Annotated in this window: 38 protein-coding genes (1 of these 38 only partly in view); 22 read left to right on the top strand and 16 right to left on the bottom strand. The window is 73.2% G+C overall.

The window, feature by feature from the left end:
* The 3 genes in view from ACSUPR_RS09550 to ACSUPR_RS09540 are tightly spaced (at most 39 nt apart) and all read left to right on the top strand, a layout consistent with a single transcriptional unit that may run on beyond the window.
* Positions 1–1,440: the end of an SDR family NAD(P)-dependent oxidoreductase gene (locus ACSUPR_RS09550; RefSeq protein WP_436890794.1), read on the top strand. The gene continues 6,606 nt to the left of window position 1, outside the view; the window shows 1,440 of its 8,046 coding nt (coding positions 6,607–8,046); its start codon lies off the left edge, out of view; it ends in the stop codon at positions 1,438–1,440.
* Complete coding sequence (locus tag ACSUPR_RS09545) at positions 1,427–4,741, top strand: type I polyketide synthase (RefSeq protein WP_436890793.1); 3,315 nt, start codon at positions 1,427–1,429, stop codon at positions 4,739–4,741. The genes ACSUPR_RS09550 and ACSUPR_RS09545 overlap by 14 nt, the downstream gene beginning before the upstream one ends.
* A 39-nt stretch (positions 4,742–4,780) precedes the next feature.
* Positions 4,781–10,969, top strand: a complete 6,189-nt coding sequence (locus ACSUPR_RS09540; RefSeq protein ID WP_436890792.1) for a type I polyketide synthase — start codon at positions 4,781–4,783, stop codon at positions 10,967–10,969.
* A gap of 39 nt (positions 10,970–11,008) precedes the next feature.
* Here the strand turns inward: ACSUPR_RS09540 and ACSUPR_RS09535 are convergent, their stop codons facing one another.
* Positions 11,009–11,371, bottom strand: a complete 363-nt coding sequence (locus ACSUPR_RS09535) for a cupin domain-containing protein (RefSeq protein ID WP_436890791.1) — start codon at positions 11,369–11,371, stop codon at positions 11,009–11,011.
* Positions 11,372–11,466: 95 nt separating this feature from the next.
* On the bottom strand, positions 11,467–12,030 hold the full coding sequence (locus tag ACSUPR_RS09530; protein ID WP_436890790.1) for a TetR/AcrR family transcriptional regulator: 564 nt from the start codon (positions 12,028–12,030) through the stop codon (positions 11,467–11,469).
* A 184-nt stretch (positions 12,031–12,214) separates the two neighbouring features.
* Here ACSUPR_RS09530 and hrpA point away from each other — a divergent pair, with 184 nt between their 5' ends.
* Positions 12,215–16,210, top strand: a complete 3,996-nt coding sequence (hrpA, locus tag ACSUPR_RS09525; protein WP_436890789.1) for an ATP-dependent RNA helicase HrpA — start codon at positions 12,215–12,217, stop codon at positions 16,208–16,210.
* A 226-nt stretch (positions 16,211–16,436) separates the two neighbouring features.
* On the opposite strand, the gene ACSUPR_RS09520 is transcribed toward hrpA, so the two are convergent.
* On the bottom strand, positions 16,437–17,081 hold the full coding sequence (locus ACSUPR_RS09520) for a pyridoxamine 5'-phosphate oxidase family protein (protein ID WP_436890788.1): 645 nt from the start codon (positions 17,079–17,081) through the stop codon (positions 16,437–16,439).
* A gap of 55 nt (positions 17,082–17,136) precedes the next feature.
* Entirely contained in the window at positions 17,137–17,679 is a 543-nt protein-coding gene (locus ACSUPR_RS09515) for a globin domain-containing protein (RefSeq protein WP_436890787.1), read from the bottom strand.
* Between the two features lie 378 nt (positions 17,680–18,057).
* Between ACSUPR_RS09515 and ACSUPR_RS09510 the strand changes: the two genes are divergently transcribed.
* Entirely contained in the window at positions 18,058–19,257 is a 1,200-nt protein-coding gene (locus ACSUPR_RS09510; RefSeq protein WP_436890786.1) for a lactonase family protein, read from the top strand.
* Positions 19,258–19,297: 40 nt separating this feature from the next.
* On the opposite strand, the gene ACSUPR_RS09505 is transcribed toward ACSUPR_RS09510, so the two are convergent.
* On the bottom strand, positions 19,298–20,281 hold the full coding sequence (locus ACSUPR_RS09505) for a hypothetical protein (protein WP_436890785.1): 984 nt from the start codon (positions 20,279–20,281) through the stop codon (positions 19,298–19,300).
* Positions 20,282–20,556: 275 nt separating this feature from the next.
* On the opposite strand from ACSUPR_RS09505, the gene ACSUPR_RS09500 reads away from it, so the two are divergent.
* From ACSUPR_RS09500 to ACSUPR_RS09485, 4 genes are all read left to right on the top strand, one after another.
* A complete protein-coding gene (locus tag ACSUPR_RS09500; protein ID WP_436890784.1) occupies positions 20,557–21,192 on the top strand; it encodes a biotin transporter BioY in 636 nt (211 codons plus the stop codon).
* Positions 21,192–21,872, top strand: a complete 681-nt coding sequence (locus ACSUPR_RS09495) for an energy-coupling factor ABC transporter ATP-binding protein (RefSeq protein WP_436890783.1) — start codon at positions 21,192–21,194, stop codon at positions 21,870–21,872. The genes ACSUPR_RS09500 and ACSUPR_RS09495 overlap by 1 nt, the downstream gene beginning before the upstream one ends.
* On the top strand, positions 21,869–22,483 hold the full coding sequence (locus tag ACSUPR_RS09490) for an energy-coupling factor transporter transmembrane component T family protein (protein WP_436890782.1): 615 nt from the start codon (positions 21,869–21,871) through the stop codon (positions 22,481–22,483). The genes ACSUPR_RS09495 and ACSUPR_RS09490 overlap by 4 nt, the downstream gene beginning before the upstream one ends.
* Positions 22,484–22,688: 205 nt before the next feature.
* Positions 22,689–23,615 (top strand): serine hydrolase, encoded by a 927-nt coding sequence (locus tag ACSUPR_RS09485; protein WP_436890781.1) that lies wholly within the window; start codon positions 22,689–22,691, stop codon positions 23,613–23,615.
* A gap of 248 nt (positions 23,616–23,863) precedes the next feature.
* Here ACSUPR_RS09485 and ACSUPR_RS09480 read toward each other — a convergent pair whose 3' ends face one another.
* On the bottom strand, positions 23,864–24,604 hold the full coding sequence (locus ACSUPR_RS09480) for an SDR family oxidoreductase (RefSeq protein ID WP_436890780.1): 741 nt from the start codon (positions 24,602–24,604) through the stop codon (positions 23,864–23,866).
* A 299-nt stretch (positions 24,605–24,903) separates the two neighbouring features.
* On the opposite strand from ACSUPR_RS09480, the gene ACSUPR_RS09475 reads away from it, so the two are divergent.
* Both ACSUPR_RS09475 and ACSUPR_RS09470 read left to right on the top strand, forming a co-directional pair.
* A complete protein-coding gene (locus ACSUPR_RS09475; RefSeq protein WP_436891935.1) occupies positions 24,904–25,401 on the top strand; it encodes an ATP-binding protein in 498 nt (165 codons plus the stop codon).
* A 221-nt stretch (positions 25,402–25,622) separates the two neighbouring features.
* On the top strand, positions 25,623–26,501 hold the full coding sequence (locus ACSUPR_RS09470) for a helix-turn-helix domain-containing protein (protein ID WP_436890779.1): 879 nt from the start codon (positions 25,623–25,625) through the stop codon (positions 26,499–26,501).
* Between the two features lie 260 nt (positions 26,502–26,761).
* Here the strand turns inward: ACSUPR_RS09470 and ACSUPR_RS09465 are convergent, their stop codons facing one another.
* The 5 genes from ACSUPR_RS09465 to ACSUPR_RS09445 all read right to left on the bottom strand — a co-directional run bounded on the left by ACSUPR_RS09465 (position 26,762) and on the right by ACSUPR_RS09445 (position 31,594).
* A complete protein-coding gene (locus tag ACSUPR_RS09465) occupies positions 26,762–26,995 on the bottom strand; it encodes a DUF397 domain-containing protein (RefSeq protein ID WP_436890778.1) in 234 nt (77 codons plus the stop codon).
* A 281-nt stretch (positions 26,996–27,276) separates the two neighbouring features.
* Positions 27,277–28,329, bottom strand: coding sequence for a metal ABC transporter substrate-binding protein (locus ACSUPR_RS09460; protein WP_436890777.1), 1,053 nt, complete (start codon positions 28,327–28,329; stop codon positions 27,277–27,279).
* Positions 28,330–28,407: 78 nt separating this feature from the next.
* Positions 28,408–29,079 carry a potassium channel family protein gene (locus tag ACSUPR_RS09455; protein WP_436890776.1) on the bottom strand — a complete coding sequence of 224 codons (672 nt, stop codon included), beginning with the start codon at positions 29,077–29,079 and terminating at the stop codon, positions 28,408–28,410.
* 23 nt (positions 29,080–29,102) lie between these two features.
* Complete coding sequence (locus ACSUPR_RS09450) at positions 29,103–30,557, bottom strand: TrkH family potassium uptake protein (protein ID WP_436890775.1); 1,455 nt, start codon at positions 30,555–30,557, stop codon at positions 29,103–29,105.
* A 122-nt stretch (positions 30,558–30,679) separates the two neighbouring features.
* Positions 30,680–31,594, bottom strand: coding sequence for a cation diffusion facilitator family transporter (locus ACSUPR_RS09445; RefSeq protein WP_436890774.1), 915 nt, complete (start codon positions 31,592–31,594; stop codon positions 30,680–30,682).
* An 87-nt stretch (positions 31,595–31,681) separates the two neighbouring features.
* On the opposite strand from ACSUPR_RS09445, the gene cmtR reads away from it, so the two are divergent.
* The 3 genes from cmtR to ACSUPR_RS09430 all read left to right on the top strand — a co-directional run bounded on the left by cmtR (position 31,682) and on the right by ACSUPR_RS09430 (position 36,076).
* Positions 31,682–32,035 carry a Cd(II)/Pb(II)-sensing metalloregulatory transcriptional regulator CmtR gene (gene cmtR / locus ACSUPR_RS09440; RefSeq protein WP_436890773.1) on the top strand — a complete coding sequence of 118 codons (354 nt, stop codon included), beginning with the start codon at positions 31,682–31,684 and terminating at the stop codon, positions 32,033–32,035.
* A gap of 537 nt (positions 32,036–32,572) precedes the next feature.
* Positions 32,573–35,785: an efflux RND transporter permease subunit gene (locus ACSUPR_RS09435; RefSeq protein ID WP_436890772.1), complete on the top strand. Its 3,213-nt coding sequence runs from the start codon at positions 32,573–32,575 to the stop codon at positions 35,783–35,785.
* Positions 35,786–35,914: 129 nt separating this feature from the next.
* Entirely contained in the window at positions 35,915–36,076 is a 162-nt protein-coding gene (locus ACSUPR_RS09430) for a hypothetical protein (protein WP_436890771.1), read from the top strand.
* A 4-nt stretch (positions 36,077–36,080) separates the two neighbouring features.
* On the opposite strand, the gene ACSUPR_RS09425 is transcribed toward ACSUPR_RS09430, so the two are convergent.
* Positions 36,081–36,506: an ATP-binding protein gene (locus ACSUPR_RS09425; protein ID WP_436891934.1), complete on the bottom strand. Its 426-nt coding sequence runs from the start codon at positions 36,504–36,506 to the stop codon at positions 36,081–36,083.
* A gap of 594 nt (positions 36,507–37,100) precedes the next feature.
* Between ACSUPR_RS09425 and ACSUPR_RS09420 the strand changes: the two genes are divergently transcribed.
* The 6 genes from ACSUPR_RS09420 to ACSUPR_RS09395 all read left to right on the top strand — a co-directional run bounded on the left by ACSUPR_RS09420 (position 37,101) and on the right by ACSUPR_RS09395 (position 46,947).
* On the top strand, positions 37,101–39,056 hold the full coding sequence (locus tag ACSUPR_RS09420; RefSeq protein WP_436890770.1) for a family 2 glycosyl transferase: 1,956 nt from the start codon (positions 37,101–37,103) through the stop codon (positions 39,054–39,056).
* A gap of 582 nt (positions 39,057–39,638) precedes the next feature.
* Complete coding sequence (locus ACSUPR_RS09415; RefSeq protein ID WP_436890769.1) at positions 39,639–40,619, top strand: ABC transporter permease; 981 nt, start codon at positions 39,639–39,641, stop codon at positions 40,617–40,619.
* 79 nt (positions 40,620–40,698) lie between these two features.
* Entirely contained in the window at positions 40,699–41,610 is a 912-nt protein-coding gene (locus ACSUPR_RS09410) for an ABC transporter permease (protein ID WP_436890768.1), read from the top strand.
* A 13-nt stretch (positions 41,611–41,623) separates the two neighbouring features.
* A complete protein-coding gene (locus ACSUPR_RS09405; RefSeq protein ID WP_436890767.1) occupies positions 41,624–43,825 on the top strand; it encodes a dipeptide ABC transporter ATP-binding protein in 2,202 nt (733 codons plus the stop codon).
* Positions 43,826–43,902: 77 nt separating this feature from the next.
* On the top strand, positions 43,903–45,615 hold the full coding sequence (locus ACSUPR_RS09400) for an ABC transporter family substrate-binding protein (RefSeq protein ID WP_436890766.1): 1,713 nt from the start codon (positions 43,903–43,905) through the stop codon (positions 45,613–45,615).
* Positions 45,616–45,912: 297 nt separating this feature from the next.
* A complete protein-coding gene (locus ACSUPR_RS09395; RefSeq protein ID WP_436890765.1) occupies positions 45,913–46,947 on the top strand; it encodes a pectate lyase family protein in 1,035 nt (344 codons plus the stop codon).
* 674 nt (positions 46,948–47,621) lie between these two features.
* Here ACSUPR_RS09395 and ACSUPR_RS09390 read toward each other — a convergent pair.
* From ACSUPR_RS09390 to ACSUPR_RS09380, 3 genes are all read right to left on the bottom strand, one after another.
* On the bottom strand, positions 47,622–48,362 hold the full coding sequence (locus tag ACSUPR_RS09390; protein ID WP_436890764.1) for a hypothetical protein: 741 nt from the start codon (positions 48,360–48,362) through the stop codon (positions 47,622–47,624).
* 682 nt (positions 48,363–49,044) lie between these two features.
* The gene (locus tag ACSUPR_RS09385; RefSeq protein ID WP_436890763.1) at positions 49,045–49,938 is read right to left on the bottom strand and encodes a hypothetical protein; all 894 of its coding nucleotides are present in this window, start codon (positions 49,936–49,938) and stop codon (positions 49,045–49,047) included.
* Between the two features lie 291 nt (positions 49,939–50,229).
* Positions 50,230–51,303, bottom strand: a complete 1,074-nt coding sequence (locus ACSUPR_RS09380) for a pilus assembly protein TadG-related protein (RefSeq protein ID WP_436890762.1) — start codon at positions 51,301–51,303, stop codon at positions 50,230–50,232.
* Between the two features lie 373 nt (positions 51,304–51,676).
* Between ACSUPR_RS09380 and ACSUPR_RS09375 the strand changes: the two genes are divergently transcribed.
* Positions 51,677–52,648, top strand: a complete 972-nt coding sequence (locus tag ACSUPR_RS09375) for a hypothetical protein (RefSeq protein WP_436890761.1) — start codon at positions 51,677–51,679, stop codon at positions 52,646–52,648.
* Here ACSUPR_RS09375 and ACSUPR_RS09370 read toward each other — a convergent pair.
* Positions 52,629–55,040: a glycosyltransferase family 4 protein gene (locus ACSUPR_RS09370; RefSeq protein ID WP_436890760.1), complete on the bottom strand. Its 2,412-nt coding sequence runs from the start codon at positions 55,038–55,040 to the stop codon at positions 52,629–52,631. The two genes, ACSUPR_RS09375 and ACSUPR_RS09370, sit on opposite strands and share 20 nt — an antisense overlap.
* A gap of 1,728 nt (positions 55,041–56,768) precedes the next feature.
* On the opposite strand from ACSUPR_RS09370, the gene ACSUPR_RS09365 reads away from it, so the two are divergent.
* Complete coding sequence (locus ACSUPR_RS09365; protein WP_436890759.1) at positions 56,769–57,290, top strand: hypothetical protein; 522 nt, start codon at positions 56,769–56,771, stop codon at positions 57,288–57,290.
* Positions 57,291–57,671 lie beyond the last annotated feature (381 nt).

Below are 57,671 nucleotides of genomic sequence, written 5' to 3'. Positions count from 1 at the left end.
GGCCGCGGCTACCAGTCGTTCGTCCTGCCCGAGGTGGCCCCCGAACGGATCGGGCAGATGCTCGACCGGATCATGGAGCTGTTCGCCTCCGGGGCCCTGCGCCCCCTGCCGACGACCGTGCACGACATCCGCGGCGTCCACGAGGCGTTCCGCTCCCTGCAGCGCGGTGAGACCGTCGGCAAGACCGTGCTGCGCGTCCCCGCGCCCTTCCCCGAGGGCTCGGCGGTCCTCATCACCGGCGGCACCGGCACCCTGGGGCACCGGGTGGCCCGGCACCTGGCCACCTGGTACGGCGTCCGCGACCTGGTCCTGGTCAGCCGCAGCGGTGCCGGGGCCGAGGGCCAGGACGCCCGGACCGGGGAACTGCGGGCCCTGGGGGCCCGGGTCGAGGTGCACGCCTGCGACGCCGCCGACCGCGCCGCGCTGGCCCGCCTGCTCGGATCGCTGGACCGGCCGCTGGGCGCCGTCGTGCACACCGCCGGCGTCCTGGACGACGCCACCGTGCTCTCCCTGGACTCCGACAAGGTGGAGGCGGTGCTGCGGCCCAAGGTCGACGCGGCCTGGAACCTGCACGAGCTCACCGCCGACCTCGGCCTGGGCACGTTCCTGCTGTTCTCGTCGATCACCGGCACCCTGGGCTCTCCGGGACAGGCCAACTACGCGGCGGCCAACGTGTTCTGCGACGCGCTCGCCCACCACCGCCGCCAGAACGGCCTGCCGGCCCTCTCCCTCGCCTGGGGCCTGTGGGGCGAGGCCAGCGGGATGACCGGCCACCTCGACGACGGCGACCGGGACGCGCTGGGCCGGGGCGGACTGCTGCCCATGGCCACCGAGCGCGCCCTGGCCAGGATGGACGCCGCCCTCTACCTGGACCAGGCGGTGCTCGCCCCCGCCCTGCTCGACCTCGTCCACGGCCCCGACCTGCCGATCCTCGGCGAGCTGGCCGGTCCCCGGGAGGAGGCGGCGGAGGAGGCGGCCGACCCGCCGCTGTCGGCGGCCCGGCTGGCCGGGCTCCCCGGCGCCGAGCGCGAGCGCGCCCTCGTCTCGGCGGTGCGCGAGCACACCGCGGTCGTACTGGGCCGGGGGGAGGAGGGCGCCTCCGAGGTGCCGGCCGACACCCCCTTCAAGGAGCTGGGCATGGACTCCCTGACCGGGGTCGAGCTGCGCAACCGCCTGGGGGCCGCCTGCGGCCTGCGGCTGCCCGCCACCGTCGTGTTCGACCACCCCACCCCCCGGGCCCTGGCCCGGTACATCGCCGACACACTCTTCCCCCCGACCCCGGCCGACCCCGCGTCGGCCCCCGTGCCCGACACCGACGACGTCACGGAGGACAGCCGCATCGACGGCTTGGACGTGGAAGGACTCCTGGACCTCGCCCTGGGCGGGGACGACGGGTCCTTCCCCGAAGGCGAACAGGAGACCGTTGATGGCCACCGATAGCGACCAGACCGCCAAACTCGTCACGGCCCTGCGCACGGCGCTGAAGAAGAACGAGCGCCTCCAGGAGCAGTTGAACCGGGAGGCCGAACCCGTCGCCGTGGTCGGCCTGGGCTGCCGGCTGCCCGGCGGTATCGACACCCCCGGCGCCCTGTGGGAACTGCTCGAGAGCGGTGGTGAGGTGCGGGGCCCGCTGCCCGCCGACCGCGGCTGGGACCTGGACTCCCTGCTCGGCGAGGACGGCGGAGGCCCCCGGTCGGCCATGTCGCGGGGCGCGTTCCTGGAGAACGCCGCCGACTTCGACCCGGCCTTCTTCGGCATCTCCCCCCGCGAGGCCGAGGCGATGGAGCCGCAGCAGCGCCTGCTGCTCGAGGTGGCGTGGGAGTCACTGGAGCGCTCCGGGATCCCCCCGGCCTCCCTGGCCGGCACGGACACGGGCGTCTACGTCGGCGCCATCGCCCAGGAGTACGGGCCCTCCCTGGCCGAGGCGCCCGACGACGGGTTCGCGGTCAGCGGCACCACCACCAGCGTCGCCTCCGGACGGCTGTCCTACACACTGGGCCTGACCGGCCCGGCGGTCACGGTCGACACCGCCTGTTCGTCCTCTCTGGTGGCCGTGCATCTGGCCGTGAAGGCGCTGCGTGCGGGCGAGTGTTCCCTCGCACTCGCGGGCGGGGCCACCGTCATGGCCTCCCCCGGCATCCTCACCGAGTTCACCCACCTGCGCGGACTGGCCTCCGACGGCCGCTGCAAGGCGTTCGGCTCCGGGGCCGACGGCGCCGGGTTCTCCGAGGGCGCCGGGATGGTCGTCCTGGAACGGCTCTCCGACGCGCGCCGGGCCGGGCACCCCGTGCTCGCCGTGATCCGGGGCAGCGCCGTCAACCAGGACGGCGCCTCCAACGGCCTCACCTCCCCCAACGGGCCCTCCCAGGAGCGAGTCATCCGCGCCGCCCTGGCCGACGCCCGCCTCACCCCCGCCGACGTCGACCTCGTCGAGGCGCACGGCACCGGCACCGCCCTCGGAGACCCCATCGAGGCGCAGGCCCTCATCGCCGCCTACGGGCGGGCGCGCACCCCCGACCGGCCGCTGTGGCTCGGCTCCCTCAAGTCCAACCTCGGGCACGCCCAGGCCGCCGCCGGCATCTCCGGGCTGATCAAGCTGGTCCTGGCCCTGCGCCGCGGGGTGCTGCCGCGCACCCTGCACGCGGACGAGCCCACCCCGCACGTGGACTGGTCCGAGGGCACCGTCCGCCTGCTGGACCGGTCCCGGTCCTGGCCGGCCACCGGGGCGCCGCGCCGCGCCGCCGTGTCCTCGTTCGGGATGAGCGGCACCAACGCCCACGTCGTCGTCGAGCAGGCCCCGGAGGCGGCGGACGCGCCGGCCGCGGAGCGGGCCGCCGACCCCGGCCTGATCCTGTGGCCGCTGTCGGCCCGCGGCCCCGCCGCGCTCGCCGGGCAGGCCGCCCGGCTGTACGACCGGATCACCGCCGACCCCGACCTGGACCCGGTCGACGTCGGCTGGAGCCTGGCGGTCTCCCGCACCGCCTTCGAACACCGTGCGGTCGCCTCGGGCCGCGACCGCGACGCCCTGGCCGCGTCCCTGTCGGCCCTGGCCGAGCGCCGCCCCGACCCCGGCACCGTGTCCGGCCGGGCCCGCCCCGACCGCCGCGTCGTCTGGGTGTTCCCCGGACAGGGCGGCCAGTGGGCCGACATGGCCGTGGGCCTGCTCTCCGGATCCCCGGTGTTCGCCGGCGTCATCGCCGACTGCGAACGCGCCCTGGCGCCCCACACCGACTGGTCGCTGACCGCGGTGCTGCGCCGCGACCCCGGCGCGCCCTCCCTGGACCGGGTCGACGTCGTCCAGCCCGTGCTGTGGGCGGTCATGGTGGCGCTGGCCGCGCTGTGGCGCTCCCACGGCGTCCGCCCCGACGCCGTCGTCGGCCACTCCCAGGGCGAGGTCGCCGCCGCGTGCGCGGCCGGACTGCTGTCCCTGGAGGACGCCGCCGCGGTGGTGGCGCTGCGCAGCCGCGCCGTCCTGGAGCTGTCCGGCACCGGCGCGATGGCCTCGGTGGCCCTGCCGGAGGAGCGGGTCCGCGCCGACCTGGCCGGACGCGGTGCCGACCTGCACGTCGCCGTGGTCAACGGCCCCGCCTCCACCGTGGTCGCCGGTGGACCCGAGGATGTCGCCGGCCTGGTCAAGGAGTACGAGGAGAAGGGCGTGCGGGCCCGCCGCATCGCCGTGGACTATGCCTCGCACACCCCCCACGTGGCCCGGCTGCGCGAACGCCTCCACGCCGACCTGGCCGGGGTCTCCTCCCGCGCCGGGGAGATCCCCTTCTACTCCTGCCTCACCGGCGCCCGGGCGGGGGAGGGGGAGCTGGACGCCGACTACTGGTACCGCAACCTCGCCGAGCCGGTCCGCTTCCACGACACCGCCAAGGCCCTCATCGCCACCGGGCACGACCTGTTCATCGAGATGGGACCGCATCCGCTGCTCGGCTCCGCCCTGCTGGAGACCGCCGAGGCCGAAGGGGTCCGGGACACCGCCGTGGTGTCCACCCTGCGCCGGGAGGAGGGCGGCCCCGACCGGTTCCGGCTCGCCCTGGCCGAGGCGTTCGCGTACGGTGCCGCGCCCGACTGGTCCGCGGTGTTCGGCGGCGGCGCCCGCCTGGTGGAGCTGCCCACCTACGCCTTCCAGCGCCGCCGCTACTGGCGGGACCGGACCACGGCGGCGCCCGCCGCGCCCGCCGCCGTCCGGGACCCGGAGCCCGGCTCCGAGGCCGCCGGGGAGGCCTGGGCCCCGCCCGCGGGGGCGTCCCCGGGCGAGCGCGCAGCCGCCGTCCTGGACCTGGTCCGGGCCGAGACCGCCGCGATCCTGGGCCACGACGGCCCCGGGGCGGTCGAACCGCTGCGCGGCTTCCTCGACGCCGGCGGGACCTCGCTGGGCGCGGTCCGCCTGCGCAACCGGCTCGTCGAGCTCACCGGGGTGGACCTACCGGTCACGGCGGTCCTGGACCGGTCCACCCCGGCCGCCCTGGCCGACCACCTGCTGGGGCTGCTCGACGCGCAGGCCGCCCCGTCCGCGCCGCCGGTCCTGGACGAGCTGGCCCGGTTGGAGAACGCCGTGTCCGCCGCGGAGTCCGGCGGGTCCGTCCCCGACGACGTGCGCCGGGAACTGTCCGAGCGGCTGCGCGGACTGCTGCGCCGTGTCGACGCCGCACCCGGCCCGAACGGCTCCGACCTGGAGGGGGCCTCCGACGACCAGCTGCTGGCACTCATCGACCGCGAATTCGGCATCTTCTGAACCCGGACGCCCGACGACCATGGTTGTGAGAGCACACGTATGACGCGCATGACGAACGAGGACAAGTTTCGCGAGCTGGTCAAGAAGATGGCCGTCGACCTCCGCCAGGCCAGATCGCGGGTGGAGGAGCTGGAGGACCGCGACCACGAGCCGATCGCGATCGTCGGCATCGGCTGCCGCTTCCCCGGCATCGCCGACCCCGAGGGCCTGTGGGACCTGGTCGCCGAGGGGCGCGAGACCCTCGGCCCCTTCCCCGAGGACCGGGGCTGGGACCTGGACCGGCTGCTGTCGCCGGACCCGGACACGCCGGGGGCGTCCCCCGTGCGCTCCGCCTCCTTCCTCGCCGACGCGGGGGACTTCGACCCGGCGTTCTTCGGGATCAACCCCCGCGAGGCACTGGCCATGGACCCCCAGCACCGGCTGGTCCTGGAGACGGCCTGGGAGGCCCTCGAACACGCCGGGATCGTCCCCGGCTCCCTGCGCGCCACCCCGGCCGGGGTGTTCGTGGGAACCGTCGGGCAGACCTACGGGCCGCCCGTCCAGGAATCGCCGCCCGAACTCGTCGGCTACCGGATGCTGGGTGCCATGCCGGCCGTCGCCGCGGGCCGGCTCTCCTACACCCTGGGCCTGGAGGGGCCCGCCGTCACCGTCGACACCGCCTGCTCCTCCTCCCTCACCGCCATCTCCCTCGCCGTGCGCTCCCTGCGCGCCGGAGAGTCCTCCCTCGCCCTGGCCGGCGGTGTGGGCGTCTACACCGACGTGTCCCCCTGGGTGTCCTTCGGCGGACACGGTGTCCTGGCCCCGGACGGCCGCTGCAAGGCGTTCTCCGCCGACGCCGACGGCACCGGCTGGGGCGAGGCGGCGGGCATGATCGTCCTCGAACGCCTCTCCGACGCCCGCCGCAACGGCCGCCGCGTCCTGGCACTCCTGCGCGGCGCCGCCCTCAACCAGGACGGCGCCTCCAGCGGGCTCACCGCGCCCAGCGGCCCCGCCCAGGAACGGGTCATCCGCGCGGCCCTGGCCGACGCCCGCCTCACCGCCGCCGACGTCGACGCCGTCGAGGCCCACGGCACCGGCACCCGCCTGGGCGACCCCATCGAGGCCGGCGCGCTCATCGCGGTCTACGGCCGCGGCCGCGTCGGCGAGCCCCTGTGGCTGGGCTCGCTCAAGTCCAACGTCGGCCACACCGGCGCCGCCGCCGGGGTGGCGGGCGTCATCAAGACCGTCCAGGCGCTGCGCCGCGGCGTCCTGCCGCCCACCCTGCACGTGTCCGAGCCCACCCCGCACGTGGACTGGGCGTCGGGCGGGGTGGCGCCGCTCACCGAGGCCCGCCCCTGGCCCGCCACCGGGCGGGCGCGCCGCGCCGGGGTCTCCGCGTTCGGCGCCAGCGGCACCAACGTCCACGTCATCCTCGAACAGGCCCCCGAACCCGAGCCGGCCCCCGCCCGGGAGCGCGCCGTCCTCACCCCGGGCGGCGCCCCCGTCCCCGTCCCGTGGGTGCTGTCCGGGCACACCCCCGACGCCCTCGCAGACCAGGTCCGGCGCCTGCGCGAACGGGTCGCCGCCGACCCCGGCCTCGACCCGGCCGACGTCGGCGCCACCCTGGCCGGGGCCCGCACCCCGCTCGCCCACCGCGCGGCCGTCGTCGGCGCCGACCGTGACACCCTGCTGGCCCGCCTGGACGCCCTCGCCGCCGGCGCCGTCCGCGAACCCGGGATCGCGCGCGGCCGCGCCCGGGAGGGCCGGACCGTGTTCGTCTACCCCGGGCAGGGCTCGCAGTGGGAGGGCATGGCCCGCGCCCTGATCGCCGAGTCGCCGGTGTTCGCCGCGCGCATCGCCGACTGCGAACGCGCCCTGGCACCCCACAACGACTGGCGGCTCACCGACGTCCTCCTGGGCCGCCCCGGCGCACCCTCGCCCGACCGGGCCGACATCGTCCCCCAGCTGCTGTGGGCGGTCATGATCGCCCTCACCGCGCTGTGGCGCTCCCACGGCGTCCACCCCGACGCCGTCGTCGGCCACTCCCAGGGCGAGGTCGCCGCCGCGCACATCGCCGGCGCCCTCACCCTCGAACAGTCCGCCGAGGTCATCGCCGTGCGCAGCCGGGTACTGGGCAGGCTCACCGGCGACGTCGCCATGGCCGTGGTCTCCCGGGGCGCCGCCGAGCTCGAACCGCTCCTGGCCGACATCGGCGACCTGCACACCGCCGTGGTCAACAGCCCCGGCAGCACCGTCGTCGGCGGCGGACGCGCCGCGGTCGGCCGGCTCCTGGAGGAGTGCGCCGCCCGGGGCGTGCACGCCCGCCTGTTCGCCGACTCCCTCATCTCCCACACCCCCCATGCCCGGGCGGTCCGCGACGAACTCCTCGCCGGCCTGGCGCACCTGGCCCCCTCCGCACCCGACCTCCCCCTGTACACCCCGGTCACCGGCGGCCTCCTGGACCGGCCCGCCGACGCCGCCCACTGGTACGCGGGGATCAGCGGACCGGTGCTCTTCCAGAAGACCACCGAAGCCCTCCTGGCCGCGGGCCACACCCGGTTCATCGAGGTCAGCGCCCACCCCGTGCTCACCGTCCCGGTCACCGAGACGGTCACCGAGTCCGGCGCGGGCGCCGCCGCCATAGCCACCCTGCGGCGCGGCCAGGGCGACACCGAACGCCTGCGCACGGCCCTGGCCGAGGCGTTCGCGCACGGCGCCGCGCCCGACTGGTCCACGGTGTTCGGCTCCGGCACCCGCCTCGTCGACCTGCCCACCTACGCCTTCCAGCGGCGGCGCCTGTGGCTCACCGCCGACACCGGCCGGAGCGACGTCGCCTCCGCCGGGCTGGAGACCGAGGAGCACCCGCTGCTCGGCGCCGCGCTGCCCCTCGCCGACACCGGAGGCGTCCTGTTCACCGGCCGCCTCTCCCGGGGCTCCCACCCCTGGCTGGCGGACCACGCCGCCGGCGACACCGCGCTGCTGCCCGGCACCGCCTTCCTCGACCTGGCCCTCACCGCCGGGGACCGGCTCGGCGTGCCCCACGTCGCGGAACTCATCGTCCAGTCCCCCCTGGTCCTGCCCGACAGGGGCGGTGTCCAGATCCAGGCCGTGGTCGAGGCCGCCGACGCCCGAGGACACCGCGCCCTGACCGTGCACGCCCGCCCCGCGGGCGACCCCGGCGCCCCCGACCTCGGCGAACGCCCCTGGACCCGGCACGCCACCGGCGTCCTGGCCCCCGAACCCGCCGCCCCGCCCCGCGACCTCGCGGCGTGGCCGCCCGCCGACGCCGTCCCCGTCGACACCGGCGACCTCTACTCCGGCCTGGAGGCCGTCGGCTACTCGTACGGGCCCGCCTTCCGAGGCCTGACCGCCGCCTGGACACGCGGCGACGAAGTCTGGGCCGAGATCGCGCTGCCCGCCGCCCAGCACGCCGACGCCGCCCGGTTCGGGCTGCACCCCGCCCTCGCCGACGCCGCCCAGCACGCCGTCGGCTGCGCCCCCTGGATGCCCCGCGACCGGGTGCTCCTGCCCTTCACCTGGACCGGCGTCACCCTGCACGCCACCGGGGCCACCCGCCTGCGCGTCCACGTACGGCCCACCGGCACCGACGAGGTGGCGATGACGCTCGCCGACGCCGACGGAGCCCCCGTCGCCACCGTCGACTCCCTCGTCCTGCGCACCGCCGCGGCCGCACCCGCCCCGCAGGCCCCCGCCGACGACCTGTTCCACATCGCGTGGGCGCCCGCCGCGGCCCCGGCCGCCCCGGGGCACCAGGTGTGGGCCGTGGTCGGTGAGGACCTCCTCGACACCGCCTCGGCGCTCACCGCCGCCGGGCACACCGTCCGCGCCCATCCCCACACCGACGCCCTGTTCGCCGTCCTCGACGCCGGGGCACCCCTCCCCGACCACGTCCTGCTGCCCCGCCTGATCGCCCCGGTCGCCCCCGGCCCGGCCGACGTGCGCGCCGCCGTCAAGGACACCGTCGCCACCATGCAGCGGCTCCTCGCCGACCCCCGCACCGGGGACGCCCGCCAGGTCGTCCTCACCCACCGGGCGGTCGCCGCCTCGACCGACGAGGACGTCCCCGACCTCGTCCACGCCCCCCTGTGGGGGCTGGTGCGCGCCGCCGCCCAGGAGCACCCCGGCCGGTTCGCCGTGGTGGACACCGACGACCCCGGCCGCTGCGCCCCCGTGCTGGTCGCCGCGCTGACCGGCGGCGGAGAACAGACCGCGATCCGGGCGGGCACCGCCCTGTCGCCGCGCCTGGTCCGCACCGAGCGCGCCGGCGCGCCCGTCTCCTTCGGGGACGGCACCGTCCTGGTCACCGGAGCCACCGGCACCCTGGGCGGGGAGGTCGCCCGCCACCTGGTGGACCGCCACGGCGTGCGCGACCTGCTCCTGGCCAGCCGCAGCGGACCCGACGCCAAGGGCGCCGCCGAACTCGAGGCCGACCTGACCGCCCGCGGCGCCCGCGTCTCCCTGGCCGCCTGCGACACCGCCGACCGGGACGGGCTGGCCGCCCTCCTGGCCGGGCGCCGGGTGACCGGGGTCGTGCACGTCGCCGCCGACCTGGACGACGCCCTGTTCACCGCCATCACCCCCGAGGCCGTCGACCGGGTGCTGCGCCCCAAGGTCGACGCCGTGCGCCACCTGCACGACCTGGTCCCCGAAGCGGCGGCGTTCGTGCTGTTCTCCTCGGCCGCGGGCACCCTGGGCAGCCCCGGGCAGGCCCACTACAGCGCCGCCAACGCCTACACCGACATGCTCGCCCACCACCGGCGCGCCCGGGGGCTGCACGCGGTGTCCCTGTCCTGGGGCATGTGGGCCCGGCGCGGCGGCGGCACCGCCCGCCTCGACGAGAGCGACATCGGCCGCTACGCCCGGCTCGGCCTGGCCGGGCCGATGGCCACCGAACACGGCCTGGACCTGTTCGACGACGCCCTGGCCACCGGCCGCCCCCACCTGCTGCCGGTCCCGCTGGACCTGGCCGGCGCCCGGGCCCGTGCCGTCCGCACCGGCACGGTCTCCACCATGCTCTCCGGGCTGGTGCGACCGCCGCGCCGCCGGGTCGGCACCTCCGGTCCCGCCGCCGACGACCTGCGCGCCGCCCTGGCCCGCACCCCCGCAGACCGGCGCCCGGAGGCCGCGCTGGCCCACGTGCTGTCCGCCACCGCCGAGGTGCTCGGCCACACCGGCACCGCCGAGATCGGCGCCGACGACCCCTTCCTGGAGATGGGGTTCGACTCGCTCACCGCCGTCGAGCTGCGCAACCGGCTCGCCGCGGCCACCGGGCTGCGGCTGCCCGCCGGACTGGCCTTCGCCCATCCCACCCCGCGGGCGCTGGCCGCCCACCTGGCCGCCGAGACGGCCCCCGGGGAGGGGGACGGCGGGGCGGAGGCGCTCCCGGCGCCCGCCTCCGACGGCCTGGTCGAACTGTTCGTGGACGCCTGCCGCCGCCGGCGCATCGCGGACGGGCTCGACCTGCTGTGGTCGGCCTCCCGGATGCGCCCCACCTTCACCGGGACCGCCGACGCGGGCCCGCCCCGCGTTCCGGTCCGGCTCTCCCGGGAGGGCGAGGCGACCCGGCTCATCTGCCTGCCCTCGATCCTCATGGTCTCCGGGGTCCAGGAGTTCGCCCGGTTCGCCGGACGCATCCGCGGCCACCGCAGGGTCGACGTCATCGCCCAGCCCGGGTTCGGTGACGGCGAGCCCCTCCCGGCCGACATCGACGCCGTGGCCGAGGTCCTGGCCGACGCGGTCACCGCCTGTGCCGGGGAGGACCCCTACGTCCTGGTGAGCCGCTCCTCCGGCGGCTGGGTGGCGCACGAGGTCCTGCGCCGCCTGGAGGACCTCCAGCGGCGGGGGGCCGCCCGGGCCCCGGTCCTCACGGCGCTGATGGACACCCCGGACCCCGCCGACCTGGACGTGTCGGGACTGCCCACCATCGAGACCGGCGTGGTGGAACGCGCCGAGATGATCGGCATCATGGACGGGGTCCGCCTCACCGCCATGGGCGCCTACCTGGGCCTGTTCCGCGACTGGCGGCCCGCCCCGGTGTCCACCCCGGTGCTCCAGGTACGCCCCGAACAGGCCACCGTCGACCGCGACGGCCGGGAGCTCGCCCCGTTCACCTGGACGGTCGGGCACGAGGTGCTGCGCGTCCCCGGCGACCACTTCACCATGCTGGAGGGGCACGTCGACGTGGTCGGCGCCCTCTTCCACGAATGGCTCCTCGCCCGGGGGCTGTGACCGGCCGGGCCCGCCGCCGGCACCGGCGGCGGGCCCGGGTCACCCCTCCGTGACGTGGTAGACCTTGCGCAGCGTCTCGTGGACCGTCCAGCGGGTCCGGTCGCCCGCGCGCAGCAGGCACACGTCGCCCGGGCCGACCTCCAGCACCGGGCCGCCCTCCACCTCCACGGTGGCGCGCCCGCTCAGCACGACGAACACCTCGTCGGCCTCGGTGTCGGTGACCGTGCCCGGGGTGATCTGCCAGACGCCGCGGCTCTGGGAGCCGTCGGCCGACTCCCACAGGGTGCGGGAGGAGACGACCGGGGCGCCGGAGACGACCCGGGCCGGGTCCAGGGGTTCGGGTTCCAGGTCCACGTCCGCGACGCGGGCGACGAAGGGGGCCAGGCCTGAGAGCGTGTTCATGCTTCGATGATGGACGCGAGGGCCCCCGCCGGGAACGTTCACGGTGTTCCCGACGGGGGCCGGATTCTGACAGGGTGAACGGGCCGATGCGCTCCCTAGCGGGTGGAGCGCAGCAGGTCCAGCAGGTCGTCGACGACGGCGTCGGGGTCGGTTCCGGCGGTGAGGTGTCCGGCCAGCTGCAGCTGGACGGCCCCGTGCACCGCCGCCAGCAGCAGGCAGGTGCACCGCTGGGGGTCGCGTTCGGGTATCTCGCCGCTGTTCTGGCACCGGCGCACGATGTCCGCCATCACCTCGGACATCCGCTCGGCCGCCCTCTCCAGCTCGGGCCGGGGACAGGTCCACGGCCCGCCGTAGATCAGCCGGAACCGCACCGGGTGCTCCAGTGCCCACGAGACGTAGGCGTGCAGGACGGACCGGAGCGCTCCGCCGGGGCCGTGCGGGGCGTCGGCGGCGCGGTGGACCATGGCGGCCAGCCGCTCCAGCTCCCGGGCGGCGATCACCGCCAGCAGCGACTCCTTGTCCTGGAAGTGTTTGTAGGGGGCCATGTGGGACACCCCGCTCAGGCGGCCCACCTCGCGGAGTGTCACCGCCTCGACTCCGCCGCCGTCCAGCAGAGCGGTGGCCGAGGCCAACAGCACGGTACGTGTGTCGTGGGGCATTCCCCCATGCTAGGGCGTGCCCCCGGGGGCGGCCCCGGTCCGGACCGCGGCCGCCCCCGGTGCGGAGCGGAACAAAGGAGGCCGCCCCGGCGTTGAGCCGGAGGGCCACCAACCCCCCGCCCGCGCCCGTTCCCGTGCGGCCCCCGGGAAAACCGGTTGCCGCTCCTCCTACCCTTGACTATTGATGAGCACCACCACGCCCGTACCCACCGCGGACCATCTCCGCTCCCGGCTCCGCGACCTCATGCCCGTGGACCGGCACCGGCTGCGCCGCCGCATCGACGGCCTCGCCAAGATGCGCGACGAGCGCCGCCGCGCCTCCGTCCTGGCGCAGATCGCCAAGGACGTCGACGAGGCCCGGCTGCGCGTGGACCTGCGCCGCGAGGCCGTCCCCGAGCTGACCTACCCCGAGGCGCTGCCGGTCAGCGCGCGCCGCGACGACATCGCCGAGGCCATCCGCGACAACCAGGTCGTCATCGTCGCCGGGGAGACCGGGTCGGGCAAGACCACCCAGCTGCCCAAGATCTGCCTGGAGCTGGGCCGCGGCGTCATGGGCACCATCGGGCACACCCAGCCCCGCCGGCTGGCCGCCCGCACCGTCGCCGAGCGCATCGCCGACGAGATCGGCACCCCGCTGGGCTCCACCGTCGGCTACAAGGTGCGCTTCACCGACACCTCCGGCGAGGACACCCTCGTCAAGCTGATGACCGACGGCATCCTGCTGGCCGAGATCCAGCACGACCGGATGCTGCGCGCCTACGACACGCTCATCATCGACGAGGCCCACGAGCGCAGCCTCAACATCGACTTCCTGCTGGGCTACCTCAAGCAGCTGCTGCCCAAGCGCCCCGACCTGAAGGTCGTCATCACCTCGGCGACCATCGACCCCGAGCGGTTCTCGCGCCACTTCGACGACGCCCCCATCGTCGAGGTGTCCGGCCGCACCTACCCGGTCGAGGTCCGCTACCGGCCCATCTCCGAGGACATCCTCGACCCGGAGGAGAAGAACCCGGAGGGGGGTACCGCGCCGGAGGCGTCCGTTGAGGGCGGTGGCGGGCGACGGGCGGGCGGTACCGACCGGGACCAGACCCAGGCCATCCTCGACGCCGTCGACGAGCTCTCCCACGAGGAGCCCGGCGACGTGCTGGTCTTCCTCAGCGGCGAGCGCGAGATCCGCGACACCGCCGAGGCCCTGGAGAAGCGAAGACTCCGCAACACCGAGATCCTGCCCCTGTACGCCCGGCTCTCGGTCGCCGAGCAGAAACGGGTGTGGACCTCCCACTCCGGCCGCCGCGTCGTCCTGGCCACCAACGTCGCCGAGACCTCCCTGACGGTCCCCGGCATCAAGTACGTCATCGACCCGGGCACCGCGCGCATCTCCCGCTACTCCCACCGCACCAAGGTGCAGCGCCTGCCCATCGAGGCGGTCTCCCAGGCCTCCGCCAACCAGCGCAAGGGCCGCTGCGGCCGCGTCTCCGAGGGCATCTGCATCCGGCTGTACTCCGAAGAGGACTTCCTGTCCCGCCCGGAGTACACCGACCCCGAGATCCTGCGCACCAACCTCGCCTCGGTCATCCTCCAGATGGCCGCCCTGGGGCTGGGCGACGTCGCCGCCTTCCCGTTCGTGGACGGCCCCGACCACCGCCAGATCAAGGACGGCGTCAACCTCCTCACCGAGCTGGGCGCCCTGTACCCCGACCCCTCCGGGGCCAAGCGCCGCCTCACCCCGCTGGGCCGCCGCCTGGCCCAGCTGCCCGTCGACCCGCGCCTGGGCCGCATGGTCCTGGAGGCCGAGAAGCGCGACTGCCTGGCCGAGGTCCTGGTCATCACCTCCGCGCTGTCCATCCAGGACCCGCGCGAGCGCCCCGCGGACAAGCAGCAGCAGGCCCAGCAGATGCACGCCCGGTTCACCGACAAGGAATCGGACTTCCTCGCCTACCTGAACCTGTGGAACCACCTGCGCGACAGGCAGAAGGAGCTGTCGGGCAACCAGTTCCGCCGCATGTGCCGCGACGAGTTCCTCAACTACCTGCGCGTGCGCGAGTGGCAGGACATCCACGGCCAGCTCAAGCAGGTGCTGCGGCAGATGGACGTCGAGGTGCCGCCGCTGCGCCCTGAGGCCGCCGACCCGCGCGCCGTCCACATGTCCCTGCTGTCCGGGCTGCTGTCGCACGTCGGCCTCAAGGACCCCGAGAAGCACGAGTACCTCGGCGGCCGCGGCGCCCGGTTCGCGATCTTCCCCGGCTCGGCGCTGTTCAAGAAGCAGCCCCGCTTCGTCATGGCCGGCGAGCTGGTCGAGACCTCCAAGCTGTGGGGGCGCATGGTCGCCCGCATCGAGCCGGAGTGGGCCGAGGAGCTGGCCGGGGACATCGTCAAGCGCAGCTACAGCGAACCCCACTGGGAGCGCAGGCGCGGCGCCGTCATGGCCTACGAGCGGGTCACCCTCTACGGGGTGCCCATCGTCGTGCAGCGCAAGGTGTCCTACGGGAAGATCGACCCGGAGATGTCCCGGGAGCTGTTCATCCGCCGCGCCCTGGTGGAGGGCGACTGGGAGACCCGGCACCACTTCTTCCGCGCCAACCGCGCCCTGCTGGAGGAGGTCGAGGACCTGGAGCACCGGGCCCGCCGCCGCGACATCGTCGTCGACGACGAGACCCTGTTCCGGTTCTACGACGCGCGCGTCCCCGCGGACGTCGTCTCGGCCGCCCACTTCGACGCCTGGTGGAAGAAGGCCCGGCACGAGCAGCCGGAGCTCCTGGACTTCACCCGCGACGACCTCATCAACGACGGGGTCGACACCGTCAGCGAGGACGACTACCCCGACACCTGGCGGCAGGGGGCCCTGGTCTTCCCGCTCACCTACCAGTTCGAGCCGGGCAGCGACTCCGACGGCGTCACCGCGCACATCCCGCTCAAGGTCCTCAACCAGGTGGAGGCGGACGGCTTCGACTGGCAGATCCCGGGGCTGCGCGCCGAGCTGGTCACCGCGCTCATCCGGTCCCTGCCCAAGCCGCTGCGCCGCAACTTCGTCCCCGTGCCCGACAACGCCGACCGCGCCCTGGGCGGGCTCACCCCCTACGAGGGGGCGCTCACCGCCGCACTGGCCGCCGAGCTGACCCGCATGTCGGGGGAGCGGATCCCGGCCGACGCCTTCGACCTGACCCGGGTGCCCGACCACCTGCGCATCACCTTCCGCGCGGTGGACGACCGGCAGCGGGCCCTGGCCGAGGACAAGGACCTGGAGCGGCTCCGGGCCAAGCTCAAGCCGCGCCTGCGCGAGGCCATCTCCGCCGAGGCCAAGGGCGTGGAGAAGAAGGGGCTGACCGCCTGGGACTTCGGGCCGCTGGAGCGCACCCTGGAGCGCAAGGCGCTGGGCCCCAAGGTCAAGGGGTACCCGGCGCTGGTCGACGAGGGCGACAGCGTCGCCGTGCGCATCTTCGACACCGAGGCCGAGCAGCGTGCCGCCATGCGGCTGGGCACCCGCAGGCTCCTGCTGCTCAACCTGCCCTCCCCGGCGGCCGTCGTCAGCAAGGGGCTCGACAACCCCGACAAGCTGGCCCTGGCCGACAGCCCGTACGGGTCCGTCAGGAAGCTCCTCGCCGACGCCGAGGCGGCCGCCGTCGACCACCTGCTCGCCCGCGAGGGCGGACCGGTGTGGAACGCGGAGGACTTCGCCGCCCTGGCCGAGCGCGTCCGCGCCGACCTGGGGGACACCGTCGCCGAGGTCCTGCCCCGGGCGGCCCGGGTCCTGGCGCTGTGGCGCAAGGTCACCAAGAAGGTCAAGGGCACCACGTCCCTGGCGGTGCTGCCCTCGCTCAACGACGTGCAGGGCCAGCTGGGCTCGCTGGTCGGCGACGGGTTCATCACCGCCACCGGCGTGGGGCGGCTCGACGACCTGCACCGCTACCTGCGCGGCATCGAGTACCGGCTGGAGAAGCTGCCGGAGAACCCGCGCCGCGACCAGGTCGAGATGTCCAGGGTCGAGCAGATGCGCCAGGCGGTGGCCAGGGCCACCGGAGGGCTCAGGCCGGGGCGGGCCGCCGACCCGGACGTCGTGGAACTGCGCTGGATGCTGGAGGAGTACCGGGTCAGCCTGTTCGCGCAGGGTGCGATCCGCACCGCCTACCCGGTGTCCGACAAGCGGATCATGAAGGCCGTCGAGGCGGTCAAGGCCGTCTAGGGTCTGTTTTTTGAGTGCCGTCCTGTTCCGCGGGGGGGTGTGAGGCGCCGGCGGGGTTCGGCAGGCCCGGAGGGGACGTCCGGGGAACGAGGGCGTTCCCGTGGGGCCGAAGGTTCCCGCCTTCCAAAGGCGCCGAACGCGGACCGGAGCGGAGCGGAGGTTCGAAAAAACACAGCCTGGGGCGTCTCCCGGGGAGCGCGTCGCGCTCCCCGGGAGACGGCGGGGCTCAGGCTCCGAGGAAGTCCCCGCGGTTCCGGGCCTCGTTGTCCTGCTTGGCCCCGAAGAAGTCCCCGCCCTTGCGCAGGGCGTCGTCGGTGCCCCAGTCCTCCTCCGGTCCGACCTTGCGCAGGTGGGGGATGTGCTTGCGGCAGTGGATGTAGGCCTCCTCGACGTGCACCAGCATCCACATCTGCGCCCGCTGCCCCGGGACCTCGGGCAGGGGCAGGTCCCGGACGTGCGCCCGCAGGCGGTCGTCCTCCATGATCTTCACCCGCCCGTTCACGTGCAGGCCGATCCGGTCGCGCTGGAAGTCGAGGAACATCAGCCCGATGTGCGGGTTCTGCGAGACGTTCCCCGCGCTGGCGAACACCCCGTTGCCGCGGTACTCGGGGAAGGCCAGGGTGCGCTCGTCGATGACGTGGACGAACCCGGGCGGCCCGGCCCGGAAGCTGGAGTCGCACTCGCCCCGCTCGTCGGCGGTGGCGATGAAGAGCATCTCCTGGCGGGCGATGAAGGCCCGCATCTCCGGGTTGAGGCGGTCCAGCATCTGGTCGCGGTAGAAGCGCGCCGCGCGGTCGGTCGTCCCCATGACCTGCTGGACGTACCGTTCTCCCTCGGTACCGGTCACGGGGTTGTGGCTGGTCTGTGTCATGAGACGGGGCTTTCCACGGTGTGCGTGCGTTCGGGAGGTGCCGGGCGCGGGCCCGTCAGCGGGTGCGGCCCGCGGCGTGCGCCGCCGTGTGCGCCGGGGCGTGCGCCGGGGCGCGCGCCGGGGCGTGCGCCGGGGCGCGGCGCGGCGACGGTGCGGCGGCCTCCTCCGCGCCGGCGAGCATGTTGGCGGTGATCCACTGGTAGACCAGCACCCAGGCCGAGCTCATCGAGGAGGACCAGGTGGGTGAGACCTCGCTGACGGCGCGGACCAGGGCCCGTCCGACATAGGGGTAGTGCTCGGGGAGCACACCGAGCTCGCGGTGGTGCTGCCTGCCCAGGTCCCGTAGGTAGCGCGCGATCTCGTCCGGCTCGTCGAGGTGGCGCACCACGGAGAGCAGGGCGTCGGCCATGCGCTGCTGCTGGGGCCTGAGGTCGTTCGAGAACATGTCCCGCACGGCGGGGACCATCTCGAAGAGGTTGTCGTAGAAGCTCCTGGCCAGCCGGGCCGAGCCCTCGGGAACGTCGACGCACGAGCGGCGGACCAGGTCGATGGTCTCCCGGTCGGGGAGCGGTACTTCGGATACGCGGCGAAGAGTCAAGAGGAGTCCAAGGTTCGGGTGAGCGGGGAGCCACGGCGCGTGAGCGCCCGGGGCAGGGTGCGCCCAGCGCTGCCGGGGTGGGGTCGGCCGTGCACCGGGTACCTCGGCGGCCCGGCGCCGTTACCGCGCGGCGGGTCCGAGGCCGCCCGTCCCCTCGGCAGGTCCCGCCGGAGCGAGGATGGGGACGGGTGGGATGCAAGTGGCCTTTGTTGCTTTCTTGGTCCTTTGGTGAGGAACTGTAACAGATCTGCTACGGGGAGGAGCGCCGGTGCACGTCCTGGGCCCGGCCGCTCCTTTCCGCCCGGGAGCACGGGGCGATAGCATGCGGCGGTGGTTCAGACCACGGGATACGCAGGCATACACGGAAACGAGGTCCCGGTGGGCGACTGGGTAAGCGGACGACGACTCCTGCTCGTGGGCACCTACACCCAGGACTCCGACCCGCCCGGCCGGGGCCGGGGCGTCCACCGGGTCGGCTTCGACCCGGCGACCGGTGAGCTCTTCGACCAGGGCGTCGCCGCGGAGACACCGGGGCCCTCGTTCCTCGCCTACCGTCCCGAGCCCCCCACGGTCTACGCGGTCAACGAGCGGGCCAAGGGCACCCTCACGGCCTTCCGCGTCGACGGGAACGCCGACCTCAGCGAACTCGGCGAGGTCCCCACCGGCGGCGGATCGCCCTGCCACGTGCGGTACCTGGGCCCCGAACAGGTCGCGGTCGCCAACTACGCGGACGGCGTGGTCGCCTTCGTGCCCACCGGCCCCGACGGGACCCCGGCCCCGTCCCACCGTGAGCTCGCCCACCGCGGGCACGGCCCGGTCGCCGACCGCCAGGAGGGCCCGCACGCGCACAGCACCGCCGTGGTCCTGAACTCCCACGAGCGCCGCCTGCGCTACCTGCTCACCGCCGACCTGGGCACCGACGAGCTGCGCGTGTACCAGTACGCCGTGCCGGTGGAGGACGAGGAGCCCGCACACCCGGATGAGGGCCTGTTCGGCACCGTGAAGCTGCCCGCCGGCACCGGTCCCCGCCACATGGCCGTCAACGGCGACCACGTCTACGTCGCCGGGGAGCTCGACTCCCGGGTCCACGTCGTCCGCTGGAACCCGCGCCGCGGCACCGGGGAGCACCTGGGCTCGGTCCCCTCCCTCGGCGGCCCGCACGACGCCAACTTCCCCGCGGAGATCGCCCTGCACCGCCTCAAGGTCGAGGGCCGGGACATCGCCGACGGCGACGCCCTGTCGATGACCACCACCTACGAGGGGCGGGTGTACGTCTCCAACCGGGGGGCGAACGCCGTCTCCACCTTCGCGGTCCGCGACGGGGGCGCCCGCCTGGAGCACCTGGCCGACACCCCGGTGGGCGACTGGCCCCGCCACTTCGCGGTCATCCGCGGCCACCGCGACGAGCCCGACCACCTGGTCGTCGCCGCCCAGAACGGCGACGAGCTGCGCTCGCTGCGCATCGACCCCGACACCGGGGTCCCCGCCGACACCGGCCACCGCCTGGAGATCCCGGTCCCGGTCTGCGTCCTGCCGGTCCCCATCAACCGCATCCGCCGCACCTGCGACCGCCCCTGACCCCGGCCCCGCCCCCGGGGACCCCGGGGGCGCGCCGCGCTCATTCCACGGTGGCCGCCGTACCCCGGAAGCCGATGGGCCCCTCTCCGGCCCGCTGGTAGTAGCCGAGGAAGCCGGCGGCCTTCTCCGCGAACGCCACGGAGCCGGAGTTCTCCCGCTGGTCGCGCCAGGTCACCCGCTCCAGCGGGGCGCCGCCGTCGTCCACGGCCAACCGCAGCCCGCCGGAGGCGTGCCAGCCGCCGCCCCAGCCGTCCTCGGTCCGGAAACGGTGCACGACCGCCTCCCCGGTGCCCTCCGGGTAGGTGCAGCGGTCCCGCAGGCGGCCGCGGTACTCGACCACGCGGCCGTCCGCGGCCCGGTGGAAGCCGTGGAACTCCTCCAGCGCCGACTGGAACGACACCGAGGCCTCGGACCCGTCCGCGCGCCGCCAGGAGAGCTGGGCGATCGGGGCCCGCTCTCCGTGGTCGACGTGGACCAGCAGCGGCCCGGCGTCCTCCCAGCGGTGCCGCCCGCCCCGCGGGTCCTCGACCAGCACGCGGGTGGCGTAGCGCAGCACCGACCGCTCGTCGGCGGCCGCGCCCATCGCCCGCGCCGACAGGCCCCGCTCGTGGACCGGGTCGAACGTGATCCGGTACAGCCACAGCAGGGTGCGGGCGTCGGCGCCGCTGCGCACGGTGACCCGGTTTCGGCCCGGCCGCAGCAGTGCGCCGGGGACGGCGAACACGCAGTCCTGCGGCAGGTCGCCGCCCCCGGGGACGGTCATCCGGGACGCCACCGGCTCACCGTTGACGAGGACCGTCATGGGGGCGTACCCGGAGGCGGGCCCGTTCCTGGAGACCAGGGCGGTCACCGTCAGGATCGCCTCCGCGATCCGCCCGCCTGCGTCCAGCCCGAAGTCGAACCTGACCGCGCCCCCCGCGTCCAGCTTCAGGTGGTCGCCGCCGAACCGGCCGTCCTCGTACTTCACGGTGGCGTTGGACAGGCGTGCCGGATCGGCGGACAGGTCGGCGTAGGTGGGTTCCATGGGAGGGCCTTCCGGGGAGCGCCGCCGGGGCGGCGGTGGGGGGCGGGCGGCTCGGAGCCTACCGATCGCCCACGACACCCGCGTCCGCGGTTCGGCAGGGCGCCCGCCACCCCCGCGCATCGCACCCCGGGCGGCCGCACTGTGACTCGGGTCTCAGTCGGAGGTCGACAACTCCGGCCGGTGAGGTTCTGTGCACCCCCGCCATCCCACCGGCGACCTCCGATAACGGACAATGGGTGCTGTTCCACTCCTGTTCGCCTTCCGAGGGGAAACGCATGCCCACGACCCGGACCGCCGGCATCCGCTACCGCGGCCTCACCGCGCGCGACCTGGCGCTCATCGCCGTGTTCGCCGCGTTCATCGCCGTGCTCAGCATCTCCGGCCAGATCACCGTGCCGCTGTCCCCGGTGCCGATCACCCTCCAGACCCTGGGGGTCATGCTCGCCCCCGCCCTGCTGGGGTGGAAGCGCGGCACGCTCGCGGTCGCCGTCTTCCTCGCCCTGGGCCTGGCCGGACTGCCGCTGTTCGCGGGCGGCACGGGCGGCCTGGGCGTGCTCGCCGGACCCTCCGCCGGGTTCATCGTCAGCTGGATCCCCGCGGCCCTGGTCATCGGCCTGCTCACCGACCTGCTGGCCCGCGACGGCCGCTACCGCTTCTGGGCGGGCCTGGCCGTCAACATCCTCGGCGGCATCCTCGTCGTCTACGCCGTCGGCGTCCCCTGGATGGGCCTGGCCATGGGCGACGGCCTGCTCGGCCTGTTCACCGCCATGGCCGTGTACCTGCCCGGCGACCTGGCCAAGGCCGTGGTCACCGCGCTGATCGCCACCGCCGTCTACCGCGCCTACCCGATCCCGCCCGCCGGCCGCCCGGTGATCGAGGAGGACGCCGCGGCCCCGGGCGAGAGCGCCTGATGCTCCGCCTGGAGGGTGTCTCCCACTCCTACGAGGCGCGGCCGGTGCTGCGCGACATCACCCTGGACCTCGCCGAGCACCGCATCGGCGTGATCGGGGCGAACGGATCGGGCAAGTCCACGCTCGCCCGCACCCTCAACGGCCTCGTCGTCCCCGACACCGGCCGTGTGACGCTGGGGGAGTGGGACACCCGGCGCCACGCCAAGCACATCCGCCGCCGGGTCGGGTTCGTCTTCTCCGACGCCGCCAACCAGATCATCATGCCCACGGTCGCCGAGGACGTGGAGATCGGACTGCGCTCCCGCAGGCTGGGGCGCGAGGAGACGGCCCGGCGGGTCGACGCCCTGCTGGAGCGCTACGGCCTGGCCGGACACCGCGACCACCCCGGCCACCTGCTCTCCGGCGGCCAGAAGCAGCTGCTGGCCCTGGCCTCGGTGCTGGCCACCGAGCCGGAGATCCTCGTCTGCGACGAGCCCACCACCCTGCTCGACCTGCGCAACACCCGCATGGTCCACCGGGTGCTCGACACCCTGGAGCAGCAGGTCGTGCTGTTCACCCACGACCTGGAGCTGCTGTCCTCCTTCGACCGGGTGCTCGTGGTCGACGAGGGCCGGATCGCGTACGACGGACCCCCCGCGGACGCCGTCGACCACTACGTCGAGCTCATGGACCACCGGTGAACACACTCGGCCTCTACATCCCCGGCGAGGGCCCGCTGTACCGGCTGGGTGCGGGAGCCAAGCTCGGCGGACTGCTCGCCGTCTGCGTCGTCGTCATCGTCCTGGCGGACCCGCGGGTGTCGGTGGGGCTGCTGGCCGCGGCGGTCCTGCTGTACCCCGCGGCGGGACTGCCGTTCGCCCGGGTCCTGGCGATCCTGCGGGGGCTGTGGCCGTTCCTGCTGGTGATCGGGCTCTTCCAGGCGGTCTTCGGGGAGCCCCTGACGGCGGTGCGGCTGTGCTCACAGCTGCTGGGGCTGGTGCTGCTGGCCAACGCGGTCACCCTCACCACCCGGGTCCGCGAGATGCTCGACCTGTTCGAACGGCTGGCCCGGCCGCTGGCCCGGTTCGGGGTGGCGCCCGAACGGGTCGCCCTGGTCCTGGCGCTGACGATCCGCTCCATCCCCATGGTCGCCGCCGCCTGGCGCGCCGCCGTGGAGGGGTACCGCGCCCGGGGCCTGACGGGGCGCCCGTACCTGCTGGTGACCCCGCTCATCGTGCAGCTGTTCCGGATGGCGGAGGCGACCGGGGAGGCCCTGGTGGCCCGCGGGATCGACGAGGACGACCGCTCCTGACGCTCGCGCCCCACCGAGGAAACGCAGTACCACGGCCGTTCCGCGTCCGTACCGATTCTGCATCGGCCTCTGGGATCATGGGATTCGGACGGGATAATGGACCCATTCCAGCCACTGAGCAACCCGTCCACGAACCGGTGATCGTGTGCCCCGGCGCTTCCCCGCCGACATCCCCCGAATTCCCCGCGGCCTGTGCACCCTCCTGGTGACGGCCCTCGTCGTCCTCCTGGCCGTGTCCCCGCCCGTCTCCTCCGGCACCCTGCCCGAGGCCGCCCCCGCGACGGCGCGGGCCATGGGGTCCGCGAGCGCCCTGCCGCCGGTCCCCTTCGCCCCCGTGACCGCCCCCGCGGCGGGAGGACCCGTGCTCACCCAGCGCCAGCACGACGACCTGGCCGCCCGCGTGGCGGGGATCATCGACGACAGCGGAGCCCGGGCCGGGATCGCCGTGCAGGACCTGCGCACCGGCGCGACGTTCAGCCACGGCTCCCAGGAGGGCTTCGCCACCGGCAGCCTGTCCAAGCTGACGATCCTCACCCTGCTGGTGCTGTGCGCCCGCGAGGAGGGCCGTGACCTGACCGCGGCCGAGCGGGACCGGGCCGAGGCCATGATCCGCTACAGCGACAACGACGTCACCAACGGCCTCTACTCGCGGATCGGCTACAACCCGGGCTTCGCCGAGGGGGTCGCCCGGCTCGGGTTCACCGGGACCGAGCCGCACCCGCACGGGGTGTGGGGCGGCACCGTCACCACACCGGCCGACCAGATCCGGCTGCTGCGCGCCCTGTACACCGACGAGGGGCCGCTCACCGGCGACGAGCGCGCCTACATCCGCGGCCTGATGGAGTCGGTCGCCCCGGAGCAGGCCTGGGGCGTGTCGGCGGTGGCCGGGCCGCAGGACGTGGTGGGCCTGAAGAACGGCTGGACGCCCCGGGACGCCGACCACGGCCGCTGGTTGGTCAACAGCGTCGGCTACGTGGCAGGGACCCAGCGCCAGTACCTGATCGCGGTCATGTCCGAGGGCAACCGGGGCTACGACACGGGCATCGCCCTGGTCGAGGCGCTGGCCGTCGAGGTCGCCGCCACCCTGGAGGACCCGCCGGGCGGTGACCCGCCGGGCTCCCTGAGCCACTAGGCCCGCGGGAGACCCACGGCCGCGGGCGGGGAGCCCGGGGCCGCAGGCCGTCCGTCGAGAACGGCGGGCCAGGCCGTGTTTTTTCGAACCTTCGCTCCGCTTCGGTCCACGTTCGGCGCCTGTGGAAGGCGGGAACCCTCGGCCCTACGGGAACGTCCTCGTTCCTCGGACATCCTCTCCGGGCCTGCAGAACCCCGCCGGCGCCTCACACACCCCCGCGGAACAGGACGGCACTCGAAAAACAGACCCTAGTCCAGCGGGCCGCCGGCCACGTACAGCACCTGGCCGGACACGAACCCGGAGTCCTCGGCGGTGAAGAAGGCCACCGCGTTGGCGATGTCCTCGGGCAGGCCCACCCGGCGGACCGGGATCTCGGCCTCCTTGAACTTCTTCATGTCGTCGTAGGAGACGCCGATGCGCTCGGCGGTGGCGCGGGTCATCGCGGTCTCGATGAAGCCCGGGGCGACCGCGTTGACGGTGACGCCGAACTTGCCCAGCTCGATCGCCAGGGTCTTGGTGAAGCCCTGGAGCCCGGCCTTGGCGGCGGAGTAGTTGGCCTGGCCCCGGTTGCCCAGGGCGGAGGAACTGGACAGGTTGACGATCCGGCCCCAGTTCTGGGCGGTCATGTGCGCCTGGGCCGCCCGGCTCATGAGGAAGGAGCCGCGCAGGTGGACGTTCATGACGGTGTCCCAGTCCGAGGCGGACATCTTGAACAGCAGGTTGTCGCGCAGCACGCCGGCGTTGTTCACCAGGATCGAGGGGGCGCCCAGGCGTTCGGCGACGGTGTCGACGGCCGCGTTGACCTGCTCCTCGTCGGCGACGTCGCAGCCGATGGCCAGGGCGCTGCCGCCGGCGGCGGTGATGCGGTCCACGACCTCCTGGGCGTCGGACTCCTTCAGGTCCAGGACGGCGACGGCCCGGCCCTCGGCCGCCAGGCGCTCGGCCGTGGCGGCACCGATACCACGGGCCGCTCCGGTCACAATGGCCACTCGAGGCGTTGCGGACATGGGTTACCTCCAGAATTCACACGGTGGGCGCGGGAGAATCCTACCGACATTCCTACCGGTCGGTAAGTGGGCGGGGGGTGTTATCCGGACCTTCCCCCGACCGGGTGCACCCGGTGCCACCTGGGCTCCCGCCACTCGCGAAAAGAAGTGCGCCACCGCGTCCCCCGGTTTTCCTGCACACCGCCCCCCGGTGGCCTACGATGTGTTGCAAGACCAAGATGCACGTGCATTCGATCCGTGCAGCAGCACGCGCCCGACCGGTTCTGGGAGGAGTGGAAGGCATGGAGTGTGCGGGGACGGTCATGGAGCCCGCAGGGGGGTGGTGGCTCAGAGTCCTCACCCACGGCTCCCGGCGCTGGAACACCCCTCTGTGCGGGGACCGGCACGACGCCGTCACGTGGACCTTCGCCCCACGAGCCCACTCCGTGTCGGCCGCACGGGAGATTTCCGAGGCCCTGCTCCGGGAATGGGGGATGGACCACTTGTCCCCGGATGTCGCCGTGGTCGTTTCGGAATTGGTCACCAATGCGGTCCGCCACGGCGGACCGCTGGTCTCGAGGGGGCCGGGCGGGGGCGGTATTCAACTCTCCCTCATGAGAAGCGGACACGAATTCATCTGCGCGGTGCGCGACGGAGGAGATCGGCTGCCGCGCAGAAGGAGGTCCGACCCGACCATGGAGGGTGGTCGGGGACTTGCCTTGGTGAGCGCCTTCGCGCGAGAGTGGGGTGTGATTCCCACTCCCCCCGGAGGAAAGTTCGTTTGGGCGCAATTCGTGTGAACCGGCGGTGCCGGGACGGCGTCCTGACCACCGCCCATGCGGGCGCGGATCCGCGGAGTGGCGGGGACCGGAGGCGGCCGACCCCGGTACCGCGATCACATCGGCTATATCGTGTACACGGGCGTCCCGCGCAGGCGGACGCCCTGTGCGGGAATGACAGGGAGGCGGCGAACGTGGATATCGCTCGATTGCGCAAGGGGAGTGGCCCCACCGTGCGTCGCATGCTGCTCGGCCACGAACTGCGCAGCCGACGCGAACAGCGTGGTATCAGCCGGGAGGACGCGGGCGCGCGGATTCGCGCTTCGGCGTCGAAGATCAGCCGCATGGAACTCGGCCGGGTCGGTTTCAAGCTGCGCGATATCGAGGACCTCCTGAAGTTGTACGGCACCGACCGCCGCACGATCAAGGAAATGCTCGAAGTCGCGAAGGAATCCAACAAGCCCGGATGGTGGAAGGAGTACGGCGAGTCCCTCCACAAGTGGCTGACCCATTACATCGGCTTCGAGGAGGCGGCCGACCAGATCCGCATCTACGAGTCGCAGTTCATCCCGGGTCTGCTCCAGACGGAGGAGTACGCCAGGGAGATCATCTTCAGCGGCGTCGACGCGGCCGACACGGTCGCCGAGCAGCGGCTGGCGGCACGGCTGAAGAGACAGAAGCGCGTCGAGACCGACGCCAAGATGCGCATGTGGGTGATCCTCGACGAGGCGGCGGTCCGCCGCCCCATCGGTGTGACCACCAAGGGCCTGGGCGTGATGCGCCGCCAGATCGAGCACCTGATCCGGCTCAGCACGGAGAAGGACAACATCACCATCCAGATCATCCCCTTCTCGGTGGGCGCGCACGCGGCCGAGGCTGGCTCCTTCACGCTGCTGCGCTACTCCGACTACGAGCTCGCCGACATGGTGTACCTGGAGCAGCTGCACGACGGGGAGCTGAACGACCGCCCGGCCGTGGTCGAGGCCTACACCAAGGCGATGACCCGGCTGAGCGTCTCCGCGGCCACCCCCGACGAGAGCCTGGAGATGCTCCGCTCCATCCTCGAGGACTTCTCCGGTCCGGACGCCGAGCCGGGTGAGGAGCCGGCCGACCGGGCCTGAGCCCGCCGGATGCCGGCAGCCGAAGGACCCCGTCCCCCGACGGGGTCCTTCGGCGTTCCGCGCCGTCCTCCCCCGCGGCCGTGGTCTCTTCCGGCCGCATGGCCGGACGCCCCGCGAGAGGGTCCCTCACCGCCTCCCGGCACGCGGGGAGGGCCTCGGGGAGCAGGCTCCGGCCGGGGCCCACGCGTGCGCGGGGGGTCCCACCCCTCGGGTGCGACCCCCCGCCCGTGTCCCGGTGGGAAGCGGGTGCGGTCTCCCGGTCAGCTCAACAGGTTGTCGAAGTCCCCGTCCTTGGCGCCCAGGATGAGGCAGTCGATCTCCTCCTGGGTGTAGACCAGGGCCGGGCCGGACGGGAAACGGGAGTTGCGGACTGCGATCGAGCCGTCTTTCAGGCGGGCCATCTCGACACAGGCGCCCTGGGAGTTGCTGCGCTTGGCCTTCTGCCAGGCGGCCTCGGTCAGGTCGGTCGCGTTGATGCCGTTGTACGGGGTCATGCCGTGGTTCTCCTTCGGAGTCACTCGAGGGGAGTGCCGTGCGTCTGCACTGCCAAATGCACGTGCAAGAGCATCGGCACGTTCACAAGCATAGCGTGACCACCGCCACTTGTCCGTGAGTTCTCCATCATGAGTCCCACGTGATACGGCACGGTCACCGGCCCGGGCGGGCGTTCCGTGACGAACCCTCTGAACAGGGCTGCGGCGACCTGCGGGGCGGCACGCGGAACGGCCCCGCCGGACGCCTCGGTGCGTCCTGCGGGGCCGTTCGGAGCCGGAGGTCAGGAGCAGGACAGGGCGCTCCTGAGCGCCTCCAGGTTCCCGCGCATGATCGACGGGTAGTCGTCGCCGGGAGAGGCTTCGGTGATGCCCTCGAGCGGGTCGAGGACCTCGACCGCCGCCCCGGTCTCCGCGGCGATGGTCTCCGCGGTCTCCGGGGGCATGAGCGGCTCGGTGAAGATCGTGGTGACGCCGTGCTCCTCGACGAAGTCGGCGATCTCCGCGATCTGCGAGGGGGAGGGCTCGCTGTCGGGGTCGACGCCGGACACGCCCACCTGCTCCAGCCCGTAGTGCTCGGTCAGGTACGAGAAGGCGGTGTGCCCCACCACGACCTCGTTGCGCTCGCAGGAGGCCAGACCGTCCTCGTACTCCTGGCCGATCGCCCCGAGTTCGGCGGTCACCGCCTCCGCGTTGGCGGCGTACTCGTCGGCGGCGTCGGGGTTCAGCTCGCCCAGCCGTCCGGCCAGGGCCTGGGCGGTCTGCGCCATGAGGTCCACGTCGAGCCAGAAGTGCGGGTCGAACTCGCCGTGGTCGTGGCCGTCGTCCCCGGTCTCCTCCTCGGCGTGCCCTTCCTCCTCCTCGTGGGCGTGCTCGTCCTCGTGGGCGTGCCCGTCCTCCTCGTGCGCGTGCTCGTCCTCGTGCCCGTCCTCCTCGTGGGCGTGCCCCTCCTCGCCGGCGGGGTGCAGCTCGACCACGTCGGCCACGTCCAGCGCCCGGTCGGCGGCCTCCTGCCCGACGGCCTCGTCCACGGCGGGCTGCAGGCCGGACACGTAGAACGCGAGGTCGGCCTCGGTGATCTCGCCGATCTGGCGGCCGGTCAGCTCCAGGTCGTGGGGCTCCATGCCGGGCTCGGTCAGCTGGAGTACCGCGACCCCGGCGCCGCCCACCTCGTGGGCCAGCCATTCCAGGGGGTAGACGCCGGTGACCACGGTCAGGTCGGCGTCGGCGGGGGAGGGGCCCTCCCCGGTGGAGGAGGAGCCCTGGCCGCCGCCGCACGCGGTGGCCGTCATCAGTGCCACCGCGGCCAGCGCGGCGGTTCGCAGGATCGTACGCATGGGACCATGATCGAGAAAATGAAAACGGTTGTCAATTTGACCGTTATGAGAAGAGCGCACCGGAGCCCGGAAGCGCGCTCAGGCCACCTCGGCGAAACGCTCCACGTCGTCGGTCCGGCCCGCCACCACGATCACGTCGCCCTTCTGCAGTACGGTCTCCTCCGTGGCGTAGGTGAACGCCGCGTTGAGGCGCTTCACGGACACCACCGTGATCCCGTACTTCTGGCGGACCTTGGTCTCCCGCAGCGGCTTGCCCAGGAGCTCCTTGGGCGCCTTGGTCTTGCCCAGGGAGAACCCCTCCTCCAGTTCCACGTAGTCGAGCATCCGCCCCGACACCAGGTGGGCCACCCGCTCGCCCATGTCGTGCTCGGGCAGGACCACGTGGTGGGCCCCCACCTGCTCGAGGATGCGGCCGTGGCGCCTGCTGATGGCCTTGGCCCAGATGTCGGGCACCCCCATGTCGACCAGCTGCGACGTGGCCAGGATGCTCTCCTCCAGATGGGTTCCGATGGCCACCACCGCGCGCTGGAACTGGGGCGCGCCCACCTGCCGCAGCGCCTCGTCGTCGGTCGCGTCGGCGATCACCGTGTGGGTCAGGGCGTCGGCGTAGGCCTGGACGATGCGGGCGTTGGAGTCCATGCCCAGCACCTCCCAGCCGTGGTTGACCAGTTCCAGCGCGAGGGAGCTGCCGAACCGCCCCAGCCCGATGACCAGGATGCGCTTGTCCTTGAGTTTGGTCTGCTGCGCCATGTGGTGCTCCTAGAGGGTTCCGGTCAGCCGATGATCGGGCGGGCTTCGGCGAGGTCGTAGCGGCGCTTGCGCTCGCGGAAGGCGATCGCCGTCGCGAAGGTGACCGGCCCGATCCGTCCCGCGGCCATGAGAAGGGTGAGGAAGAACTGGGCCCAGGGATCCAGGTCCGGGGTGATCCCCATGGAGAGCCCGACCACTCCGACGGCCGACACGACCTCGAAGAGGGTCTGCATGAAGGTGAAGGGAGTGGTGTGCAGGAGGACCACGGTGCTGACCGCCACGACGGTCATCGACAGGAACGTCAGGCTGAGCGCCTGCCGGATGACCTCCGGGGCCAGGCGGCGGCCGAACACGTGGACCCGGTCGTGCGCCCGGACCTCCGACCACACCACGAGGAACAGAACGGCGAGGGTGGCCACCTTGATTCCTCCGGCGGTCCCCGCGCTGCCGTTGCCCGCGAACATCATCATGACGGTGAGCAGCAGGGTCGAGTCGTACATGGACCCGGTGTCCGTGACGTTGAAGCCCCCGCTGCGCGGCATCACGCCGTGGAAGACGCCGTCGGTGATCTTGGCCCACCAGTCCAGCGGCCCCAGGGTGAGCGGGTTGTGCCACTCCATGATGATCACCAGGACGATGGTGACGAGGAAGAGCGCGGAGCTGGTGGCGATGGTGAGCTTGGTGTGCAGGCTCCAGCTCTGCGGGGTCCGGAACCGGCGGCGCAGCTCGATCAGCACGGGGAAGCCGATACCGCCCAGGATGACCGCCGAGGCGACGGGGAACAGGATGAACGCGTCGCCGGAGAACCGCGTCAGGCTGTCCCCGTACAGGGACAGGCCCGCGTTGTTGAAGGCCGAGACGGAGTGGAAGACGCCCGAGTACAGGGCCTCCCAGAAGGTCATGTCGTAGCCCAGCCACATCCGCGGGAGGATCAGCGCGAGGATGACCCCCTCGATGATCAGGCTCACCTTGAGCACGCTGCCCGCGATGCCCCGGACGTCGCCGACCGCCAGCGCCCGGTTCTCCGCCTGCACGTTCAGCTCCATGCGCAGACTGAACCGGTGGATGATGGCCACGCCCATCAGCGAGGCCAGGGTCATGATCCCCAGACCGCCGGCCTGGATGAGCACGAGTACGACGATGTGTCCGAAGAAGGACAGCTGGTCGCCGATGTCGATGACGCTCAGGCCGCACACGGCCAGCGACGACGTCGCCGTGAAGAGGGCCTCGACGAAGGTGAGGTGCTCGCCCGTGGCCGCGGCCGGGGTCATGAGCAGGCCCGTGCCGACCAGGTCCACGACGAAGAAGATGAGGACGAACGCCCGGGCGGGCTTGCCCCAGGCGTTCTTCCGGTGCTGGACGGGGCCGCTGCCGAAGGCGTGGCGGTGCCGGCGCGGGACCAGGCGCCGGCGGAGGGCGCGCAGTCCGTCGGCGGCCCGGGAGGCCCGGGTCGTGAACGCTCTCAGGGCTCGCCTCATGTCCTCGTCATTCCACCGCTTCGTGCAGGTCACCGTCGCCCGACCCGAACGATTGTGCCAGCAGGGGGCGACCGGTCCGTACCAGGGTGAGACGGACACGGGTGTGTCGCAGTTCCCCGGTGTCAGTCGTGGCGTGCGCCCTCGTGGTCGAAGTGGCCGGGCGGCTCCAGCTGGAGGGTCGAGTGCTCCACGTCGAAGTGCCCGGCCAGGCAGGCGTGCAGCTCGTCCAGGGTGCGCCCGCAGTCGAGCAGCCGCTCCTCGGGGACGACCACGTGCGCCGACATCACCGGTACCCCCGAGGTGATGGTCCACACGTGCAGGTCGTGGACGTCGACCACGGCTGGGTGGTCGAGCAGGTGGCGGCGCACCTCGTCCAGGTCCATCCCGCGGGGCGCGGACTCCAGCAGGATGTGCACGGCCTCGCGCAGCAGCGACCAGGCGCGGGGCACGATGATCGCGGCGATGAGGAGGGAGACGACGGTGTCGGCCTGGTTCCAGCCGGTGAGCCAGACGATGAGGCCCCCGGCGATGACGCCGACGGATGCCATGGCGTCGCTGACGACCTCCAGGTAGGCGCCCTTGACGTTGAGGCTCTCCCTGGCCCCCGCGCGCAGGGCCAGGGCGCCCGCGATGTTGGCGACCAGGCCGACGGCGGCGACCGCGACCATGCCCGGCCCCGACACCTCGGCGGGGGAGCGCAGCCGGTCGACGGCCTCCACCACGATGAACCCGCACAGCGCGAACAGCACCAGGGCGTTGACGGCGGCGGCCAGGATCTCGGCCCGCTGGTGCCCGAAGGTGCTGCGTCCCCGGGCGGGGCGGGCGGCGATCCACACGGCGGCCAGGGCCAGGGCCACGCCGAAGGAGTCGGTGACGGTGTGGCCTGCGTCGGCGAGCAGGGCGAGGCTGCCGCTGAACCCGGCGCCCACGACCTGTACGGCGGCGACGCCGAGCATGAGCGCCAGGACGAGTACGAGGCGGTTCCGGTGGACCGCCCCCGCCGTGTGTCCGTGCCCGTGGCCGTGTCCCGCGCCCATGGGGCTCCCTTCTCGTGTGCGTGCGCACTTCGGTTCAGTCACCACTGTTTATACAGTCCAGACTGTCTATACAGCAAGCCATGTACAATGGTTTTCATGTTGACCTCCGAGCAGCGCCTCTCCGCCATCCACCGGCTCGGCCGCGCCCTGTCGGACCCCACCCGCTGCCGCCTCCTCCTGGCACTCCTCGACGGCCCCGGCTACCCCGCCGACCTGGCCGACCATCTGGGCCTGACCCGCCAGAACGTCTCCAACCACCTGGCCTGCCTGCGCGACTGCGGACTGGTGCGCACCCACGCCCAGGGCCGCCGCGTCGCCTATGAACTCGTCGACGCCTCCCTCGCCCACGCCCTGGAGGACCTGCTCCGCGTCGTCTGGGGGGCGGGGAGCCCGCACGAGGCCCCCGCGGAGGGCGCCGGGCCCGAGCGCCGCGCGGGCTGATCCCCTTCCGCCCCCTCACCCCCGGCGGGCGCCTGCCGTTCCTCCTCCGTCCTCCTCCTGCCGCTGTTGCGGATGTCCGGAACCTCCCACTGTGATGCCCGTTACAGCCGCAGGTGGTCTGCGGAACCCGGCGAACACCCACGTCCGGGCGGGGGGTCTCCGACTTCTGTCGGATGTCCCTAACTTTGGTCAGTGGTCGACCCCGACAGAAGGCTGACGCGTCCCTGAAAGGTCCCCCGACCCCGTCCGAGGACGAGAAGTCCCGATATAACGCGACGTATTGTGGGGACGCGCCCGGCGGATGCAGTGCCCGGCGGAGTACCCGCGGGACGGGACGGTCCCGCGGCCGGATCCCGCCCGGATGAGAACGGCATCCCCACCCCACGTCTCGAAGACCGGACCGCCCTCCGGCGACGCCGGCCCGCACGGCGCCGACCGGTCCGACGTCCGCAGCGAGTAGGAGCGAGAACCTCTCATGTCCAGATCGGCTTTCAGGACCCCGCCCGCGGGCTCCACGCGCCCGGAAGGGGTGACCGGATGAACCGCCTCGCGGTCGTGTCGCTCAAGAACCGGGCGCTGGTCCTCCTCATCACCGTGGCCGTGCTCTTCTTCGGGGTGCTCGCCGCGGGGGCCGCCAAGCGGGAGCTCTTCCCGCAGATGTCCCTGCCGATGGTGATGGTCACCGGCACCTACCAGGGCGCCTCCCCGCAGGTCGTGGAGAACCAGGTCACCGTGCCGCTGGAGCAGGCCGTGCAGAGCGTCGAGGGGGCCACCACGGTCACCTCGACCTCCAGCAGCGGGTCGGCCCAGGTCACCGTCGAGTTCGACTACGGCGCCGACCAGGACGACCTGGTCCGCCAGACCCAGATCGCGGTCGACCAGGTCTCGGGCATGCTGCCCGACGAGGTCCAGACCAGCGTCATGTCCTTCAGCCTCGACATGATGCCCGTCGTCATGCTCGCCGCGGGCGCCAAGGACGGCGACGACCAGGGCATGGTCGACCCGCTGGAGACCCACCTCATCCCCGAGCTGGAGTCCATCGACGGCGTCCGCTCGGCGATGATCACCGGTGCGATCGCCTCCGACCTGGTCGTCACCCCCGACGAGGACGAGATGGCCGAGGCGGGCGTCACCGCACAGGACATCACCGACGCCCTCCAGGGCAGCGGCCGGCTCATGCCCGGCGGCGACATCGACTCCGACGGCCGCACCCTCAACGTCACCACCGGCGACCAGTTCACCTCGGTCGAGCAGGTCGAGGACATCTGGGTCCGCCCGGCCGCCCCGCAGGCCGGCGACACCCCGGCGATGCCCGGCGCGCCCCCGGCCGCCCAGCCCGAGCCCGTGCGCCTCTCCGAGGTCGCCGACGTCGAGCTGGTCCGCGACGAGGCCACCACCCTGGCCCGCGTCAACGGCGACCCCAGCGTCGGCGTCATGATCATGAAGACCCCCGACGGCAACACCGTCGAGGTCTCCGAGGGCGTCCAGCGCGTCCTGGACGAGCAGGCCGACGTCCTCGGCGACGACATCGAGCTCAGCGTGGTCTTCGACCAGGCGCCCTACATCAACGAGTCCATCGTCGCGATGCTCGAAGAGGGCGGCATGGGCCTGATCGCCGCGGTGATCGTCATCCTCGTCTTCCTGCTGTCGATCCGCTCCACCCTGGTCACCGCGGTCTCCATCCCGGTGTCGGTGCTGATCGCCTTCCTGGGCATGCAGGTGTTCGACTTCACCCTGAACATGCTCACCCTCGCGGCCATCACGATCTCCATCGGCCGCGTCGTCGACGACTCCATCGTGGTCCTGGAGAACATCCGCAGGCACCTGGACTACGGCAAGGAGAAGATGGAGGCCGTCAAGACCGGTGTCCGCGAGGTCGCGGGCGCGGTGGTCTCCTCCACCCTCGCCACCGTGGCGGTCTTCCTGCCGCTGGCCTTCGTCGGCGGCATGGTCGGCGAGCTGTTCATGCCGTTCGCGGTCACGGCCACCCTGGCGCTGCTCGCCTCGCTGATCGTGTCGATCACGATCATCCCGGTGCTCTGCTACTGGTTCCTCAAGCCGCGCGACATCGGCGACGCCACCCAGGAGGAGATCGAGCGCGAGGAGGGCGAGCGCGAGCTGCGCAGCCCGCTCCAGCGCGCGTACATGCCGATCATCCGGTGGATCACCACCAGGCGCAAGCAGGCCACGGTCATCACCCTGGCCGCCTCCGCGGTCATCTTCGGCGGCACGGTCTACATGGCCGGACAGCTGGAGACCGACTGGATGGGCCAGTCAGAGGAGAACACCTACGCCCTCACCCAGGAGCTGCCCCCGGGCACGTCCCTGGAGGAGGCCGACGCCGAGGCCGTCAAGGTCGAGGAGCTGCTCGCCGGGTTCGCGTGGGTGGAGTCCTACCAGACCAACGTCGGCGGCAGCGCCATGGCCGGCCCGTTCGGCGGTGGCGGCACCGCGCAGATCGACTACACGATCACCGCGGACCCCGACACCGACCAGGAGCGCAACCGCGACGTGCTGCGCGACTCCCTGGCGGAGCTGGACACCGAGTACGAGCCGACGATGAGCGCCATGGGCGCGATGGGCGCCGGCTCCGGCATCGAGGTCCGGATCACCGCCGACGACCAAGAGGTCCTCGCCGAGGCCGCCGGCCTGGTGGAGGAGGAGCTCAGGGGGATCGACGGCGCCGCCGACGTCACCAACGGCATCTCCGCGTCCCAGCCCGCCATGGAGGTCCGCGTCGACGGCGAGAAGGCCGCCGAGCTGGGCCTGACCGAGGCCGCCGTCGGCGGCCAGGTGAGCGCAGCCTTCAACGGGCAGACCGCCGGGACCGTCACCGTCGACGACAGCCGCCGCGACATCGTGGTCCGCGCCGTCGAGACCCCGACCGGCGTCGAGGAACTCGAGGAACTGGTGATCATGTCGCCGACCGCCGGGCCGCTGGAGCTGTCCGAGGTCGCCGACGTGGTGGAGGTGGAGCAGCCGCCGCAGCTCACCCGCATCGACGGCATCACCAGCACCACCGTCGAGGCCAGCGTCACCGCCTCCGACCTGGGCGCGGTGAGCGCCGAGATCACCCAGGCGCTCGACTCCCTGGACCTGCCCCAGGGCGCCACCGCCACGCTGGGCGGCGTCAGCCAGGAGCAGAGCGAGGGCTTCATGCAGATGGGCCTGGCCATGCTGGCCGCCGTGGTCATCTGCTACCTCATCATGGTGGCGACCTTCAAGAGCCTGCTCCAGCCGCTCATGCTGCTGGTCTCGATCCCGTTCGCGATCACCGGCTCGCTGGCGCTGCTGCTGGTCACCGGCACCCCGCTGGGAATCGCCGGCCTGGTCGGCATGCTGATGCTCATCGGCGTGGTCATCACCAACGCCATCGTCCTGATGGACCTGATCAACCAGAACCAGAACAGGGGGATGCCGCTCACCGAGGCGATCGTGGAGGGTGCCCGGCACCGTCTGCGCCCGATCCTCATGACGGCCCTGGCCACCGTCGCGGCCCTGACCCCGATGGCGCTGGGGATCACCGGCGGCGGCGCGTTCATCTCCGCCCCGCTGGCGCTCGTGGTGATCGGCGGCCTGGTGACCTCGACCTTGCTCACGCTGATCCTCGTCCCGGTGCTCTACCAGCTGGTGGAGTGGGGCAAGCAGCGCCGGGCGGCCCGCCGGGCCTCCCGTGAGGAGCTGCGCCGCTCCAGGCGCGCCGCCAGGGTCGCGGCGACCCGGGAGAAGGAGAGCGTCGGCCGGGGGTGAGATCCCGCGTTCCAACGGGCGTCCCGTGCTCCGGCACGGGGCGCCCCGCGCTTTTCCGGAGTACCGGCGGCGGTCCGTGATCGGAGGGTTGGTTTGTGTGATCGCCGCAGGAACGGCAGTCTTCGGTACATGACGGAAACGCAGAAGAAGACACTCGACGAGCTCGTCCGCGAAGAGCTGGGCGCCGAGCCCTCCCAGGAGGCGATGGACTACGCCCGCCTGCTGTACGAGCGCTACCGGCTGCCCGAGGCGCCCGCGGCCCCGGAGGAGGGGACCGCGGCGGGGGAGTGACCCCTCACCCGTCCCCGTCGGTCTCGTCCCACACCACTTCGAACCACACCTTGCGGCCCATGCCGTCGCCGCGGGGTTCGCTGCCCCACTTGCTGGCGAGCGCCTCGACCAGGTCCAGGCCCCGGCCGTGCTCGGCCGTGTCGTAGGGGTCCCGGTGCTGGGGGCGGGGCGACTCGTTGAGGTTGCCCAGGTCGCGGACCTCCACCCGGGCCCAGCACGGTGCGCGGTGGACGCACACCTCGAACTTGCCGGTGGAGCGCCCCGAGGCGCTGTGCGTGATGGCGTTGGTCGCCAGTTCGCTGGTCAGCAGCGTGGCGGTGGTGGGGTCGGGGCAATCGGCCAGCTGCCGGGCGACGAACCTGCGCGCGTAGGCGATCTGGCTCGGCAGGCCGGGGAAGCGGCGTCGGGCGGATCTGCGGTGTTCTTCCATGGTCGGCTCGGGGGAGGGGTCGGCGGTTCCGGGCCGCTCCGGTGCGGGCGCACCGCGCACACCGAGGTCGACGAGGGGATCGTGGGGTGCTGCTGCGGTCATGTGCGGTTCACTCCCCGGTGTGTTCTCGGCGGACAGGGCGGAGCAGCGCCTGTCCCTCGGTGTCGCGTCCATGCCCGGATCGGGTCACGGCGCGGGGCGGACACACAGGTCGAGGCCCCCGGGTACAGGGAGGGGTGCGGTGCCGCGCGGCGGTGCGCGCGGCCGGAGGGCGGCGACGGGTGGGATGCGGGGGCGGGCCGGGGCGGGTGCCCCTGTCCGGTAGCGGATGTGCCCCACGACACTGAAGGGCGTATTCGCGCATAGCATACGCTCCGTGCTCTGCTGGGGACCCGGCCGACCTGACCGGGTCAGAATCACCCCTCTTGACCTGGATAAAGAGGGTGTCCGGCCAGGGTATGACACCGGTCAAGGAACGGGTTCCGTGACTGGTGGGGCGCAGGAGAAAGAGTAACGATGCGATAACGGAGTCGCGTTCTCCGTGCCTGCCGGGGGTCTTGCGCACTCCGGGGGCGAGCCGCCAAGGTAAAGGGCATGGCCTCCCGCTCCCCCCTGCCGCCCGGCCTCGGCGTCGAGCTCGACCGTGCCGTGCGCCTCGCCGACGAAGGGCACCTCCTCGTCGGCGGCGACCCGATCCGCGCCGTCCGCCTGACGTCGCGACAGGTCAGCAGCCTCATCCGGTGGATGAGCGGGATGCCGGTCCGCGACGCCGCCGAGGGGGCGACCGCAGCGGGGCTGATAGCGGCCGGACTCGCCCACCCGTCGCCCTCCACCACCCTCAACGGACGGCCTGCGGCCGCGGAGTCTCCCGCTTCGTCCCCCTCCACCGCCCTCAACGGACGGCCTGCGGCCGCGGAGTCCACCGCCCCGTCACCGGACGGTGCGAGCCCCGGACTCACCGCGGACATCTTCGTGATCGACCGCGGCGCGGCGGGCGGGCTGACCGCCACCCTGGACCGGCTCGCCGAGCTCCACCCCGGGGCGCAGCCGATCGTCGTCGGCGCCACCGGGCCCGCCACCCGGGCGGCACGCGAGCGCGGCGCCCGCGTGCTGCCCATCCCCCTGGGCGGGGCCGCCGCCCGCGCACTGGCCCTCACCGTCTCCGACGCCGACCTCGTCGCCCTGGTCGACGCCGGGCACCTGCCCCGGCCCGGCTGGCTGGAGGCGTGCGCCGGGCACTTCGCGGATCCGGATGTGGCCGCCGTCCTGCCGCGCACCCTCCTCGACCGCTCGGCCGCCGCCGGGCCGGTGGCCGCGGTCCTCGCCGCCGTCGCCGCCTCCCGGTCGGGTCCCGACCGCGGACCCGACCCGGCCCCCGTGCTGCCCTGGGGGCACACCGCCCCCGATCGCTCCCGCCCGGCCGGCGCAGACCTCGGTGACCCGCTGCGTCCCGTCACCGCCCTGGTCCTGCGCCGCTCCGTGATGGAGGACTCCCGCCCGTCGCCCTCCACCACCCTCAACGGACGGCCTGCGGCCGCGGAGTCTCCCGCTTCGTCTCCCTCCACCGCCCTCAACGGACGGCCTGCGGCCGCGGAGTCTCCCGCTTCGTCTCCCTCCACCGCCCTCAACGGACGGCCTGCGGCCGCGGAGTCTCCCGCTTCGTCTCCCTCCACCGCCCTCAACGGACGGCCTGCGGCCGCGGAGTCTCCCGCTTCGTCTCCCTCCACCGCCCCCGGTGAGCGCCTTCGGTGCGGTCCCTCCCCCCTGGACCCGGGCCTGGGTGCGGTCGCCGAGCACGCGCTGCTGTGGTCCCTGGTCGACAGGGGGCTTTCAGTGCGCCACGAGCCCCGGTCCCGGGTGCTCGCCCCCGCGCACACCGACCTCGGCGGTTACCTGCGGGCCTGCGCGGAGGCCGGGGCGGGCGCCGCCCGGCTGGCCCGCCTGCGCGGCAACCGGGCGGCCGGCCCCGAACTCTCCCCGACCGGTACCGCGGCCCTGGCCGCGCTGCTCGCCGGACGCCCGCTGTCGGCCGCGGTCCTGGCCGCCGTCGGAGGAGGGGCGGCGGTGGCGGCCCTGGCGGCCGCGGGCGCACCCCCGGGCCGGACCGCTCCGGCGGTCGCGGCCGGCCTGGCGAGCCAGGCCCGGGCCGTGTCCCGGGCCCTGCGGGGGGCCTGGTGGCCCCCGGCCGCCGCGGCCCTGACCCTGGGAGCGGTGCGGATCACCCGGGACCTGCGGCGCGGGCGCAGACCCGAGGCACGGACGGTCCTGGCCACTGCGGCCACCGCGGCCGCGCTGGTGGTGCCGCATCCGGTGGCCTGGCGGACCGCGCGCGGCACCGCTCCGGTCGATCCGCTGACCTGGACCGTACTGGGCATCGCGGGCGACGCCGCCCGGGGCCTGGGGGCCTGGTGGGGGATGGCGCGGTCGCGCAGCGTGGCTCCACTGCTGCCCCGGGTGCGCCTCCCGGGCGCGATCGAGGGGGAGATCGTCCGGACGTCGGACCCCGAGCGACGTGAGGAGGGCTCACGTGACCTCGTTAGCCGGGGTTAAGCGGCCTCACCCTGGGTGATGCCGACCGCGTGGGGTCGGGTCGGTCTTTTCCGAGGCCGGACGTGTTCACCGCGGAGTGGCGGGGGCGCGTACCCGACGGGACCGCGGACCGGTTCCCCCCGGATGGCGGCTCACCGGCTTTTGGTGACAAGTTTGCCTGTTTTGTCGGTTTGGGTGTAAACACTGGTGACGGGATGATCGGTTGTTCTTGGCATCTTCCCAGTTCAACGGGCTTTTATTGCTGAAGGTGATGATGTTCTTACTTTGTGTGCAAAGATAGACAAATCGCCTGCAGTTCGCCGGTGAAAAGGGCTCCGTTGTCTTTTCTTGATGCACTGGTTACCGTCGAGTGTCTAGCGATGCCCCAGACTCTTGACATTCCGGTCACGGATCGTGAATCGGACGCAATAGTGTTTCGGCAGTCACCGGGAGTGACCCCCACCGGTGGTAGCGGGATCACGGATGCTTAACAGGCCACCAGCCGTACGGGCTCCGAACCGCTCTCACCAGTGCTCTTGGCGAAAGACCGCCCCCTGTCAGCAGACCAACCGCCGGGCTCGGCTGTGAGGTTCGGAGAGAGTTTTGGGCAAGTTCCTGGTCAGGCGACTGTTGAACTACGTCGTGCTGATCTTCCTCGCGACCAGCTTCGCGTACCTGCTCGCCGCCACCAATCTGTACCCGCGCGGCTACTTCGAGCAGATGCAGCCACCGCCCACCCCCGAGGCGATCAACGCCCAGCTCGACACCCTGAACCTGAACGACCAGACACCGCTGGCGCAGCGCTACGTCACCTGGCTGACCGGTGTGGTCCAGGGCGACTTCGGCCAGACCATCCAGGGCCGCGACGTCACCCCGCAGATCTGGCTCAAGGCCGGGGTCACGCTGCGGCTGATCACGGTGGCCACCATCCTGGGCAGCGCGCTGGGCATCGCCATCGGCGCCTACGCGGCCGTGCGCCAGTACCGCGGGTTCGACAAGGCGGCGACCGTCGCCTCGTTCGTGGTGCTGGCCATCCCCACCGTCGTCATCGCGCTCAGCGTGCAGATCGGCGCGACCGCCATCAACGGGGCGGTCGGCTTCCAGCTCTTCCTGTTCTCGGGCGAGTACTCGGCGGGCTTCCGGGGGGAGTGGTGGGAACTCCTGCTCAACCGCGCCCACCATGCGATCCTGCCGACCTTCGTGCTCGCCGTCGCGCTCTTCGCCGCCTTCGCCCGCTACCAGCGCAACATGATGCTGGACGTGCTCGGCGCCGACTTCGTGCGCACCGCCATGGCCAAGGGGCTCACCCGGCGCAAGGCCCTGTTCAAGCACGCGCTGCGCACCGCCCTGATCCCCACCATCACCTACTTCACCTTCACGTTCGGCGTGATGGTCTCCGGTGCGACCTTCACCGAGAAGATCTACGGCTGGCACGGGATGGGCGCCTGGCTCATCGACGCGATCTTCCAGCAGGACGTCCACGTCGTGGCCGCCGCCTCCTGCTTCATGGCCGTGACGATCATGGTGGCGTCCTTCCTCTCGGACATCCTCTACGCCTGGCTCGACCCGAGGGTGCGGGTGTGACAGTGACACGGAACCGCGCGTCCGCGCACACCCCGACCCGCCAGTACGCCCCCGCTGCCACCGAGCTGGAGATCCGGTCATGAGCACGACCACCACGGGCACGGAACCCGTCAAGGCCCCGACGGTGCCGCCGGCACCCAACCGGGCGAAGGCCATCCTCGGCCAACTCCTGGGCACCCCCCGGGTGATCATCGGCATCGTCCTGCTCGTCCTGCTCGCCCTCTTCGCCTTCGTCGGACCGCTCGTCAGCGGCTGGGAGGTCGGCGAGCGCGACTACACCGCCCTCTTCTCCGCTCCCTCCGCGGAGCACTGGATGGGCACCAACAAGACCGGCCAGGACGTTTTCACCCAGACCACCGCCGGCCTGCAGAAGTCCCTGCTCATCGGCCTGCTGGTGGCCCTGCTGTCCACCGGCATCGCGGCCCTGGTCGGCGCGTTCGCCGGCTACTTCGGCGGCATCACCGACCGCGCCCTGATGTGGATCGCCGACCTCGCCCTGGTGCTGCCCAGCTTCGTCATCCTGGCCATCCTGTCCAAGCACTTCGGACAGGGCGGCGGCTGGGTCGTCCTGGTGGTCCTGCTGGCCGCGTTCAGCTGGATGGTCACCTCCAAGATGATCCGCGGCATGACCATCTCCCTGCGGGAGCGGGAGTACATCCACGCCGCCCGGTTCATGGGCGTCCCCTCGCACAAGATCATCCTCCGGCACATCCTGCCCAACATGTCCTCGCTCCTCATCGCGGACGCCACCATCGCGGTCAGCACGGCGATCATCGGCGAGACCTCGCTGAGCTACTTCGGCTTCGGCGTCCAGCCGCCGGACATCAGCCTCGGCGTGGTGATCGCGGACGGTTCCAAGTTCGCCACCACCGACTGGTGGATCTTCGCGTTCCCCACGGTGCTCCTGGTGGTCCTGGTGCTCGCGGTGAACATGATCGGGGACGGGCTGCGTGACGCCCTGGACCCGCAGTCCAAGTCGCGCCGGTCCTAGGGGGGAAGCACACATGAGCGCACAGACCATCGAGAACACCGAGGCCGCCTCGGCGCGCCAGGGCGACGAGACCCCGGTGCTGGAGGTCACGGACCTCACCGTCACCTTCCGCGGTTTCAACGGCAACCCGGACGTCAACGCCGTGCGCGGCGTCAGCTACTCCGTCCGGCGCGGCGAGGTGCTCGGCATCGTCGGCGAGTCCGGCTCGGGCAAGTCCGTCTCCTCCATGGCGGCCATGGGCCTGCTGCCCGACCACGCCGTCATCACCGGCTCGGTCAAGCTCCACGGCGAGGAGATCCTGGGCCTGGACGACCGCCAGATGGCCACCCGCCGCGGCAAGGTCATCTCCATGGTGTTCCAGGACCCGCTGTCCGGCCTGACCCCGGTCTACACCGTGGGCGACCAGCTGGCCGAGGCCGTCCTGGTCCACAACCCCAAGGCGACCAAGGAGGAGGCCCGCAAGCGCGCCGTCCGCCTGCTCGACCTGGTGGGCATCCCCAACCCCGAGGGCCGCTACCGCTCGTTCCCGCACGAGTTCTCCGGCGGCATGCGCCAGCGCGTCATGATCGCCATGGCGATGGCCAACGACCCCGACGTCATCATCTGCGACGAGCCGACCACCGCCCTGGACGTCACCATCCAGGCGCAGATCCTCGACCTGCTGCGCACCGCGCGCGAGGAGACGGGCGCGGCGATCGTCATGATCACCCACGACCTCGGCGTCGTCGCCGGGTTCGTCGACCGGATGCTCGTCATGTACGCGGGTCGGCCCGTCGAGATGGGCACCGTCGACGAGATCTACTACGGCAGCCGCATGCCCTACACCATGGGCCTGCTCGGCGCCGTGCCCCGCATGGACCTGGAGCGCCAGGGCGCCCTCGTGCCCATCAAGGGCACCCCGCCGTCACTGACCGACCTGCCGCCCGGCTGCCCCTTCGCACCGCGCTGCCCCATCGCCGAGCCCGAGTGCTCGCTGGCCGAACCCGACCTGCTCCCGGTGGGCGAGCAGCCCGCCAAGGCTCAGATCCGGGCCGCCCAGGAGGCGGGCGCCCCCGCGGGGGCCGCCCCGGTCGCCGACACCGGCGTCCAGCGGGTGGCGTGCATCCGGTCCGGCGAGATCGCCGACAACGCCTGGACGGCCCAGGACATCTACCCCATCCCGGAGATCCCCGAGGTCCCCGCCGCGCAGGTGCGCCGCCAGGACCGTGCCGAGATGCTGCGCGTCGAGTCGCTGATCAAGCACCACCCGCTCACCAAGGGCGCGGTGTTCAAACGCCGGGTCGGCACCGTGTACGCCGTCGACGGCATCGACTTCGACATCCGCGAGGGCGAGACCCTGGCCCTGGTCGGCGAGTCCGGCTGCGGCAAGTCCACCACCCTCATGGAGATCATGGGGCTGGAGAAGCCGCAGGGCGGCAGTGTCACCGTGATGGGGCGCGACACCGCCAAGCTCGGCGGCGCCGACCGGTTCGCGCTCCGCCGCGACATGCAGATCGTCTTCCAGGACCCGATGAGCTCGCTGGACCCGCGCATGCCGGTCTTCGACATCATCGCCGAGCCGCTGCGCACCCACCGCCGCCCCGAGGCCGAGACCACCGCCCGCGTCTACGAGCTCCTGGCCCTGGTCGGCCTCAACACCGAGCACGCCACCCGGTACCCCTCGGAGTTCTCCGGCGGCCAGCGCCAGCGCATCGGCATCGCCCGCGCCCTGGCCCTGGAGCCCAAGCTCCTGGTGCTCGACGAGCCGGTGTCCGCCCTGGACGTATCCATCCAGGCCGGCGTGGTCAACCTCCTGGAGGAACTCCAGGCCCGCCTGGGCCTGTCGTACCTCTTCGTCGCCCACGACCTGTCCGTGGTCCGGCACATCGCCGACCGCGTGGCCGTCATGTACCTGGGCCGGATCGTCGAGATCGGGGACACCGACTCGGTGTACACCCGGCCCGCCCACCCCTACACCCAGGCGCTGCTGTCCGCGATCCCCATTCCCGACCCGGAGAAGGAGCGCGCGCGCACGCACATCGTCTTGGACGGAGACCTGCCCAGCCCCGCCGACCCTCCGTCGGGTTGCAGGTTCCGGACCAGGTGCCAGAAGTTCATCACCCTCTCCGAACCCGAACAGGAGCGGTGCATGAGCGTCGAACCGCCCCTGGAGGCCACCAACGGTGGCGACCAGGCGGCCGCCTGCCACTTCGCGGAGCGGCAGCCGGTCCTGTGACCCCCGGACGGTCCGACACGGCACGGGCCGACGCCGCCCCGCGCGTCGGCCTACCCATCCCCATAGGAGGAATCCCCATGCGAATCGGGAAGGCGCGTTATCTCGCCCCCGTCGCGGCCCTGGTCATTGCGGCCAGCGCGTGCAGCAGCGACGACGGACAGTCCAGCGAGGAGGCCCAGGAGGAGAACGCCTCCCTCGAGGCGACCGACCTCAACCCCGCCGCGCGCGAGGACCTGCAGGAGGGCGGCCAGTTCGTCTGGGCCCTCAGCGAGTACGAGGACCAGTACAACATGGTCCACATCCAGGGCAACAAGGGCGACGTCCGTCGCGTCATGGGCGCCCTGATGCCCTCCATCACGCGCTTCCAGCCCGACGGCACCTACGAGCCGCGCAAGGAGTACGTGCTGGACTACGGGGTGAGCGAGGACGGCCTCACGGTCGACTTCACCCTCAACCCCGAGGCCACCTGGTCCAACGGCGAGCCCGTGACCTGGGAGGACTACGCCGCGATGGTCTCCGTCATCAAGGGCGAGACCGACGGCGAGTTCGAGATCATGGGTGACGAGGGCTACAAGTACATCGAGGAGGTCGTCGAGGGCGAGGACGAGTTCTCCTTCAGCCTCGAGTTCTCCCAGCCCTACTCCGACTGGCCGGGCCTCTTCGACATCGTGTACCCCAAGGAGTACATGGAGGACGAGGAGCTGTTCGCCGACGGCTACACCGCCGGCGAGGAGTTCGTCACCGCCGGTCCGTTCGCGAACCCCGAGTTCGACGAGGTCACCCAGCGCATCACCGTCAGCCGCAACGAGGACTGGTGGGGCGACCCCGCGCTGCTCGACGAGATCATCTTCGTCAACGTGGCGATCGACGGCCAGGCCACCGCGTTCAACAACGGTGAGATCGACGGCTTCTACCTCGGCTACGACGCCGCGGGCTACAAGCTCCTCGAGGGCAAGGAGGGCGCGTACTTCACCCGCGCCGTCAACAACGGCCACCGCTTCGTCTCGGTGAACGCCGGCAGCGAGGTCCTCCAGGACAAGAACGTCCGCCACGCCATCGCCATGGGCATCAACCGCGACACCCTCGCCGAGGTCGCCCTGAGCCCCGTCGACTGGCCCATCACCGGCGAGGTCAACCGCCTCCTGCGCTCCAGCCAGCACGGCTACAAGGACAACAGCGGCGAGCTGGGCGAGTACAACCCGGAGAAGGCCGGCCAGCTCCTCGACGAGGCCGGCTGGACCCTGGAGGAGGGTGCGGAGTTCCGCACCAACGCCGACGGTGAGACCCTGACCCTCAGCTACGTCGCCTCCGACGACATGCAGCTGGCCAAGGACGAGGCCGACATCACCCGCGAGATGCTCGCGGAGATCGGCGTCGAGGTCGACGTCCAGCACGTGCCGGGCAACGCCCTGTTCTCCGACTACATCGTCCCGGGCAACTACGAGCTGGCCGCGTTCGTGCTGACCGGCACCAACCCGTACCCGACCGACAGCGCCGGCAACTTCGGCGGCCCGTACGACGAGGACGGCGAGGACTGGGGCAACAACCTCAGCTTCCACTCCACCCCGGAGATCAACGAGCTGTTCGAGGAGCTGGCCCAGGAGACCGACCCCGACCGGTACGCCGAGATCGCCAACCAGATCGACGCCGCCATCTGGGACGAGGTCCTGACCATCCCCATGTTCGAGCGCCCCGGCCAGTACGTCCTCAAGGACGACCTCCACAACTGGGGTGAGTACGGCCTGACCGGCGACTACGTCTACGAGAACATCGGCTGGGCCAAGGAGTAGCCTCCGCACGGCACACGGCCGCCGGCGGCCCTGACCCGCCGCCGGTGACGTCCTCCGGGCGCCGTCCCCTCACGGGGGCGGCGCCCTCGCGCCGTCCCGGGCCGGGGCCGGGACGGCACCGTGGCGGGGTGTGGTCCGACGGCTCCCGGCGGTCGGGGGACGGTCCCGCGCCCGCGGGGCCGACAGGGGCCCGCACCCGGGGTCCCGGAGTGCGCACGTGCGGCGACCGCAGCGGTACGGTGTCAGCACGAGACCCCCTCGGTACCCCCGATCACCCCGCTCGCTGGAAAGCTCCCCATGACCGCACGATCGCTCCTCACCGTCGCGACGGCGCTGGCGCTCGGCGCCGCCCTGGCCGCCTGCTCCGGTGGGGAGGCCCCCGCGCCCGCCCCCGAACCCGCCCAGGCGGGTGTCGACTCCCCCGAACCCGACACGGGCGACGAGAGCGCGAGCCCCTCGGCCGCGGCCTCCGGCGACGTTCCGGACACCCCCGTCGGCTGGGCCGCCCAGCCGCTGGAACTGGACGGCGAGGAGTACCCGGCGGTCACCGGCGGGGCCGCCGGAGAGACCGTCACCGCCGCCGACGCCGCCGAGCTCGCCGAGTACCTGGCCGCCGAGGAACCGCTCGTGGTCGAGGTCTCCGGCGACATCGACCTGGACGGGGACGTCGGGATCGGCTCCGACAAGACCCTCGTCGCCGCCCCCGGCGAGGACGCCGGGCTCACCGGTGGCCGCCTGGTCGTGGACGGGTCGGCCAACGTCATCGTCAGGGGCCTGGACCTGGACACCGACGGCACCGCCGTGGCGGTGCGCGGCGCCCACCACGTGTGGATCCACGGCAACACCCTGCGCGACGGCGGCGGCGACCCGCTCGTCACCGTCACCGACGGGGCCGACCTCGTGACCGTCTCCCGCAACCACTTCCGCGACGCCGACGCGGCGCTGAGCATCGGCGGCAAGGAGGAGGAGCCGGGGGCGCTGCGGGTGAGCGTCCACCACAACCTCTTCGACGGCACCGACACCCGCAGCCCCCGGGTCCGCGGCGGGGAGGTGCACGTGTTCAACAACCTCTACCGGGGCGACGCCGAGTACGGCGTGGAGTCCGGCCACGGCGCCGCGGTGCTGGTGGAGGGCAACTACTTCGACGGCTTCGGCGTGTCCGTCCGGGTCGACCCCGAGGAGCCCGGCGCCACCGTCACCCGGGACAACCTCCTGGTGGACACCGCCCAGCCCGAGCTGTTCGGCGCCGTCGACGACCCGCCCTACGCCTACGAGCTCGACGAGACCGCCGACATCCCCGACATCGTCTCCGCCACCGCTGGCACCACCTGACCCCACCCCCTCCACCACGCCCGCCCCGGTTCCGCCGGTCCCGGTCCCGCACAGGCCCTTCCAGCCCCGTCGTGGCGGGGCGCCGCCCCGGCCTCCGCCGCCCGGCCCCCGCGGCAGCGGTCCCATCCGCCCGCCAGGGGGCCGGGGCCCGCCCGTCCCCTCCCCGCCCGTGGAGCTTCCCTGCCCGTCCAGTCCTTCCGGGCCGGTTCCGCCTGTCCCGTCCCTGCGGCAGCGGTCCCATCCGCCCAGCACGGACTCGGGGTCTGTTGGTCTCTCCTCCCCGTCCGTGGAGCGTCCCTGCCCGTCCAGTCCTTCCGGGCCGGTTCCGCCTGTCCCGTCCTCGCGGCAGCGGTCCCGCTCGCCCGGCACGGACTCGGGGTCTGCTGGCCCCTCCTCCCCGCCCGGGATTCTTCTCATCCCGGCGCCGCCCGGGTTCGTCGACCCCGCCCCGGCACGGGACACGCCTCCCTCTGCTGCGTGCCTCGGCGTCCCTCCCGTACTCCCGTCGGCGGCCCTGTCCGGCTCCTCGCCGCGTCAGCGGCCGTCCTGCCCCGGCGGACGGGGGCGCCCCCGCCCCGGACACCCTCCGGTCCCGGCGGCGGCCGGGCCGCCGCGGCTCCGGGGGCCCGGCCGCCGCCGGGATCCTCGTGCCCCCTGGCGCACACCGCGCCGGTTCACGGCAGCTCGTACTCGTAGACCTCCTCCAAGCCCTCCGGGGTGCCGTAGGCCAGGCGCAGCGGCTCCCCCTCGGGGGAGAGCCACAGCGTGAACGGCACCCCCTCCACCGACTCCAGGGTGTTCTCCCCGGACTCGACGTCGTAGCCGCCGACCTGCGCGGTGAACGTCCCCTCGTAGCGCAGGGCGTTGCGCCCGCCCTCCTCCGTGTCCAGCTCCTCCCTGGCCACGAGGTCCAGATCGGTGGAGGTCCCGGCGATCTCGTGCAGCTTGGCGGACCCGAAGGCCGCCGAGCACAGGTACCGGTCCGCCTCGGAGGGCTCCTCCGGGATCTGCAACCCGTGCCCCGCCGTGGTGATCGGCACTCCGTCGCCCAGGTCGTAGTGGTACACCTCCAGACCGTCCTCGTAGGTGAAGGACAGCTCGAACCTCGGGTTCGCGGACTCGCCGTAGGACGCGGTGCCCTCGCCCACGGCGCGCCCGTCCCGGAGCCGGGTGAAGGACAGCGTGTACGACTCGGCCCCGTCCATCCGGTCGGCGGCGTCCAGCACGAACGCCGCCGCGTCCTCGGGCGAGGGCCGCCCGGTGGCGGGCTCGCCGAACACCACCCGGGCCACCCACCAGCCGCTGGCCACCACGGCCAGGCAGGCGGCGATGACCACCAGGGTCATCGGCCACCCCAGGCGCCCACCGGGGGCGACGGGATCGTTCTCGGACGCGGCGTCGGGCAACGACGACATCGACGACACGGCATCGACCTCGATTCTGCGGTTCGTGCGACCGCGCGCGGATCGCGGGGGGTACGGGGGGTCGCCGCCCGGAGCACCCGGACGGCGTCGCGGTGCTGTGCCCGCTCCTGGTACGACGCGGTGACGCAGTGTTCCGTTCGATGATCGCGTACACCTGATCACCGCCCGTGCCCGCGAACCGCAGGACCCAGTCCCCGGAGGGGGAGTCCAGGACGTGCTCCAGGAACCCGAACGTCTCGGTCCGGGCCAGGCGGCGCAGCACCTCCTCCGAGGCGTGCTCCCACAGCAGCCGGACGGCGATCCGGGCGGCCGGGACCTCCGAGAAGGAGCGGCTGGAGAAGAGCTCGTACAGCTCGTCGGCCTCCAGCCGAAGGATCGTCGCCTCCAGCACGTCCGAGTCCAGCAGGGCCAGCACGGCGAGCGCGCAGTCCACCTTGCCCACCGGGTCGGGCAGAGGCAGTCCGCGACCGCACCGCAGCAGGACCTCGGCCGCGGCCGCCGGGTCCAGCGTCCAGTCCGGGTCCGCGGCGGGACCCTGTGTCACCCGGTGCAGCGGCCGCTCCACCGCCTCCCGGCCGGGGAGGACGGGGAGCACCGCCGCGACCAGTACCGCCACCAGGGACAGCACCGCCGCGTACTCGACCAGCGCGTGTCCGCGATCCATGCCCGCCCCTCACCGCAGCCTGGGCTGCCTGCGCCCGAAACGCCGGATGTTCCGGCGTACCCGTTCGCGCTGCTCCGGGGCACAGGCCCAGCCCCGGCGCTCCAGCACGTCGCGGATCCGGAGCAGCAGGTCCGCGGTGTGGCACTGGAGCAGGTGGATCGTGGCCGGGACCACCTCCCAGCCCGCCGCGCGCATGAGCGTGTACCGGGCCCGGTCACGGCCCGCACGGAGGGGCCCGGAGTGGTACCGCAGGCTGTCGTACTCCACCGCCACCCGGTACCGCGGCCACCCCAGGTCGGCGTGGAACACCCGGCGGTGCACCGGCACGGGGCACTGCACCACCGGCGGGGGCAGTCCGGCCTGCCGGACGACCGCCCACAGCCGGCTCTCGGCGGGGGACCGGCTCAGCGGCGACGCGTACTCCACCGCCGTGCACAACCGCTTGAACCGGGAGCCCGTGAACAGGCCCCGGTGTCCCAGCACCCCTGACGGGGCGACCAGCCCCCGGGCGAGAAAGGCGTCCAGCCGTGCGGTGGCCATCGGCAGCGACGGGGCCCGGGCCGCCACCTCCGCCGCGGTGCGCTCCACCGAGGTGACCGGGAGCCCCTCCACCGCCACCCGGTCGGCGGACGGAACCACCTCCCTGCGCACCGCCACCGGCATGCCCCTCAGCGGTGTGCCGGGCGGCAGCGCCACCCGTGGCGGCAGCCGGGTGATCCGCTCCTCGGGGGCGGTCAGGTCCACCCCCCACAGGTAGGCGGCGGTCAGGTCGCGCACCACCGCGTCCGGCGGCAGCACGGGGACGATCGGCCGCAGGGTCCGCAGCAGCAGCTCCCGGTCCGGAAGCCGCACGTGCTCCGGACCGGTGCCACGTTCGGGGCTCAGGGGGTCACCAAGGGTCATGGATCCAGGTTCGGCGGCCGCCCCGCCCGGGACAACCCCCTCCCCGAACCTGTGGAAAACCCCGCTACCTCATGTTCCCCGGCCCCGCCCCGAGCGGCCGTCCCGCCGGGGCCTCGCCGGGCCCTCCCTCCTGGGGCGGGCGAAGGGATCCGGGGCAGGTGCGGGGTCCGGTCGACGGAACACCGTGCCTCCCGCACCCGGCGCCGCGGCCGCCCCGCGCTCCGCTCCCGGATACCCGGCCGGGAGCCCCGGCCCCGCCCCACCGGGGGAGAAGGAACAGGGGGCCACCTGCTACAGCATCGGCCCCGGCCCCGCGGCCAGGTGGATGTGGTCCACGTGGTTCTGGGTGTTGCTGCCCCGGTCGGACAGGCCGCGCCGCACCTGGAGCCACGGCCCCACCGGGTCCTTCGACGCGTTCCAGATGTGGTAGTCGTAGATCAGCCCCTTGACCCCCAGCCGGGCGGCGTTCTGGATGGTCCAGTCGATCACGCCGAGCGCGGTCTGGTGCATGTCGGGGGAGGGGACCCCGCCCAGCGGAGCCATCATGTAGTCCACGGCCATGCCCTGCCCGTGGTCGCTGCCCTCTTCGGGGCGCCACCCCCCGGCACTCAGGTAGAAACCGGGGAACTCCGTCTGGAGGGTCTCGTGGACCTGGCACATGGTCGGGTGCAGCTGCCCCAGGGAGGAGCAGTCCACGATCGCCCCGCCGCCGAACACCACCCGGCTCGGGTCGAACTTGTAGCGCCCCTCCTGGTCCACCAGGTGAACGCTCACCACCCGGCGGGCCTGGTCCAGGCTGGTGACGTCCGCCCCCGCACAGTAGATGCCGCCCGCGTCGCGCCCGCACTCGGGGAACTCCGCGATCGCGATCGCCGCGGCCGTCCCCACCTGCGTGTTCCCGTCGTCCTCGCCGTCACAGGCCACGTCGCCCCAGTGCCGGGACCCGTCCGCCTCCAGCTCCTTCTGGCAGATCGCCCCGCGCACCTCCACCCGCACGATGTTGCCGTTGCGCCCCATGACGTTGTCGCTGGCCCGGATGTCGGTGACCACCGCGTCGTTGGCCCGGGCGTACTCCTCGGCGCGCTCGCGGGCCACGTCCTCGTCGAACAGGGGCATGGGGAAGCGCCCCTCCACCAGGTCCTCGGCCGCGGACTCCTGCAGGGCGCTCACCGCGGCCAGTGCCGCGGCGTCCGCAGCTGTCTGCACCCGGGAGCGCTGGTCCCCGGCCGCGCCCACGCGCACGAACAGCATCGTCAGCGCCAGCAGGGCCAGGGTCAGCCCGAACAGGAGCAGCATGTTGGCCTGCCCGTCGTCGCGGCGGCCGAGCAGGTGGCGTCGTCGGGGGGCGGAGGGCAGCGGTCCCATGCTGGCGTCCCAGGGGTGCAGGGGGCGGGAGGGGAGACAGGGGGTGGCAGCGGGTGAGCGCCCGGGTACGGCGGTGCCACGGGGCGCAGCCTACCCCGAGGTCGGCGTGACCGGTAGGGGAACGGCGGGCCCTGTGGACGGGCGGCCCGTGGCCGGGTGCGGCCGCCGGGGGTGCACCGGGCCGGGAACGGGGGAGGGCGGTGTTCGGCATCGGTTCCGTGACACACCCCGGTTTTCAGCGCGTGTGTCCGACAAAAACCGACTCCAATGGAGAGGATGGACGCTGTCCGACACATTCCGTACCAACAGCTCCACCGCACGTTCGGCGGTGGCCCGGTTACCAGAAGGCGAGAGTATGAATCCCCGTACTCCGATGACAGCGGCAGAACAGGACCGGTCCCTTCGTCGGATCGGGACGGCGCTACTGGACGCCGCCCCGCAGGACTGGACCAAGCTCCGCCTGGTGTACGCGGGCCTGGTCGACTGCGAGTCCGTCCACATGGAGGCCCTGGGCCCCGACGGCAGGGCCATCGGCTGCGTCCCGCCCCTGGAGCTGCTCGACGAGTTCCGGGAGCTGCGCGCCGGTATGGCCCGCCCCCTCACCGGTACCTGGTACACGGTCTACTACGACCTGGAGCGCCCGGCCCGCTACCGGGTCCGCTACGACCACGACAACGAGCCCCACTTCGACGAGCCCCGGGACAACGCCAGCTACCTGCTGGACCTGGAGCACTTCCCGCGGGACCGCGCCCACATGCCGGACTGGCTGCTGGAGCGCCTGGAGGGCGACCTGGTCCCGGAGTCGGTGTCGCCGTGGATGGCACTGGCCACCCCGGGCGCCTCCCGCGAGGCCCGCATCGACCCCGGCGACATGACCCCCGAGGAGATGATGGACACCGTCCAGGAGATCGCCGACCGCACGATCGCCGCGGTCTGGGACCGGTGGCGGGAGATCGTCATCGACCACAAGGCGCTGGTCGGCGTGTCCTCCACCCGGGTCGAGGTCCTGCGCGAGGGCGGCCGCGAATGGGACCTGCTGCCGCCGGAGGCGTCCAGGCTGCTCACCCGGCTGCGCACCGGCATGTACCAGCCGGGCAAGGGCACCTGGTTCACCGCCCGGCTCACCGTCAAGGAGACGCGCGAGATCGGCGTCCACTTCGACCACGGCAATCCGCCGGAGTTCGACGCCGAACCCGACCCCCGGGACTTCTACCGGGACGCGGTGCGCTTCCCGCGCAGCGCCGACCACATGCCGGACTGGCTGTTGGAGCGGCTGGGCCGCGCCCAGCGCATGGTCCGGGTCGAGGGCGGCGGACGCGACCCGTTCAGCGGAGCCGCCGGTTGATCGCCGACCACAGGTGCACGTCGGCGACGGTGACCTTCAGGTCGCCGTTGGCCAGCGGCGACGCGGTCACCGAGCGCACGTAGGGCCCGCGGCTCCAGCGCCGGGCGGTGTGCCCGAGCACGCTCGCGGCCCCGATCCGGCTCATCGCCCCCGCCGGGCCGGCCAGCAGCCGCACCTGCCAGGAGGCGCGCAGCCCGTCGACAGCGGTGTACTCGGGATGGGCCAGCAGCGGCGGGCTCCCGGCCAGCAGGCGGCCCTCGGTGGCCAGCGGGTACCGCTGCCCGGCGTCGGTGCCCCGCACGACCTCCACCGAGGCCTCCACCCCCTCGGGCAGGGGTTCGGTGAGCCGGAACGCGAACCGCAGCCGGTCGCCGCGGCCGGCCGCGCGCACCCGGACGTCCTCGACCTCCACGGTGGGCGTCAGCGCCGAGGTCGCCAGGCCCAGCCGGTCGTTGACCGTGTAGTAGGGGCGCACCCGCGACCCCGGTCCGCGGGCGGGCCGCACCTCCTGGGCGGGGTACTCGATGATCTTCTTGTAGCCGACGACCCCCGGCAGGTGGCGGCCCACGGTGCACTCGGCGCCGTTGGACAGCACCAGCCGCATCTCCCACGTCTCGGAGTCGCCGTGGCGCCCGCGCACCACCGCCTCGGGGTCGATGACGGCGGTGAACAGCCCGCCGATCGCCACCGGTGACGAGAACTCCCGCAGCGTCCGGGGCGTGGTGCGCAGCCGCACCACCATGCGGGCGCGGGCGTCGGCCTCCTCGTGCCCCAGCACCCGGCCCTGTACGGTGATGAGCCCCTCGGCGGCCTCCACGTGCTCCACCTCGGCGTGGTGGGCGGACCGGCGAACGTGCAGCAACAGGCCGCCCTTCGCGGAGCGGGTCGGGATCACCAGGGACAGCTCCGGCGTCCGCCGGGGCGACAGCGGGTAGCCCTGCTGGTGGATCTCCACGTCCGTCACGGGGCTGATGAGGTCGCCGTCGACGCGGGTCACCTCCCAGGTCTCGGCGGTCAGCCGCTCCCGGGCCGGGTCGACCACCACCTGTCCGCGCCAGTCGGGGGCCAGGGTGACGCGCTTGTCGGCGCGCACCAGTTCGACCAGGTCGGGCGGGTCGGTGAAGGACAGCGTCACCAGTCCGTCGCCGCCGGCGCGCACCCGGCAGGAGACGGGGGGCTCGGCGCGCGGCGCGGGGATCCGGGGCGTGATGTCGGAGGCGGTCAGCGGTGTCCCGGCCAGGTCGGCGAACAGGCCCTCGTGCAGGCGCACCACGTTCGCGGGGTCGAACCGCTCGGAGTCGGCCAGCGCCGCCGCGGACATGCGCCGCCGCAGCCGGTCGTCGGCCATGAGCCGGGACATGCCCTCGGCGATGCCGTTCACGGACTTGTTGGGCACCAGGAAGCCGTCCTCCTCGTCGCGGATGATGGAGGCGGGCCCGTGCGGGCAGTCGGTGCTCACCACCGGCAGGCCCGAGCGCATCGCCTCCACGATGGTCATCCCGAACGGCTCCTCGCTGGAGGTCACGGCAGCGAACGCGCCCTGCACCCATGCCTCCTCGACGTGGCTGTGCGGACCCATGAGCCACACCCGGTCGTGCAGCCCCAGCGAGTCGACGAGTTTGGCCAGCGCCCTGCGGCGGCCGCCGCGGCCGTAGATGCGCAGCGTCCAGTCGGGGTACTCCCCGGCCAGGGAGGCGAACGCCTTCACCAGCAGGTCGTGCCGCTTGCTGGGTGCCAGCCGCCCGGCCGAGACGATGGTGCGGCTGTTGTGCCCGTTGGCGGTGAACGGCGGCGCGGGGACCGAGTTGGGGATGGACAGCACCCGGACCCCGGGCAGCGGCATGTTCCGGGAGTAGGTGCGGGCGTCGGCCTCGGTGACCGTCACGAAGGCGTCCAGGCCCGCGTACTCGCGGGCCATGACGCGCAGCAGCGACTCGGAGTGCTGCTCGTAGGTGAGGTGCTCCTGGCCGATCTTGACCACGTGGTCGGGGGCGCACCTGGCGATGACGATGTTGAGCCCGGGCCGGGTGCCGACGATGACGTCGGCGTCGGTGGTGGTCAGGTACTGCTCGAGCCGGTCGTCGGTGAGCCTGCTGTGGGTGGAGCCCCGGGTGTCCTCCGGCGGGAAGAGGACGGGGGGCAGGCCGGCCCGCTCCGATCCCTCGTACAGCGGTCGGCCGCCGACCCCGGTGGAGCCGTCGTGGTCGCGCACGTCGACGAGCGGGCGCAGGCCCACACCCGGGGGCATGGGCAGGGCGGGCTCGTCGCGGTGGCGGAACACCGAGACGACCTCGACGTCGTGCCGGGCGGACAGGGCAGCCGCCTGGTTGGCGACGGTGCGGATGGTGCCCCCGATGCCGTACATGTCGTTGATCAGATAGGCGATCTTCACCGGGCCCCCGTGTTCTCGGGGCCGGTCCGCGCCCCCGCACGGACCGGCTCCGGAGCTTGCCTTCCCGCACCGGGCGCTCCCGCCGCCGGGGCGGCGGGAGCGGTGCAGGAATGAACAGGCTAGAAGCGCCGACAGCCCCCGACGTGCGCTCATGCGCATTCCTGCCGGAAGGTTTGCCCCGGTATGCGGGTGTTTTGCGCGCTGTTCACGGAGGCGGCTACCCGAGGAGGAAGGGCGGAAACGGAACGAGGCCCCGCCCCGGAGGGCGGGACCTCCCGCAGGCCGCGTGCCAGGGGCGTGCGCGCCGTCCGCGCCCGCTCTCGCGGACGCCGCGCCACGGGTCCCGCGTCCGCCGGCCTCAGGGGTCGGGCGGAGCCGTGGCGCAGGGGAGGACCGGGAGCACTCCCGGACAGGCCGGGGGGCACGGGACAGCGTGTGGAGACACCCCGGTCCTCGGTCCCGGATGGTATCCGGCCTCATCGCCGTTCGCGGGCACGGCGACCACCCGAGGTATGCGGACCCCGGCTCCGACCTGCGAATCCCCATCGCGTGTCCACATCCGGCCACGCCCCTCCGGAGGGCGCGGTCCCTCCCCGTGCGGGGCCGTCCCGGCAGGGTCGGCCAGGGCCGGGGACCCGCGGCCCCTCCCGCGCGGGCCGTTCGGGGACCGGCGGTCCCGGGCGCGCTCCCGGCCCGGGAGAGGGGGAGGGCCGCGTCCCCGGCAGCCCCGCGTTCCGCATGACCGTGACGGTCCCCAGCCAGCCGCGGTCGACCGGGCGGTGCACCGTGCCGGGGCCGTACCGCAGCGTCGAGCCCGCGGTGGGGGCGTCGACCGCGACGCCGTCCGTGTGCACCTCGCCCGAGCCGACGGCCGCGACGCAGGCCTCCGGAGAGGCGGTGTGTACGGGGGCGTGCCGCCGTGCAGCCCGTCAGCGCGCGCTCCTCCGAGGACGACCCGCGGGTGATCATGTCCGGGCCGGGGCGCGAGACGCGCAGGGTGGCGCCCGGATCGTAGGGGTCGTCCAGATCCAGGACCCGGGCCGGGCGGGCGTCGAACACCGGGGTCCGGCAGCCAGGTGAGGTAGGGGGCCGTCTGGGCGCGGGGGTCGTCGGAGGGGCGCGGTCGACACGGGCGGTCGACGGTCTCCGGTGAAGAAGGCCCCCGGCGGTGGGCCGGACCCGTGGGCGCGGGACCCGTGGGCGGGACCGCCGAGGTCGGTACTCCGGACGAGAGGGTACGGTGGACGGTCTGCGGCGGTGGGCGCCCCATGACCCCGCCGCCTCCCACCCCGGCCCGGTCCGGATGGCGTGCACCCTTCGGGCCGCTACCGGGATGACCGCGGGACCGGCGCCGAGGACGTCGCCGCCCGCCCCCTCTCCGCCTCGGGCGAGACCGCTGCGGATCCGTCCTCGAGGGCGGACCGGAGACCTGCTGTGTGCGGTCAGGGGAGACCGGGGCTGTGGTGGGCGGTCACGAGGGCCCGGAAGGGGCCGTGGTGGAACTCCGGGACCGGAGACGACCTGAGCGCCGGACGCCGGTCGTCCGGGGTCCCGGGGACCACCGCCGGAGCCCGGAGCGGGCAAAGGTTCACCTGCGCCCGACCGCTCGGCCCGTGCGGGTTCCGTGCCTGGTGGGGCCGGGATTCCCGGTGGGGGGCCGGGTCTCCGGCTGCCCCCGTAGGGCTCGGAGGGGAGCGATAGGGTGCCGCGAATGGAAGGGAGACGGCTATGACCGGACCTGCGCGTCCATTGCTGTGGGGGCTGGTGGCTCCGGTGGTCGCGGTCGCCCTGGCGGTGGCCCTGATGATGCTGCCCGGCCGGGAGGAGACCGGTCCGGTCGGGGACCGCGGCCAGACGATGGTGGAGTCCATCGCCTGCGCGGAGACCATCGTGGAGGGCGAGATCACCGCCGTTGAGGAGATGGCGCTCTCGTTACCGGAGACGGCGGATCCGCCGGACCCGCAGGCGGGGCAAGAACCCATGGTCGAGCTGACGATCGCTGTGCGGGAGTGGATCAAGCCCGCCTCCGGCGGGGAGACGACCCGGGTGACCGTCCTGGACCCCGCCTATGCGAACCCGGGGGATTCCCTGGAGGAGGGGATGGACGTCCTGGTCACGGTGCCGAGGACGGTCGGGTCCTCGGCGGTGGTCCGTCGGGGCGCCGACATCTCGCGGGAGCGGGAGGCGGTCATGCGGGACCTGCCCCGCGCCGAGGGAGTGGAGTGCCCCGAGGAGTGGGGCGGACCCTGACGGGTCTCACCTCGGGGCGGCGCGTCCCCGTGCCCGTCCGCGGTGACGAGCCGGAACGGCCTGGCGGTGGTGTTCTGGCCCCGGGGTCGTGCGGGTGGGCGGAGGCCGGACAGCGCGCGCTGCCGGACGTGGGAGCACGCGTCGCACGGGGCCACCGGGAGGCGATCGTCGGTGAACGGCCCGACCGGGCGCAGCGGCAGGTCGGGGACCGCACCGGCGGAGACGGGGTCCCCCATGAACGTGAACACGCTTGTCCGGCGCAGGACCGACCACCTACGGCAACGCCGAGGGCCTGTAGGGCGTTGAGGCCGCAGGTCCCCCTGGGGCGCTGCCGTCCGCGCCACCCCCGATCGCGAGGCAGGCCATTCGCCCTACCCGCGC

This window comes from Nocardiopsis dassonvillei (assembly GCF_964273065.1).
Taxonomy (GTDB): domain Bacteria; phylum Actinomycetota; class Actinomycetes; order Streptosporangiales; family Streptosporangiaceae; genus Nocardiopsis; species Nocardiopsis dassonvillei_B.
This window is presented reverse-complemented; position numbering and strand designations above follow the sequence as displayed.

Coding starts and splice junctions, on each gene's coding strand:
- ACSUPR_RS09545 (WP_436890793.1), top strand. CDS start 1,427: ATGGCCACCGATAGCGACCAGACCGCCAAACTCGTCACGGCCCTGCGC.
- ACSUPR_RS09540 (WP_436890792.1), top strand. CDS start 4,781: ATGACGCGCATGACGAACGAGGACAAGTTTCGCGAGCTGGTCAAGAAG.
- ACSUPR_RS09535 (WP_436890791.1), bottom strand. CDS start 11,371: ATGAACACGCTCTCAGGCCTGGCCCCCTTCGTCGCCCGCGTCGCGGAC.
- ACSUPR_RS09530 (WP_436890790.1), bottom strand. CDS start 12,030: ATGCCCCACGACACACGTACCGTGCTGTTGGCCTCGGCCACCGCTCTG.
- hrpA (WP_436890789.1), top strand. CDS start 12,215: ATGAGCACCACCACGCCCGTACCCACCGCGGACCATCTCCGCTCCCGG.
- ACSUPR_RS09520 (WP_436890788.1), bottom strand. CDS start 17,081: ATGACACAGACCAGCCACAACCCCGTGACCGGTACCGAGGGAGAACGG.
- ACSUPR_RS09505 (WP_436890785.1), bottom strand. CDS start 20,281: ATGGAACCCACCTACGCCGACCTGTCCGCCGATCCGGCACGCCTGTCC.
- ACSUPR_RS09500 (WP_436890784.1), top strand. CDS start 20,557: ATGCCCACGACCCGGACCGCCGGCATCCGCTACCGCGGCCTCACCGCG.
- ACSUPR_RS09495 (WP_436890783.1), top strand. CDS start 21,192: ATGCTCCGCCTGGAGGGTGTCTCCCACTCCTACGAGGCGCGGCCGGTG.
- ACSUPR_RS09475 (WP_436891935.1), top strand. CDS start 24,904: ATGGAGTGTGCGGGGACGGTCATGGAGCCCGCAGGGGGGTGGTGGCTC.
- ACSUPR_RS09470 (WP_436890779.1), top strand. CDS start 25,623: ATGCTGCTCGGCCACGAACTGCGCAGCCGACGCGAACAGCGTGGTATC.
- ACSUPR_RS09465 (WP_436890778.1), bottom strand. CDS start 26,995: ATGACCCCGTACAACGGCATCAACGCGACCGACCTGACCGAGGCCGCC.
- ACSUPR_RS09460 (WP_436890777.1), bottom strand. CDS start 28,329: ATGCGTACGATCCTGCGAACCGCCGCGCTGGCCGCGGTGGCACTGATG.
- ACSUPR_RS09455 (WP_436890776.1), bottom strand. CDS start 29,079: ATGGCGCAGCAGACCAAACTCAAGGACAAGCGCATCCTGGTCATCGGG.
- ACSUPR_RS09450 (WP_436890775.1), bottom strand. CDS start 30,557: ATGAGGCGAGCCCTGAGAGCGTTCACGACCCGGGCCTCCCGGGCCGCC.
- ACSUPR_RS09445 (WP_436890774.1), bottom strand. CDS start 31,594: ATGGGCGCGGGACACGGCCACGGGCACGGACACACGGCGGGGGCGGTC.
- cmtR (WP_436890773.1), top strand. CDS start 31,682: ATGGTTTTCATGTTGACCTCCGAGCAGCGCCTCTCCGCCATCCACCGG.
- ACSUPR_RS09435 (WP_436890772.1), top strand. CDS start 32,573: ATGAACCGCCTCGCGGTCGTGTCGCTCAAGAACCGGGCGCTGGTCCTC.
- ACSUPR_RS09430 (WP_436890771.1), top strand. CDS start 35,915: ATGACGGAAACGCAGAAGAAGACACTCGACGAGCTCGTCCGCGAAGAG.
- ACSUPR_RS09425 (WP_436891934.1), bottom strand. CDS start 36,506: ATGGAAGAACACCGCAGATCCGCCCGACGCCGCTTCCCCGGCCTGCCG.
- ACSUPR_RS09420 (WP_436890770.1), top strand. CDS start 37,101: ATGGCCTCCCGCTCCCCCCTGCCGCCCGGCCTCGGCGTCGAGCTCGAC.
- ACSUPR_RS09410 (WP_436890768.1), top strand. CDS start 40,699: ATGAGCACGACCACCACGGGCACGGAACCCGTCAAGGCCCCGACGGTG.
- ACSUPR_RS09405 (WP_436890767.1), top strand. CDS start 41,624: ATGAGCGCACAGACCATCGAGAACACCGAGGCCGCCTCGGCGCGCCAG.
- ACSUPR_RS09400 (WP_436890766.1), top strand. CDS start 43,903: ATGCGAATCGGGAAGGCGCGTTATCTCGCCCCCGTCGCGGCCCTGGTC.
- ACSUPR_RS09395 (WP_436890765.1), top strand. CDS start 45,913: ATGACCGCACGATCGCTCCTCACCGTCGCGACGGCGCTGGCGCTCGGC.
- ACSUPR_RS09390 (WP_436890764.1), bottom strand. CDS start 48,362: ATGTCGTCGTTGCCCGACGCCGCGTCCGAGAACGATCCCGTCGCCCCC.
- ACSUPR_RS09385 (WP_436890763.1), bottom strand. CDS start 49,938: ATGACCCTTGGTGACCCCCTGAGCCCCGAACGTGGCACCGGTCCGGAG.
- ACSUPR_RS09380 (WP_436890762.1), bottom strand. CDS start 51,303: ATGGGACCGCTGCCCTCCGCCCCCCGACGACGCCACCTGCTCGGCCGC.
- ACSUPR_RS09375 (WP_436890761.1), top strand. CDS start 51,677: ATGACAGCGGCAGAACAGGACCGGTCCCTTCGTCGGATCGGGACGGCG.
- ACSUPR_RS09365 (WP_436890759.1), top strand. CDS start 56,769: ATGACCGGACCTGCGCGTCCATTGCTGTGGGGGCTGGTGGCTCCGGTG.